This window comes from Breznakia pachnodae (assembly GCF_030814225.1).
Classification (GTDB): domain Bacteria; phylum Bacillota_I; class Bacilli_A; order Erysipelotrichales; family Erysipelotrichaceae; genus Breznakia; species Breznakia pachnodae.
The window spans coordinates 1-57,671 of the sequence record NZ_JAUSUR010000008.1 but is presented as its reverse complement, the minus strand read 5'-3'; the positions used below and the strand labels follow the sequence as shown (position 1 = coordinate 57,671).

General features: G+C 33.1%; 51 protein-coding genes, 2 pseudogenes and 1 other annotated feature (1 of these 54 running past the window's edge). Of the genes and pseudogenes, 9 read left to right on the top strand and 44 right to left on the bottom strand.

Features of this window, described 5'->3' with window-relative positions; genetic code table 11:
* The 12 genes from J2S15_RS17640 to J2S15_RS17585 form a co-directional block, all read right to left on the bottom strand.
* Nucleotides 1-219, bottom strand: the 5' portion of a protein-coding gene (locus J2S15_RS17640) for an N-acetylmuramoyl-L-alanine amidase (RefSeq protein ID WP_307410850.1). Its footprint begins 1,560 nt before the window's first position; the window shows 219 of its 1,779 coding nt (coding positions 1-219); it begins with the start codon at nt 217-219; its stop codon lies beyond the left edge, outside the window.
* Between the two features lie 184 nt (nt 220-403).
* The gene (locus tag J2S15_RS17635; protein ID WP_307410847.1) at nt 404-598 is read right to left on the bottom strand and encodes a YwbE family protein; all 195 of its coding nucleotides are present in this window, start codon (nt 596-598) and stop codon (nt 404-406) included.
* Complete coding sequence (locus tag J2S15_RS17630; RefSeq protein WP_307410844.1) at nt 598-1,971, bottom strand: DEAD/DEAH box helicase; 1,374 nt, start codon at nt 1,969-1,971, stop codon at nt 598-600. The genes J2S15_RS17635 and J2S15_RS17630 overlap by 1 nt, the downstream gene beginning before the upstream one ends.
* A 143-nt stretch (nt 1,972-2,114) precedes the next feature.
* Nucleotides 2,115-2,534, bottom strand: coding sequence for a VOC family protein (locus tag J2S15_RS17625; RefSeq protein WP_307410841.1), 420 nt, complete (start codon nt 2,532-2,534; stop codon nt 2,115-2,117).
* 35 nt (nt 2,535-2,569) lie between these two features.
* Nucleotides 2,570-3,889, bottom strand: a complete 1,320-nt coding sequence (rlmD, locus tag J2S15_RS17620; protein WP_307410838.1) for a 23S rRNA (uracil(1939)-C(5))-methyltransferase RlmD — start codon at nt 3,887-3,889, stop codon at nt 2,570-2,572.
* A gap of 20 nt (nt 3,890-3,909) precedes the next feature.
* Entirely contained in the window at nt 3,910-4,542 is a 633-nt protein-coding gene (locus J2S15_RS17615) for a hypothetical protein (RefSeq protein WP_307410836.1), read from the bottom strand.
* Nucleotides 4,543-4,584: 42 nt separating this feature from the next.
* Entirely contained in the window at nt 4,585-6,009 is a 1,425-nt protein-coding gene (gatB, locus tag J2S15_RS17610; protein ID WP_307410833.1) for an Asp-tRNA(Asn)/Glu-tRNA(Gln) amidotransferase subunit GatB, read from the bottom strand.
* The gene (locus J2S15_RS17605; protein ID WP_307410831.1) at nt 6,009-7,424 is read right to left on the bottom strand and encodes an amidase family protein; all 1,416 of its coding nucleotides are present in this window, start codon (nt 7,422-7,424) and stop codon (nt 6,009-6,011) included. The genes gatB and J2S15_RS17605 overlap by 1 nt, the downstream gene beginning before the upstream one ends.
* Nucleotides 7,424-7,717: an Asp-tRNA(Asn)/Glu-tRNA(Gln) amidotransferase subunit GatC gene (gene gatC, locus J2S15_RS17600; protein WP_307410828.1), complete on the bottom strand. Its 294-nt coding sequence runs from the start codon at nt 7,715-7,717 to the stop codon at nt 7,424-7,426. Before gatC ends, J2S15_RS17605 begins: the two co-directional genes overlap by 1 nt.
* Nucleotides 7,718-7,728: 11 nt before the next feature.
* Nucleotides 7,729-8,835, bottom strand: a complete 1,107-nt coding sequence (locus J2S15_RS17595) for a CamS family sex pheromone protein (RefSeq protein ID WP_307410826.1) — start codon at nt 8,833-8,835, stop codon at nt 7,729-7,731.
* Nucleotides 8,825-10,810 (bottom strand): NAD-dependent DNA ligase LigA, encoded by a 1,986-nt coding sequence (ligA, locus tag J2S15_RS17590; RefSeq protein WP_307410823.1) that lies wholly within the window; start codon nt 10,808-10,810, stop codon nt 8,825-8,827. Before ligA ends, J2S15_RS17595 begins: the two co-directional genes overlap by 11 nt.
* Before the next feature lie 12 nt (nt 10,811-10,822).
* Nucleotides 10,823-13,003: an ATP-dependent helicase gene (locus J2S15_RS17585; protein WP_307410820.1), complete on the bottom strand. Its 2,181-nt coding sequence runs from the start codon at nt 13,001-13,003 to the stop codon at nt 10,823-10,825.
* A 99-nt stretch (nt 13,004-13,102) separates the two neighbouring features.
* On the opposite strand from J2S15_RS17585, the gene J2S15_RS17580 reads away from it, so the two are divergent.
* Both J2S15_RS17580 and J2S15_RS17575 read left to right on the top strand, forming a co-directional pair.
* Nucleotides 13,103-14,680, top strand: a complete 1,578-nt coding sequence (locus tag J2S15_RS17580; protein WP_307410818.1) for an LCP family protein — start codon at nt 13,103-13,105, stop codon at nt 14,678-14,680.
* A gap of 148 nt (nt 14,681-14,828) precedes the next feature.
* Nucleotides 14,829-16,673, top strand: a complete 1,845-nt coding sequence (locus J2S15_RS17575) for an LCP family protein (protein ID WP_307410816.1) — start codon at nt 14,829-14,831, stop codon at nt 16,671-16,673.
* A 64-nt stretch (nt 16,674-16,737) separates the two neighbouring features.
* Here J2S15_RS17575 and J2S15_RS17570 read toward each other — a convergent pair.
* Nucleotides 16,738-17,006, bottom strand: a pseudogene (locus J2S15_RS17570) (transposase); the annotation flags it as partial.
* 182 nt (nt 17,007-17,188) lie between these two features.
* Between J2S15_RS17570 and J2S15_RS20360 the strand changes: the two are divergent.
* From J2S15_RS20360 to J2S15_RS20355, 4 genes and pseudogenes are all read left to right on the top strand, one after another.
* Nucleotides 17,189-17,290, top strand: a pseudogene (locus J2S15_RS20360) (ATP-binding protein); the annotation flags it as partial.
* Nucleotides 17,291-18,471: 1,181 nt separating this feature from the next.
* Complete coding sequence (locus J2S15_RS17565) at nt 18,472-19,062, top strand: lytic exoenzyme target recognition domain-containing protein (protein ID WP_307410813.1); 591 nt, start codon at nt 18,472-18,474, stop codon at nt 19,060-19,062.
* Nucleotides 19,063-19,077: 15 nt separating this feature from the next.
* Entirely contained in the window at nt 19,078-19,569 is a 492-nt protein-coding gene (locus tag J2S15_RS17560) for a lytic exoenzyme target recognition domain-containing protein (RefSeq protein ID WP_307410811.1), read from the top strand.
* A gap of 522 nt (nt 19,570-20,091) precedes the next feature.
* The gene (locus J2S15_RS20355; protein WP_370872593.1) at nt 20,092-20,373 is read left to right on the top strand and encodes a transposase; all 282 of its coding nucleotides are present in this window, start codon (nt 20,092-20,094) and stop codon (nt 20,371-20,373) included.
* Between the two features lie 475 nt (nt 20,374-20,848).
* On the opposite strand, the gene J2S15_RS17555 is transcribed toward J2S15_RS20355, so the two are convergent.
* The 5 genes from J2S15_RS17555 to J2S15_RS17535 all read right to left on the bottom strand — a co-directional run bounded on the left by J2S15_RS17555 (nt 20,849) and on the right by J2S15_RS17535 (nt 25,719).
* On the bottom strand, nt 20,849-23,212 hold the full coding sequence (locus J2S15_RS17555) for a heavy metal translocating P-type ATPase (RefSeq protein ID WP_307410808.1): 2,364 nt from the start codon (nt 23,210-23,212) through the stop codon (nt 20,849-20,851).
* A 4-nt stretch (nt 23,213-23,216) separates the two neighbouring features.
* The gene (locus J2S15_RS17550) at nt 23,217-23,555 is read right to left on the bottom strand and encodes an ArsR/SmtB family transcription factor (RefSeq protein WP_307410805.1); all 339 of its coding nucleotides are present in this window, start codon (nt 23,553-23,555) and stop codon (nt 23,217-23,219) included.
* A gap of 81 nt (nt 23,556-23,636) precedes the next feature.
* Nucleotides 23,637-24,086, bottom strand: a complete 450-nt coding sequence (locus J2S15_RS17545; RefSeq protein ID WP_307410803.1) for a CpXC domain-containing protein — start codon at nt 24,084-24,086, stop codon at nt 23,637-23,639.
* A gap of 3 nt (nt 24,087-24,089) precedes the next feature.
* Nucleotides 24,090-25,364 (bottom strand): glucose-6-phosphate isomerase, encoded by a 1,275-nt coding sequence (locus tag J2S15_RS17540; RefSeq protein WP_307410800.1) that lies wholly within the window; start codon nt 25,362-25,364, stop codon nt 24,090-24,092.
* On the bottom strand, nt 25,357-25,719 hold the full coding sequence (locus J2S15_RS17535) for a CvfD/Ygs/GSP13 family RNA-binding post-transcriptional regulator (protein WP_307410798.1): 363 nt from the start codon (nt 25,717-25,719) through the stop codon (nt 25,357-25,359). The genes J2S15_RS17540 and J2S15_RS17535 overlap by 8 nt, the downstream gene beginning before the upstream one ends.
* 128 nt (nt 25,720-25,847) lie before the next feature.
* Here J2S15_RS17535 and J2S15_RS17530 point away from each other — a divergent pair, with 128 nt between their 5' ends.
* Nucleotides 25,848-26,081, top strand: a complete 234-nt coding sequence (locus tag J2S15_RS17530; protein WP_307410796.1) for a NifU family protein — start codon at nt 25,848-25,850, stop codon at nt 26,079-26,081.
* A 114-nt stretch (nt 26,082-26,195) separates the two neighbouring features.
* Nucleotides 26,196-26,960, top strand: a complete 765-nt coding sequence (ygiD, locus tag J2S15_RS17525; protein WP_307410794.1) for a 4,5-DOPA-extradiol-dioxygenase — start codon at nt 26,196-26,198, stop codon at nt 26,958-26,960.
* 24 nt (nt 26,961-26,984) lie between these two features.
* Here ygiD and J2S15_RS17520 read toward each other — a convergent pair whose 3' ends face one another.
* The 12 genes from J2S15_RS17520 to J2S15_RS17465 all read right to left on the bottom strand — a co-directional run bounded on the left by J2S15_RS17520 (nt 26,985) and on the right by J2S15_RS17465 (nt 40,816).
* Nucleotides 26,985-27,653, bottom strand: coding sequence for a potassium channel family protein (locus tag J2S15_RS17520; protein WP_307410792.1), 669 nt, complete (start codon nt 27,651-27,653; stop codon nt 26,985-26,987).
* Between the two features lie 9 nt (nt 27,654-27,662).
* Nucleotides 27,663-29,045, bottom strand: coding sequence for a TrkH family potassium uptake protein (locus J2S15_RS17515; RefSeq protein WP_307410789.1), 1,383 nt, complete (start codon nt 29,043-29,045; stop codon nt 27,663-27,665).
* Nucleotides 29,046-29,105: 60 nt separating this feature from the next.
* On the bottom strand, nt 29,106-29,645 hold the full coding sequence (gene rbr / locus J2S15_RS17510; RefSeq protein ID WP_307410786.1) for a rubrerythrin: 540 nt from the start codon (nt 29,643-29,645) through the stop codon (nt 29,106-29,108).
* A 70-nt stretch (nt 29,646-29,715) separates the two neighbouring features.
* A complete protein-coding gene (locus J2S15_RS17505; protein WP_307410784.1) occupies nt 29,716-30,873 on the bottom strand; it encodes an AI-2E family transporter in 1,158 nt (385 codons plus the stop codon).
* A 105-nt stretch (nt 30,874-30,978) separates the two neighbouring features.
* Complete coding sequence (gene pyk, locus J2S15_RS17500; protein ID WP_307410781.1) at nt 30,979-32,391, bottom strand: pyruvate kinase; 1,413 nt, start codon at nt 32,389-32,391, stop codon at nt 30,979-30,981.
* Between the two features lie 11 nt (nt 32,392-32,402).
* Nucleotides 32,403-33,365, bottom strand: coding sequence for a 6-phosphofructokinase (gene pfkA, locus J2S15_RS17495; RefSeq protein ID WP_307410779.1), 963 nt, complete (start codon nt 33,363-33,365; stop codon nt 32,403-32,405).
* 77 nt (nt 33,366-33,442) lie between these two features.
* Nucleotides 33,443-34,390, bottom strand: a complete 948-nt coding sequence (locus J2S15_RS17490) for an ATP-binding protein (RefSeq protein WP_307410777.1) — start codon at nt 34,388-34,390, stop codon at nt 33,443-33,445.
* Nucleotides 34,377-35,549: a DnaD domain protein gene (locus tag J2S15_RS17485; protein WP_307410774.1), complete on the bottom strand. Its 1,173-nt coding sequence runs from the start codon at nt 35,547-35,549 to the stop codon at nt 34,377-34,379. The genes J2S15_RS17490 and J2S15_RS17485 overlap by 14 nt, the downstream gene beginning before the upstream one ends.
* Nucleotides 35,543-36,124 (bottom strand): dephospho-CoA kinase, encoded by a 582-nt coding sequence (gene coaE / locus J2S15_RS17480; RefSeq protein ID WP_307410771.1) that lies wholly within the window; start codon nt 36,122-36,124, stop codon nt 35,543-35,545. Before coaE ends, J2S15_RS17485 begins: the two co-directional genes overlap by 7 nt.
* Nucleotides 36,121-36,954, bottom strand: a complete 834-nt coding sequence (mutM, locus tag J2S15_RS17475; protein WP_307410769.1) for a DNA-formamidopyrimidine glycosylase — start codon at nt 36,952-36,954, stop codon at nt 36,121-36,123. The genes coaE and mutM overlap by 4 nt, the downstream gene beginning before the upstream one ends.
* 8 nt (nt 36,955-36,962) lie before the next feature.
* Nucleotides 36,963-39,563 carry a DNA polymerase I gene (gene polA, locus J2S15_RS17470; RefSeq protein ID WP_307410767.1) on the bottom strand — a complete coding sequence of 867 codons (2,601 nt, stop codon included), beginning with the start codon at nt 39,561-39,563 and terminating at the stop codon, nt 36,963-36,965.
* 68 nt (nt 39,564-39,631) lie between these two features.
* On the bottom strand, nt 39,632-40,816 hold the full coding sequence (locus tag J2S15_RS17465) for a M15 family metallopeptidase (RefSeq protein ID WP_307410765.1): 1,185 nt from the start codon (nt 40,814-40,816) through the stop codon (nt 39,632-39,634).
* A 102-nt stretch (nt 40,817-40,918) separates the two neighbouring features.
* Between J2S15_RS17465 and J2S15_RS17460 the strand changes: the two genes are divergently transcribed.
* Nucleotides 40,919-41,785: a metallophosphoesterase gene (locus J2S15_RS17460; protein ID WP_307410763.1), complete on the top strand. Its 867-nt coding sequence runs from the start codon at nt 40,919-40,921 to the stop codon at nt 41,783-41,785.
* 44 nt (nt 41,786-41,829) lie between these two features.
* Here J2S15_RS17460 and leuB read toward each other — a convergent pair whose 3' ends face one another.
* The 14 genes from leuB to J2S15_RS17390 form a co-directional block, all read right to left on the bottom strand.
* Nucleotides 41,830-42,903 (bottom strand): 3-isopropylmalate dehydrogenase, encoded by a 1,074-nt coding sequence (gene leuB, locus J2S15_RS17455; RefSeq protein ID WP_307410760.1) that lies wholly within the window; start codon nt 42,901-42,903, stop codon nt 41,830-41,832.
* On the bottom strand, nt 42,896-43,393 hold the full coding sequence (gene leuD / locus J2S15_RS17450; RefSeq protein WP_307410757.1) for a 3-isopropylmalate dehydratase small subunit: 498 nt from the start codon (nt 43,391-43,393) through the stop codon (nt 42,896-42,898). Before leuD ends, leuB begins: the two co-directional genes overlap by 8 nt.
* A complete protein-coding gene (gene leuC, locus J2S15_RS17445) occupies nt 43,393-44,664 on the bottom strand; it encodes a 3-isopropylmalate dehydratase large subunit (protein ID WP_307410753.1) in 1,272 nt (423 codons plus the stop codon). Before leuC ends, leuD begins: the two co-directional genes overlap by 1 nt.
* Nucleotides 44,664-46,346, bottom strand: coding sequence for a 2-isopropylmalate synthase (locus tag J2S15_RS17440; RefSeq protein ID WP_307410750.1), 1,683 nt, complete (start codon nt 46,344-46,346; stop codon nt 44,664-44,666). The genes leuC and J2S15_RS17440 overlap by 1 nt, the downstream gene beginning before the upstream one ends.
* Before the next feature lie 23 nt (nt 46,347-46,369).
* Nucleotides 46,370-48,772 carry a leucine--tRNA ligase gene (gene leuS, locus J2S15_RS17435; protein ID WP_307410748.1) on the bottom strand — a complete coding sequence of 801 codons (2,403 nt, stop codon included), beginning with the start codon at nt 48,770-48,772 and terminating at the stop codon, nt 46,370-46,372.
* A 337-nt stretch (nt 48,773-49,109) separates the two neighbouring features.
* Nucleotides 49,110-49,307 (bottom strand) — a binding site (T-box leader).
* A gap of 71 nt (nt 49,308-49,378) precedes the next feature.
* A complete protein-coding gene (gene map / locus J2S15_RS17430) occupies nt 49,379-50,200 on the bottom strand; it encodes a type I methionyl aminopeptidase (protein WP_307410746.1) in 822 nt (273 codons plus the stop codon).
* A gap of 18 nt (nt 50,201-50,218) precedes the next feature.
* Nucleotides 50,219-50,554, bottom strand: coding sequence for a helix-turn-helix transcriptional regulator (locus J2S15_RS17425; RefSeq protein ID WP_307410743.1), 336 nt, complete (start codon nt 50,552-50,554; stop codon nt 50,219-50,221).
* 62 nt (nt 50,555-50,616) lie between these two features.
* Entirely contained in the window at nt 50,617-51,378 is a 762-nt protein-coding gene (locus tag J2S15_RS17420; protein ID WP_307410740.1) for an SDR family NAD(P)-dependent oxidoreductase, read from the bottom strand.
* A gap of 125 nt (nt 51,379-51,503) precedes the next feature.
* The gene (locus J2S15_RS17415) at nt 51,504-52,952 is read right to left on the bottom strand and encodes a 6-phospho-beta-glucosidase (RefSeq protein ID WP_307410738.1); all 1,449 of its coding nucleotides are present in this window, start codon (nt 52,950-52,952) and stop codon (nt 51,504-51,506) included.
* Nucleotides 52,945-54,249 (bottom strand): PTS sugar transporter subunit IIC, encoded by a 1,305-nt coding sequence (locus J2S15_RS17410; RefSeq protein ID WP_307410737.1) that lies wholly within the window; start codon nt 54,247-54,249, stop codon nt 52,945-52,947. Before J2S15_RS17410 ends, J2S15_RS17415 begins: the two co-directional genes overlap by 8 nt.
* A 21-nt stretch (nt 54,250-54,270) precedes the next feature.
* Nucleotides 54,271-54,567: a PTS sugar transporter subunit IIB gene (locus J2S15_RS17405; RefSeq protein ID WP_307410736.1), complete on the bottom strand. Its 297-nt coding sequence runs from the start codon at nt 54,565-54,567 to the stop codon at nt 54,271-54,273.
* Between the two features lie 2 nt (nt 54,568-54,569).
* Nucleotides 54,570-54,896, bottom strand: coding sequence for a PTS lactose/cellobiose transporter subunit IIA (locus J2S15_RS17400; RefSeq protein ID WP_307410734.1), 327 nt, complete (start codon nt 54,894-54,896; stop codon nt 54,570-54,572).
* 4 nt (nt 54,897-54,900) lie between these two features.
* Nucleotides 54,901-56,793 carry a BglG family transcription antiterminator gene (locus J2S15_RS17395; protein WP_307410732.1) on the bottom strand — a complete coding sequence of 631 codons (1,893 nt, stop codon included), beginning with the start codon at nt 56,791-56,793 and terminating at the stop codon, nt 54,901-54,903.
* Nucleotides 56,794-56,978: 185 nt separating this feature from the next.
* Nucleotides 56,979-57,671 (bottom strand): FAD-dependent oxidoreductase (locus tag J2S15_RS17390; RefSeq protein ID WP_307410730.1); only part of this gene is annotated, 693 nt, incomplete at its 5' end.

The window sequence follows — 57,671 nt, the reverse complement described above, 5'->3', positions numbered from 1 at the left end:
TTCGTCTTGTGATGGTTCATCAACTACTGGAACTTCTTCAGTGTTTATTTCCCCTGTATCTTCTCCACCGTCTTGTTGAACATTATTTAGGTTCTCAGCGTCGTCCCCAAGTTCACCATTTTCCAGTGGATCATCTTCTGTTGCATAAGCATTGAAATTACCAATTGATGATAAAGTAAACATCATTGCTAAAGCAATCAAAAAAAATCTTTTCTTCATACTTATTCCCCTCTCTATGAATCAATACATTATAACCTTACCATATTAAAATTGAATTATAAAGATTTTTATTAATTCAATTACTATATATTAGTGACATATAATAATTATTTACAATAAGAAAAAACAGCTAATTTTAATATTGTAAAACTAACTGTTTCTACGTCTTTATTTGAATTATTTATTATTCAATAATTTGGATTACTCTTCCAACAATTCCACTTTCAAGTCGAACTTTAATACCATGAGGGTGACTTGATGAATTTGTAAGTATTTGAGACACAATACCTCTAGTTCTTTTCTTACTTCTTTGATCCTGTTTTTGAATAACTTCAACCTCTAAGCCAACATAAATACTATTTCTTGCTCTATGTCCCATCAGTTTCCTTTCTTAATACTTGAATATCTTGCCTGTTTCTTTTTATAAGACTTTTTCTTATTTGGCTTTGATTGTGAACTGCTTTGGTCAAACTTATCTTTTTTATATGTTTTTTTACGTTTGAAATTCTTTTTATCAAAACTCTTCTTTCTTTTTCCTTTATGTTTTTTTACAGGTTGCTTATCTTCATCTGCTTTAATTACTTTTTTTACTCTCTTTTCTTTCTTTACTTTTTCACTCTTATCAATTAAAGGATATTTATCGTTATCTAAGACTTCAATTTTCATTTTAATTAGCTTCTCAATATCTTTTAATAAAGGAATTTCCTGATAACTACAGTATGAAATAGCCATTCCCGAATTCCCTGCTCGCCCTGTTCTACCAATACGATGAACATAACTTTCCGCTTGTTCAGGTAAATCATAATTAATAACATACTTCAGATCATTAATATCAATTCCTCGTGATGCTATATCAGTTGCAATAAGGGCATCTATTTCCCCCATTTTAAATAACTTTAATGCAATTTGTCGTGCATTTTGCGATTTGTCTCCATGAATTGCTTTGGCTTTTATATTACGTTTTGCCAAATCACGCATCAGTTTATCTGAGCCTCTTTTAGTGCGTGTAAATATCAGAACTTGTTCATGTTTGTGTTCACGAATAAAATCTTTTAATAAATCAACTTTATGATTTCTATCTACATAACATACTTTTTGATCAATTGTATCAACAGTAGAAGAAACAGGAGTAATCGAAACTTTAACTGGATCATGTAGTAATTTATTAACAATTGTATTAATTTCCTTTGGCATCGTTGCTGAAAATAATAGTGTTTGCTTTTCCTTTGGAACTAACTTTATTATTTTATTTATATCATGAATAAATCCCATATCTAGCATACGATCTGCTTCATCTAGGATAAATATCTCAATCATTGAAATATCAATATACCCCTGATTAATTAAATCTATTAATCTTCCAGGTGTGGCTACAAGAATATCAACTCCTGCAGTAATTTGCTTTACTTGTTTTGACTGATTTACACCGCCAAAAATCACAGCTGATTTTAATGATAAATATTTCCCATAAATTGCAAAACTTTCTTGCACCTGAATTGCTAACTCTCTTGTGGGTGTTAATACTAAAGAACGAATGACACCAGTTTTTATTAACTGATTATTAAGTTGTTGTAGTGTTGGAATAGCAAATGCAGCGGTTTTACCACTTCCTGTTTGAGCTAACCCTAATATATCCTTATTCGCTAACGCACTTGGTATTGTCATTTCTTGTATTTGAGTAGCTTCTTGATATCCCTGCTCCTCTAGTACTTTTTGTATTTTTTCATCTATTCCTAATTTATTAAACTTCATTTTTTACCTATATCTTTCAATCTGATTTTCATTATTCATAAAAAAAGAGCGTTCATACCACTCTTTCAATTTATCTTTGTTTGAATGTCATAACTTACATATATTAATATGAATGTAAGAAAAAGTAAACATATTTCGTTAAATTAAGCAATTTGTGCTGAAAGTACCCATGTAAATCCATACTTATCTTTCACCATACCACTAACACTGCTATCATGAGGTGCAGGATTTCTTTCTAATCTACTGATTGACTCACCTTCTTCAGCAAGGATATCAAATGCATATTGTGCAGTATCTACTGAATCACAATAAACATGAATATTAATTGCTGAACCTTTATCTACTGGCCAAATCGCATCTGCACCGCTAACGCCACCACTCTCAGTAAGCATTACAAAACCATGCATAATTTTATTTAATTGTTCTTTATCCATGTCAGGATAACTGCTTGAAGGTGCATCGCTGTAACGAGCAAGATTAGGTTGTTGTCCATTAAACGCTTTTTGATATAACTTAAATGCTTCTTCACAATCTCCATAAAAACTTAAATATGGCATTATCATAATAGTATCTCCTTTGTTTTCTAATATTACTTTGACTAAAATGCTTTTTTAAGCAACGCAACTGTTTCAACATGATAAGTATTTGGAAACATATCAACAGGTTGAACAATTGAACACTTGTAATTATTTTGCTCAAATTTCTTAATATCTCTTGCAAGTGTTGCAGGATTGCATGAAACATAAACAACTCGATCGGGTTCCATTCTTACAATACTCATAATCGTTACATCATCACATCCTTTGCGAGGTGGGTCCACTACTACAACTTCAGGATGTTTTCCTTCTTTTTGAAGTGTATTCGCATAAGTTCCTGCATCGCTACATACAAATTCAACATTCTCAATATTATTAAGCTTTGCACTTTCTTTTGCATTCTTTATCGCATCTTCTATTATTTCAATTCCAATTACTTGTTTTGCATGTTTCGCTAAAAATAATGTAATCGTACCTACTCCACAATACAAGTCAATTACAGTATCATTCTTACTTATCTTTGCATACTCTAATGCTTTTCCATAAAGAACTTCTGTCTGTTTTGGATTCACTTGATAAAATGATTTTGCTGCAATGTTAAACTTCATATCATCTAGTCGATCTTGAATTACTGAATGACCATGTAACAGATATTCTTCACTTCCTAAGATAACATTATCATTTCGTCTATTAATATTTAATATAATACTCTCAATATCCATATCTTTCGTCAATTGTGTAATGTAATTCTTTAACTCACTTCTATTATCCTTATTTGCTATAAAAACAAGCATTAACTGATTTGTTGCGAACGCATGCTTAATTAAAATATGACGAAGTGATTTTGAAAAAGATTGTGAAGATAATCCAGACTTTAAATACTGATATAATTGATTGATTTTATCACTTTGGATTGGACATCTATTAATACTGATAATATCATTCGAATGTAAACGATAGAATCCCATAGCAAATGCTGGTTCATCAGTAAGTGGAAATTGCGCCTTATTACGATATGCCAATTGATCACCGTTCAAAACATGATTTACTTCAATATTCAATTTTCCTATGTGACTCATATTATTTGCAACTATTTGTTGTTTGAATCTTGATTGTTCATCCATATCCATATGTTGCAGTTGACATCCACCACATTTACCATAATACTCACAGAATGGTGTAGTTCGATTTTTTGACACCTCGATAACTTCTATTAACTTTCCATATCCATAGTTTTTCTTTAATTTTAAAACTTTAAGTTTTATAGTCTCACCAACAATTACTTCACGAATAAAGAATGCAAAACCATCAATCTTTACAATCCCCAATCCGTCATGTGTATAGTCAACACATGTTCCAGTCAATATATCATTCTTTTTCATACACAATAACAAAAGCCGGACTATTGTCCAGCTTTCTCTCCTTCTGAAGGATTATTAGTTACATCATTAACCACTTCTTGGTCAATTGGCTGTGAAGGTTTATTCTTTACAGGATCTTCAGCAGATGCATTCTTCGTTAAAATCATGTAGTTATATCCTTCACGATTTTCATCAGTTGGAATGTAATTATATACATGAATTTCTAAATCATACATCTTTATTGTTTTATCGCCATCTTTTTTATTAGTGAAATAAGTTGCAACTGGCAACACGGCTTCTACTTTTGCATATGCATCATTAACATAAGCTTCAACCTGTTCCATATTCATACTATCTAACACATTAATATTCACTCGCAAAGTGGCACTTTTCAAATTCACTTCTACTGATTCAATATCTGCGGAAACAAAGGAGTTCTCTAAACTAGTTAGTTGCTCTTCTGAGATGGCTGGATCAAGTTGATCTTTGAATCTATCTCCAACAACTGGTTCACCTTTTGTTTCAAGTGATGTCAATAATATCCAAGCTAAGATAGCAAGAGGAACAATAATTACTAAAAGCGTAAAACGTAGTAACCAATTTGGTCGACGTTTATTATCATTCGATTTCTTACCTTTACTATTTGGTTTAAGTTTTTTCATATTTATGGCCATTACACTACTCCTTATAAGGTCAAATAACTCTAGTCTATTGTACTACCTTTTTTTTAATTCCTCAACTATTAACTTATTTGTCATTGCTGGATTTGCTTGGCCTTTCGATAATTTCATTACCTGACCAACTAAAAAACCAACTGCTCTATCTTTTCCATTTTTATAATCTTCAATTGATTGTGGATTCGCAGATAGAACATCATTGATTAATGTGATGATTGCACCTTCATCACTCAGTTGTTCCATTCCTTTTTCCTTAACCACTGTTTTTGTCTGTTTTCCAAGAACAATTTCTTCAAACACTTCTTTTGCTTGCTTTCCTGAAATTTCTTTTTGAGTTACCATATTAATCATAATCGCTAACTCTTCAGGAAGTAACTGTAATTTTGTTACATTTAATGAATTTTTGTTCAAATATCCATTTAATTCAACCAAAACCCAGTTAGCAGCTAATTTGTACTCACTTGTATGTTCAACTACTTCATTATAGAAATCAGATAACTCTTTATTACTGATTAACTGTTGGGCATCATAATCATTAAGACCATATTTATTCATATAAAGTTCTTTACGCTGTTGTGGTAATTGCGCAAGATTACTTGTGATATTATCAATAAATGCTTGTTCTAATTGAATTGGGAAAATATTAGGCTCTGGAAAATATTTATAATCAACATTCCCTTCCTTCTTCCTCATCATAATTGTCTGTCTTGCACTTTCATCATAGCGAAGCGTTGCCTGTGCAACAACACCTCCAGATAATAGAATTTTATTTTGACGCTCAATTTCATACTCAATTGCTTTTTGAACATTATTAATTGAGTTTAAGTTTTTAATTTCACTCTTTGCACCTAGTATATCGCTGCCATATGGACGTAATGAAATATTCACATCACATCGTAAAGAACCTTCTTCCATCTTTACATCACTTACTCCTAAGTAATATAAAATATTTCTGACTTCCTCTACATATGCAGCTGCTTCTTTTCCAGTTCGCATATCTGGTTCAGTTACAATTTCAATCAGAGGCGTTCCTGCACGATTAAAATCTAAATAAGAACCATCCACATGGTGAAATTGTTTCGCAGTATCTTCTTCCATATGAATACGGTTAATTCGAATATCTTTTTCTACACCATCCACATTAATTTTAATCGTTCCGTTTTTTCCAATTGGGTAAAACTGTTGAGTAATTTGATAACCTTTTGGTAAATCTGAATAGTAATAGTTCTTACGGTCAAACTTAACAAGTGGATCTATTTCACAATTTAAAGCACTACAAGCCTTGATTGCGCTTGCGACTGCTTCTTTATTAACACAAGGTAAAACTCCTGGCATACCCAAGTCTATTTCATTTGTACAGGTATTTGGCTTTTGAGCAAAACCCACTGGTGCACCTGAAAACATTTTTGTGTTTGTTTTTAGTTCACAGTGAATTTCGATTCCGATAATTACTTCAAAATTCATTACTCACAAACCTCCTTACATACATCATCCTGAGCACAGATTTCTTCAATTGCTTTTGCGACTGATAAAACCGTAACTTCATCAAATGCCTTTCCTAACAGATTAACTGCTATTGGCATATTTTCCACCATATCGCTAGGAACTGTAATTGAAGGATATCCACTAAAATTACCTAATAACATATGATTTTCAGCAACCAAATGAGTTGCACTTAATTTATCACCAAATGAATCTTCTGGATATGGCGCAATACTACCTGCTGCACTAGCAAGTAAAATATCACATTGTTCCAGTTTTTCATCAAGATGTTCTACAATTTTACGACGTACACGTTGTGCTTTTCTAAAAATCTTTTCTTGATTCTCAACAAACAAAGAATAAGAACCAATAACAAAACGTTTACGTACTTCACTACTGAATCCTTTGGTACGTGAATTAATCATAATTGATGTTAGATCATCACCTTCTTCTCTCATGCCAAAACGAATTCCATCTAAATTAGAGTGATTTGCAGTAGCTTCGGCATTAGAAATTACATAATATGTTGGTAATAATGTATTCATAAGGTCTTGATCAAATTCAACTGACACAACCTTTGCACCTTTTTCCTCCAGTTTTTTAACTAAAGCGTCAAATGAAGAAGTAATTGCTTCATTTTGAATTGCACTTTGTACATTTTGAATGATCCCAATCGTTTTTCCATTCAAATCACTATTTAATAATTCTTTGTAGTTCTCTACTGGGCGATTTGATGATGTCATATCATGATCATCTCTTCCTGAAAGAACTTCCAAAGCAATTGCAGCGTCCTCTACATTCGTTGTAAATAATCCAACATGGTCAAGGCTTGATGCATATGGAATAATTCCATAACGTGAAATACGCCCATAAGTTGGTTTTAACCCAATCACACCACAATAAGCTGCAGGTTTACGTACACTATCTCCTGTATCTGTACCAATCGCTAATGGAGCCAATCCAGCAGCTACAAGAGCAGCACTTCCTCCACTACTTCCACCAGTAATTCGTTTCAAATCCCATGGGTTGTTAACTTTTCCTGTATAGGCATTTAAATTTGTTCCACCCATACCCAGTTCATCCATACTTGCCTTCGCCATAAAAACTGCTCCAGCATCTCTTAGTTTCTTTACTATTGTTGCATCATAAACTGGCACATAGTTATCCAAGATTCGACTTGATGCAGTTGTACGTGTCCCTTTTGTATTTATGTTATCTTTCAAAATAACAGGAACATTTTTTAATAATGCTGTATCTTCAACATGATAATCTTTCAGTTGCTCATCAACATTACAAAATGTTACAACCGCATTTAATTTATCTTGTGATTTATGAATTTTTTCATCTACTTCTTTGATAAAAGATATATCACGATTATTACAATCTTTAATTCTCATTACCCTACCACCTTAGGAACAATGATTTGTCCTTCTTTTACTTCTGGTGCATTTTTAAGTGCATCCTCCTGACTTAATACATTACTTACCTCATCTTCACGCAAATATGCTGTTGGCGTTTCAAATGGATAAATCATTTCTTCAACATCCGTTGTATCAATTTTGTTTAAAAGATCCATCTGTTGAAGCAAAACCTCAAAGTCATTTTGCAAACTAGCTGCTTCTTCATCGTTTAAGTCCAGCATAATTTGGTTTGCCAGTTTCTTAAAATATTCTTTTGTATATAGTTCCATTATCTTCTCCCTTAATAAGTAATTACAGTAACATCTTTTGAGTTCTTTTCACGCTTCAACATTGCAATCGGTTCGTCATTATTAAGAATTGTTACTTTTATTTCATAGTCATCACTATCAAATGTACCCATCAGATCATTCATCCGCTGTACGATTGCAGATATTTCAGTATACGTTACTGCCTGTGCAGTTATTGTGATTTCCAAACTATCCAATCGATCATCTACAAATTTACCTTTTCCAACAATTCCAGTGTCATTTGGAATAATCATTTGTAATTCTTTCTTTACCGCATTAAATTGTTGTGCAGTTACAGAGTCAAGTTCTGTAGTACGATCACTTGGAAAAATTGTCCATTCTTCTTTAATCTTAGAAATTGATATATTATCTTTTCCATATCCTTCCCCAATAAATCTACCAGGAAGTGTTAAATCACTTGAATCATTGTCATATAACATAATATAAATAGGAGTTGAATTTCCTACTTCTGGTTTCTTTCTTAAGAAACTGATTAACTTCATTGCCTGTTCTGAACCATATTGAAATAAGGTATCATCACTGATTGTATGAGTAGTTCCACCATTATCAGTAATTGTTGACTGCATTACAATACATACAGAAATTCCATCAACTTCATCACTATCTGCTGATTTCTTAAAATTAAGTTCATAAATGTCAACAATTGGAACCGTATTATCACCAACGGTAATTTCCGAAGAACCAGAAATTTTAAACTGACTATCCTTTTTAGGGTTTAGACCATAACTGTTTTCTTCACTTTCTCTACCTAATAGTACTTCTTTATCATTTATATCAACACTCTGTAACTCTCTTCTTGAAATCAATTGACCTTCTGTCAAATAATATGAGTCTACGGAATAATGTTGTTTGGAATATTCCATTAATCCCTTGCCAACTTCCAAACTGCTGGCACCAAGATTAAAATTAGCATGTGTTAATCGTGTATTACTGCTTGACTGTGAAGTTATAATTCGATAATCGCCTTCTGATACTGCATCAGAAACAATCGCTTTATCTTCATCGCTGGTATCACTGCCACTTCCACAAGCACTCACTAATAATACAAGGCAAAAAAACCATATCAGTTTATTCTTCATATTTAGAAACCTCCTCTAAAAATTCTTCCTCATTCATTAAAGCAACACCTAAATTCTGAGCTTTCTCTAACTTAGAACCAGCAGCTTCTCCATGAATTAATATATCCGTCTTTTTGGAAACACTGCCACTGACATTTGCTCCAAATCTCTCCAAGATTTCTTTTGCTTCATTTCTTCCCATCTGTGATAACGTACCAGTAATCACTACTGTCTTTCCACTAAAGAATGTTTCAATAGATTCTATCGTATCACTATTCATTCGCAGTCCAAATGAACGAAGTTGTTCAATCAGATGAATGTTCTTTTCTTCCTGAAAGAAATCAACAACTGATATTGCACTGATTTCACCAATATCTTTGATTTGTGTTAATTCTTCAACATCTGCCTGCATTAATTTATCCATAGTTGAAAAGTGTTTAGCCAATACTTTTGCAGCTTTCTTTCCAATATGTTTAATTCCCATTCCATAAACTAAATCCTCCAGTGGATTTTGCTTACTTATTTCTATCGCTGATAATAATTTATCAACGGATACTTCTTTAAAACCTTCCAGTTCAATCAAATCATCTCTTCGCTTCTCCAGTAAATAAATATCTTCAATTGTATTTAAGAATCCATTTTCATGAAGAAATTCTACTCTTTTATCACCCAAGGTATCAATATTCATTGCATCTCTTGATGCAAAATGAATCATACTTTCAATTACTCTTGCTGGACAATCAATATTGATGCAGTAGTGAGCAGATTCATCTGGGAATCTTACAAGTTCACTATGACATACTGGACAGATTGTAGGAAATACATAAGGTTTCGATCCTTCTTCTCTTCTTTCAGGAATTGAGCGAACAACCTCAGGAATAATATCTCCTGCTTTTCTAACAACAACCATATCATTGATACGAATATCTTTGCTCACAATAAAATCTTCATTGTGTAATTGTGCTGCCTGAACTTTTGTACCTGCAACTCGAACCTGTTCCAACACTGCATTCGGCGTAATTTTCCCTGTTCTACCAACCGTTAAAACGATATCTGTTAATTTGGTAATTACTTCCTCTGCTGGAAACTTATAAGCAATCGCCCATTTAGGGGTTTTTACAGTAGTTCCTAATTCCTGTTGTTGCGCTAAATTGTTTACTTTAATTACAATTCCATCTATTTCATAAGGAAGTTCATGACGTTCTTCACTCATCTTTTGAATGTAATCCCATATCTCTTCAGCTGTTGAACATTTTTTATACAAAGGATTTACTTTAAATCCATTTTCCTTGAAAAAGATAAGTGCTTCTTCATGTGATTTAATAAAATCTAAATCCACTGCCAACTGATACCAGAAACCATCAAGGTTACGGCTGGCAACAATCGCTGTATTCAACTGACGAATTGTTCCTGCAGCAGCATTTCTTGGATTCGCAAACAGTTCTTCTCCATCTTTTACTCGCTGTTCATTTAATGCATTGAATGATTTCTTCGGCATAAACACTTCACCACGAAGTTCCAGTTCACCTTTGTAATCAATTTGCATCGGAATTGAGCGAATCATCCGGATATTGTCACTGACATCCTCACCAGTAACACCATCTCCTCTGGTAACCGCCTGTATAAACTCACCATTGTTATAGGTAAGAGACATTGCTAAACCATCAATCTTAAGTTCTACAATATATTGCGCATCCTTGAATTCTGTTTTTACTTTTCGATCAAACTCTTTTAAATCATCAAGGTTGTAAGCATTCCCCAGTGAAAACATCTGACGCTTATGAACCACTTTATTAAATCCTTCCAACACTCTTCCACCAACTCTTTGAGTTGGTGAATTCTTGTCAAAAAATTCAGGATGTTCATTTTCCAGTTCCTGTAATTCCTGCATATAACGATCATATTCCTGATCACTTAATGATGGATTATCTAATACATAATATTCATAACCAAGCTGATGTAATAATTTCCTTAACTCTTCAATTCTTTCTTTCATAAATACTGACTCCTATTTCTTTGAAATCATACGGTGAGTTGCTGATAATTTCTTAATTCCAAAACGTTTGTCAAACGCAATTGTTGCAACTCCATCCTTTAATGATATAACCACTCCATCACCAAATGCCTCATGGGTAACCAAATCACCTTTGCGAATCGATCCCTTTTTCTTAGATGTAGGCATCTGCATTTTTGTACTACCATCACCACCAACGTTTCTACTTTGTGTAGATTGTGACTTTGGTTTTTCTGAATAGGAAGTAAACACTTCCCCTTCCTTATTAAGAACATCATCGCCTAATTCCTTAATAAATCGTGATGCACTCTTCATACGCTGTGTTACATAAGAATAACCAGCCGAACTCGTTAAGAACAAACGCTTCTTCGCTCTTGTGAACGCTACATAAGCAAGTCTGCGCTCTTCCTCAAGTGCATGACGTCCGCCTTCATTAACACTACGTTCATTTGGGAATATGCCTTCACAAACGCTGTAAACAAAGACACAGTCAAACTCTAATCCTTTTGCAGCATGAACACTCATTAACTGCAGACTGTCATTAAACTCTTCATCTTGCGTATCTGTATAAAGAGCAATCATCTGTAAGTAATCATCTAAAGATCCTTCTGGATTGTTTTCTTCGTAAGATTCAATATCATGAATCAACTCATTAATATTCTCCATACGTTCGGTTTCATTAGCAACTTCCAACATTTTAAAATAGCCACTATCTTCCAGTAGTTTTCTCAATACAATTGAAATTGCATATTCTTTTTGCTCAATACGATACTTTTGAATTAATGTAACAAACTCATCAATACTCTTCTGCGTTTTTCCCTTTGCAACTGCATGGTTGCAAAGTACATCAAAATAATCTTCCTGATTTGCCTGTGCCAACAAATCCAATGTTTCCATTGTCTTTGGTCCTGCACCACGTTTAGGAACATTTAAAATTCTTTTTACTGCCAGTTCACTCATACTTCGTGAATCTGTAATCATTAATCTTAAGTAAGATAATGCATCTTTAATTTCTGCACGTTCAAAGAACTTAATCCCACCATAAATACGATATGGAATATGTGCATCTAATAATACCTTCTCCAGGTTTCTTGATAAATAGTTAGAACGATACAAAATAGCAATTTCATGCAGAGGAACTCCTTCTGCTTTTAAATCTACTATTTTTCTGGCAATCCAAAGGGCCTCATAGCGCTCATCCTGACTTTCATAGAAGCAAATTTTACTGTCTTCTTCATTATTTGTAAATAAATCTTTATCAACACGATTCTGATTATGCTTAATTAGTGTATTAGTACCCTGTAGAATACTCTTTGTGGAACGATAGTTTTCATTAAGTATAATACTTTCACACCCTTTGAAATCTTTTTCAAAGTTCATGATAATATCAACCTTTGCTCCACGCCATGTATAAATCGTTTGGTCTGGATCACCAACTACACATAAAAATGCAGTTGGACTAGTAATATTTTTGATAATTCCATACTGAATTTCATCTACATCCTGAAACTCATCTACATGAATATAATCATAGCGGTCCTGCCACTTTTCTCTTACTTCAGCATTCTCTTTAAATAAACGATATACAAAAATTAACAGATCATCAAAATCAAGAGCCTGCATATCATTTAACTTCTTTTCATATTCCAGATACACATTCGCCATTAATTTCTCAAATTCATAAGAAACCATATCCAAAGCTTTTTGTGCTGGAATAAATGCACATTTATTATTGGAAATATATCCTAATGCCTGTGCATAAGATAATGTCTTGATTTCTACGTTCAATTTCTTGTATATTTCTCTTAAAATTGACTTCTGATCATCGCTATCTAAAATCACAAAATTCTGAGGATAATTAAAATGACGAATTTCTTCGCGTAAAATCCTAACACAAAGAGAGTGAATTGTAGATATCATAACTCCACTTCTGTTTACCTGAAGTATGTTCTCTACCCTTACCTTCATCTCATTGGCTGCTTTATTTGTGAAAGTGATTGCCAGTATCCGATATGGAGCAATACCTAACTCCTCAATCAGATATGCAATCCTTGTTGTTATTACTCTGGTTTTACCACTACCAGCACCTGCAACTACACGCAAGTGACGGTCTGTAGTGATTACCGCTTCTTTTTGTTTTTCATTTAGTCCATCTAGTAAATTCAATGTTTTCACCTCAATGTTCTTATTATACTATAATTTCAATTATAATATTCGTAAAATATAGAGATTTTTTCTAAAAAATGATATATAATCTTTTTCGAGGTGGTTGTGATGATACAAAACAAACAAAAAAAACAAAAGATACTATGGGGACGTGTGATTGATTGCTTATTATTGGTTGTTTATCCTGCTATATCTATATATTTATTATTGATGATTAATAAATTCACAGATAAATATACAATGATAGCTGGAGTTGTATTATTCATTATTTATGCAGGTTATCTTTTAACCTTTTTTATAAAGAATAATATTAAGATTGAAGTTATACGAAAAGTTATTATGATTATTCTTTGTGGTTGCTTGCTATTTGCATCATCACTAGTTAAGGGCATTAGCGATGGTATTGGCAATTTATCAAGTACAGACACACAAGAAAAAACAGTTGTAAATATTGATGTATTAGTTTTGAAAGATCGTGATACTCCAATCGAAAGTATAGATGAACTTAAAGATTATACACTTGGATTTCAAAGCGGAGATCAAAGCAAAAGTATTACTCAGGCAGAAGAGGAAGTACAAAAAATAATTGGAAATGATTATGCAAGATATGAATATAATGATTATTCAACAATCTTCCATGATTACTATAATGGTTATGTTGATGCGATTTTCATTAATCAAAATCAAAAGAATTACTTAACCGAAGAGTATGCATCCTTATATGAAGATAGTATTGTTTTAAAGACATATACCTATACTTATACAACAAACATTGAAGGAAATAACATCGATGTTACAAAAGAAAAGTTTACTGTATATATAAGTGCAAGTGATGAGCCTGATGCTCCTGCATCTAATTCACTTAGTGATATGAATATGTTAATGATCATTGATCCAACAACAAATCATATTACTACAATATCAATTCCTAGGGATTCTTATATACCAAACCCTGCACTTGATAATTACAGCGACAAACTGACGCACACTGGAAATGATGGAGTTACGAATACTGTCGCAGCAGTGGAACAGGCACTACAAATAGAAATTGATTTCTATGTGAAGATATCATTCTCTTCCTTAATTGAAATTGTTGATACTCTTGGTGGAATTGATGTAAATGTTCTTATATCATTCACGGAACAAGATGAATATCGAAGTTTTGAGCCAGAAGATTTGATTACTTTGCAAGCTGGAGAACAACATTTAGATGGTCGTCAAGCACTAGCTTATGCAAGGCATAGAGATTCTTATGTAGATCAGGATTTAGGAAGAAACCAAGCTCAAGTAGAGGTTATGAAAGGAATTATCAAACGTCTTATGACGGTAGATGGAATCAATAAAATTGATAACGTTCTTGACTTATTACCTAGTTATACAATTATGAATTTCTCAAATTCTCAGATTTCTTCATTTGTAAAAAAGCAAGTTGATGAAATGGAAGGGTGGACAATTAATTCAATTCAATTAAGTAATGGAAGGTCTGACTTAGCTACAACGGCTTCCACAGGAAGTCTGGAGTTAAGTATCTATTATCTGTCAAAAAATGATTTAGTAAAATTAAGTGGTGTTTACAATATTATTGAAAATGATCAAACATTATCTGAGATGACATTTGATCTTAACCATCTGTTTGAAGATTATAGTACTTATGAAGATAATGGACTGGTGGAATTAGTTCATTAATTTTAATTAATATAGATTAATTTAGAGAGAGGAAAATCCTTTCTCTTTTCATTTGTAAGTATTAAGAGATATTAATAAATTATGGAAAATTATGTGTTTTTTGCATCACTTCTTAATTTATTATATAATAATGCAATGAGGTGTTTTTATGAAAAATATGAATAAATCAAAGATGCTAGATTTATCTTTGATAATTATTTTAACTTTACTATATGTTGCTAGTCTTATATTTCTATTAAAACTAGACAGTATCCCATTTAAATGGAGAGTTGCAGTTATTGCAATATTCACATTAATCTATCTTATTTTTCTTGCTTTTAGCTTTAAAAAGATTAAAGGTAAAAAGATTTGGATACGCCGTGTAGCAATGGTAATATTCTGTATTATCTATGGTTATACAGCTTTGTATTCGTATAAGGGATCAAATATGGTTGTACGAATTACAGAAACAAATAAAGAAAAATTTTACAGTATTCTTTTAGTAACAAAAACTGATAACAATAAAATTGAAACAGTTAGTGACCTTAAAGGAAAAAAAGTTGGTATTCAGTCTGGTTTAGATACAGAAAATGCTGAATACGCACAAGATGAACTAGATAAAGAAGTTAGTAATATTGAATATGTGGAAAGCGAAAGTTATGTTGATTTAAAGGAAAAACTTGATAGTGGTGATATAGACGCATACCTTATCTCAACATCTTACTTAAATGCAATTGAAGATGAGCATAATGGTTATAAGGATACAATTAAAACAATTGAAACTTATAAACGTACAATTACTACAAATACTGAAAAAGGTAGTGAAAAAGATTTAACAAAAGAACCATTTACTGTATTTGTAAGTGGTGTAGATACAAGTGATAGTGGTGAAGCCAGTACTCGAAGTGATGTAAATATGATTCTAATTGTGAATCCACTTACGAATCACGTAGAAATGGTATCCTTCCCTCGTGATAGTTATGTTCCAAACTTAGCTCTCGGTGGAGGTTCTGACAAGTTAACTCACTTAAGTAATAATGGTGTTGAAAATTCTTTAAATTCTTTAGAAGCAATTGTAGGATTTGAACTTGATTTTTATGTTCAAGTAAACTTCACTTCGGTTGTTGAAATTGTTGATGCAATCGGTGGAGTTGAAGTAGATGTTGATGTTGAATTTACTGAACAGAATTCGGAACGAAGTTTCGCTGAAGAAGATTTAATTCATTTGGAACCAGGTGTACAAACATTAAATGGTGAAGAGGCACTTGCCTTCTCTAGAAACCGTCATGACCGTCTAGATGGTGATGTTGGACGTACAAAGGCTCAGCAAGATGTTATTATCGCAATGGTAAATCGTATGTTAACAGCGGAAGGTGCTGTACGTGCTCCTGCCCTATTAGATATTATTCCAAAATATGTTGAAACAAATGCATCGTATGATCAAATATCTGAATTGATTAATTACGAATTAGACAATATGGCTCCATGGACATTTGGAACCACTACTTTGGATAATGGTGATTTCTATGATTTAGTGAATGCTAGTATGGGTAATATGATAGCTTCTACTTATGTAATGGATAGAAGTGATTTAGAACTATTATATTACAAATATCAAACAGTAATGAATCCGACTACATTTAGTGACTTCTCATTTGATTTAGACAATCTATATGCTGATTTAGATGATTATGAAGACCCTACAGATGTAACAATGGTATTCAATGGTGATGACTTATCCCCATATGGAGGATACTCGTCAGGTGACGATTATGATTATGATGATAATTATACGGATGATACAACACCTGTTCAGGATGAGCAAACAATCCCTGATAATGACGAAGTCACTGTACCAGATGTTAACAACAACTCAACGCCAAACGGAACTGATGGAACTGATGGAAACAGTGAGAATAGTGATGGTGGTAGTGGCACTGATGATAACAGTGGTGCAACAGATGATGGAATTCAACAACCTGAAGGGACATCAGGAGATGTTACAACTCCATAACATATAATCGAGTAGGAGGTAATTGATTAGTTCGGGTTTGTCAAGAAAAGTGTGTAAGTAGTTTTTAGAAGGCAGAGTATTTGCGGATACGTTCAGCGATTTTATCGTTGATCAGTAACTGATTCATTACCATTGACTAGTTATGAATCATACCACCTTGCCACTTATCTTGGAGCTCACAAACTCGTAAATAGAGTACTTTGAAGAGAGCGTTCTCATTTGGGAATGCTCCTTTTTTGTGACTTTGCGAAAACTAGAATGAATCGCTTCAATTGCATTTGTCGTATACATTACTTTTCGTATATCACTTCCATAATCGAATAACTGTTCTACTTGCTCCAAGAGATAAAGAAAACTCTATCCCAATTTATAATCTTAACGAATTGTTGCTAATTATTGATGAACTTGAATAATTAAATATGGATGAAGAAGAAGCTAATCTCTTCTTCTAACTAGTTGTATTACGATATGAGAAACACTGTACTATTATCACTTAGCATTCACCATTTACCAAGTGGAGTGAAATCTTTAAATGTTCTATACTCACAAAAACATTATTGGATCGTTTGTTACATCATTCACATGCGATATCAATCAAAGGGCATCTTATCATATGAAGCAAAAAAAGGAACAAGAAAAAAGAGAAAATAAAATGCATGTAATCATACACAATTCTATTTTCAAAAACCTAAATTTTTATACTACCTTTTACATTCCTTAATGCACATAAAAGTAAATCAATATTAAGATGCCATGTAGACTTCTTAGGATATCACATTTTGGACTCTTTACTTATCTAGAACGTAAATCACCAAAAAGACAATTTGAGAACAATATCTTATTACATAAGAAAATCTCTATTTTAAAGAACATTATAGTTATTACGAATGGATAAGAATAACAAATGTTTTACAATTACAAGATATTAAAATATATTGAAAGTAAGTATTGTAGCTATACTCGTGTACAAAGAGGACTGATTGTCAAAACTTCTAGAAAGAGTTATATCAATTGTTCCAAAAAGAATAATAATATAGTAAAAGCTAGTCATTTTAACAAAACTTTCAATATAACTCTCCTAAATATGGTATGTTTGAAGATATAAAATATATTAACAATGGAAAAATTATTATATTTAGTAGTATTCATTAATCTTTATTCTAGATAAATTGTCGAATAATCTATGGTTAAATGAGTAAAGGATTAGTTATTGATGCGTTCCTACAGGGATCCGGTAATAAGAAACTAGATGAAGTACTTATTGCGCACACCAATCAATATTCACAATATACAAGTAAATCATTTATAGCTCTCATAAAGAATTATGGTTGAGTCTTTTCATATAATAGAAAAGTTAATCACTATGATAATACATTTATGAAATCATTTTATCTACGAATAATTGGCTTAAAAATACATTAAAATATATTCTAATTCTCAACACATGTATTTAACTATAGATTTTATGACACAATTCAATTTGAAGTTAATATAATTTCATCAAACTAATTTGGCTTCATGTTTACTTTTAACAAACAACTCATCTTTAAGAGGAATATAATTTACATTTACTTTATAAGAGTAAGGTTTTATTAGCATTAGAGACATAAGTAGTACTTAGAATTATCTATAATATTTACTGAAAATCATTTTTTTTGGTAGTTTAAATTTAAAAATATACCAATTATCCTTTTTAAGCTACCGATTATCACAAAAATAATAAAAATCCCTTTTTTTGTTATATCATATCTTTAAAGGAGGAGTTTGATATAAATTTATCAAACAACATAGAAGGAAAATGAAAAAAAAGATTAAAATTATTATTGCTCTTTCTTTTGCGTTAATTTTTGCTAACTTGTTGATTTTAAATGGTAATAAAATAAACGCAGAAGAAGTGGTATTTGATGAAGGAAAGGAACCGGAAAGTCAAGATGAAAATATTCATTCTAATAAATCTGAAGCTATTGATAATGAGGATACAGAAAATACAGATTCTCCTATTCAGGTGTACGATTCGATTCCAATTGATGAGGAAAGTACAGAAAATTCAAATATGGTTATACAACCATATGCTGCACAAGGAGTATATTTTATTAATGGTGTAGAGTTTCATAATGGCATTTGGCAACTTTGCTGTTCGAGTTTATGTCAAGATGGTTTCAATTGGACTGATAATGGTATTCCATTAGCTGCAGTAGATTTTACAGATGTAAACGGAAATGTATTAGGTAACCAAACTTGGAATGGCACACAAAAATATTTTAAGTTTCGTAAAGGTGTAAAGTATACAGGGAAAAGTGGACTTGGAACAGCTGCGCGTATATGGTATGAACATACCTATCCTGGTTATGGAACTTGGTGGATGACTTCAAAAAAGACAATAAATTAAAGGAGAAAAATAAATATGAAAAAAATCACAAAAGTATTATTAGTACTATCGTTCTTAACTGCTAGTTTTATTTTTTATAAAAATGAAACGAAAATTTTTGCAAATGATGATATTGTAATTTCTTTAAAAAATCAGTTACAAACTATAAAAACAGAAGAATTTGATCAAAGGCCAATAACTGAAATCACAACGATTTCTTCTGTTGTGTATGCCCCCACTGCTGTTGCCTTTGAAATAAACGAAATTAAAAACATTAACGGAATTTGGCAACTAAGATGCAAAGTACTCGCTCCTGTTGGTTTCAATTGGACTGATAATGGTATTCCATTAGGAGTAATTTATTTCACTAACGGAAGTGGTCAAACGTGGAATGGCACTCAATCAAGTTTTAAATTCACTAAAAACATGGCATATCGAACAGGAAATAATGGATGGAATTATGGACATAGGTGGTATGAATACACTTATCCTGGTTATGGAACTTGGTGGATGGCAGCAAATTATTAATGCCATATTAATTTTCCAGATAAAGTGGTATGTAAAACATATCACAAACAATTTAAAGATTCAGTTATGGATAAGAGAGTAAAAAGGTAATTGGTTAGTTCAGTTATCACCCTCACACATAACCATCGTATATGGTTATGTGTGTATTTTATATAGAATCTAACTTAAGAGTGATTTCTATCAATGAAATCACTCTTTTTTTGATTTATCAAGAAAAACATATAAATAGGAACTATTTTGTTGGTGTTCCGATACACTTAATTCTTGCGAAACATCTTATGTTGTTAAAGTTGTTATCATTGATAACGTTAATAAAGTCCTTAGTTTGAAATGCTCTCTACATTCTTTAGAAAAAGAACTAAGATCATTTGCTCCGTACTTGATTTAAAAAAAATAAAATTATGGACAATACTTACCAGTCGAAAGAAATATCAAATGGTAAACTTTTTTGCAACAATTCCTAAAACTGAAAGAAATAATGTAAGCCTTGTTTCTTTAAGCATGTATAATACTTAACGTTCAATTGTTCGTTTACATCTAAAGAACGCTAAAGTATGCATTGACTCGTTTCACGTTATCGTTCAAGTTAATAAAATGTTGAAAAACGCTCGTATTAGAATTATGAAATCTTATCATAAGAATAGTAAACAGCATTATTTATTGAAGAACCTTAGTTGGTTACTAATGATGCGCAACAACGTAATTGAAAATAACTATCCTAACAAATACAATCATAAATTACGAAGATGTATTTCTTGTCTTCAGCTCCTTAATAAGTTAAAGCTATGCGTTAAACTAACTTAAACATATCAGTTAAAGAGTCCAAAAGTAGCAATAGTTAGTATTGAAATATTTGTTATTTCATTAAAATAGTATGGAACTAAGGAAGTGAAACGCAAATGAATATAAAACTTTGAATGATTTCGAAATAGATGTATATATACAATTAATAAAAATTGTATATATGATATTTCTAAAAAATATGAAACAAAAAAAATTCAATAGTATAATCGTATTTAAAAACCTAAATTTTACAAGAAACTTAGGTTTTTTTACTAAACCCTGCATTAATTTATAGGTTCTTTTTATATAGAACTTACACTAATCTAATACCTTTATTTGATATATCATTTTTCAACACAGATAATTAAGTAATTGAGATTTTGATACTTCACTGCATTTGCGGATTGTATATTTAACCTTACATACTAACTTAAGTGATTATAAAAAATCTTATTCATTTTTTTATAATCGATTTTCATTTATTTTACATCATGCTCTATATTTTTTTATAGAAGTTTAATACTCTCATTGAATTCAATATAGCAATCAATGTAACTCCAACATCAGCAAACACTCCCATTTTCATATCGGTAAGTCCGACAGCTGTTAATATTAATACAATCAACTTAACACCTAATGAGAATACTATATTCTGCATTAATATACCTTTGGTTTTCTTACTAATCTTAATAGTTTTAGGGATAAGTGTTAAATCATCATTCATTAACACAATATCACTTGCTTCAATTGCAACATCACTTCCTATACCACCCATTGAAATACCAATATCTGAACGCATTAGTGCAGGAGCATCATTAATTCCATCTCCAACGAATGCTACTGTATTTCCACTTTGTCCAAGATATTGTTCTAATATAGAAACCTTATCTTGTGGTAATAGTTGTGCATGCACATTCTTAATATGTACATCATTTGCAATTTGCGTTGCTACTTCATTTCTATCTCCAGTAAGCATAACTGTATTTGTAATACCTAAATTAGATAATTCATCCATCGCCTGTTTACTAGTTTCTTTTAATTCATCACTGATTACAATATATCCAATATAATTGTGATCATAAGCTACATAAATAATTGTTCCAATTTCATAAACTTCTGGATGTTCAATATTCTCATTTGCTAATAGTTTTTGATTTCCAGCAAGTAATTGCTTTCCATCTAAATCCACCTGTATACCAAATCCAGCAAGTTCTTTATAATTCTCTACACGTTTAAAATCAATTTTCTTATCATACTTCTTTAGAATACTTTGAGCAATTGGGTGATTTGAATAACTTTCTGCATATGCTGCAAATTCTAATGTATTGCTATTACCTTCTACTTTAGAAACACTAAAGTTCCCTTTTGTGATTGTTCCTGTTTTATCAAAGATAATGCAGTTTACATCACTTAATAATTCTAAGTAGTTTCCACCTTTAACAAGAGCTCCAACTCTACTTGCACTACCGATTCCAGCAAATACACCTAATGGTACTGATACAACAAGTGCACATGGACAAGAGATAACTAAGAATGTACATCCTCGATATAACCATGTATAAAATTCATCCGTTCCATAGATTGCAGTTGGTATAGCAACTAATAGTACTGCCATAAACACAACAATTGGTGTATATATTTTCGCGAACTTTGTAATAAAGTTTTCAATTGGTGATTTTTTATTTGATGCTTTTTCAACAAGATCTAAAATCTTCGCAACTGTAGAATCTTCATAGCGTTTCTCTACCGTCATTTTAAATACACCATTGGTATTTAAAGAACCTGCAAGTACTTCATCTTGAGGGTGAACATCTTTTAATGCTGCTTCTCCACTTAATGCAGATACATCAAGTGATGAACTACCATCAAGTATTACGCCATCTACAGGAACTTTTTCACCAACACGAATAACAATTGTATCGTTAATCACCAACTCTTTAGGATCTACTTTTTGCTCGTTTCCATTTTCATCAATTCGATTTGCATATTCACTGTTTATATCCATCAGTTCAGAAATTGACTGACGTGATTTCTGAACAGCTAATGACTGGAAGAATTCACCTACAGCATAGAACAGCATTACTTCCACTGCCTCCTCATAAGAACTAACGACAAACGCTCCAATAGTCGCAATTGACATTAAGAAGTTCTCATCAAATATTTCCCCTTTTAATATATTACGTATTGATTTCCATAATACTTTATATCCAGCAAAGATATATGGTACTACAAACAAGAAAAATGGATGGATGTCAGTTTTACTTTCTAAGAATAATGCACCAATAAATAATGCAATACTTAATAGTAAATGAATTAACTCACCTTTGTTATTTTCCTCTGCTTTTTCATCAGGATCACTTAAGGTAACTCCTGGTTCAACTTGATCAATAACATTACTGATGTGATCAACAAATGTTTCTTTTGCAATTGAACCTTCTGGTGTTGCATATAACAATCCATTTGAGAAATTGATTCTAGCTAATTTGACTGTATCATCCTGTTGTAATTTCTGTTCTACCTTCATTGCACAGTTTGCACAATCCAAACCATTGATTCTAAACTTATACTTTGCATTAATATCGTCTGACACTTCTGGTTGCTCACTGCTTTCACAGTTACATGATTCATGATCATGTTCATCACTATCATCATGATTGCTACTGCAGCAACTGTCAGACTGACTGGCGTCTCCTACGTCTTCTTCATCACCATGCGATATTTCATCGCTGTGTGCGTGTGTATGATCTTCTCCATGGCATCCGCATCCACTATCATGGCTTTCTTTGTCTAGATGGCTTGTGTGGTTGCAGCAAGATCCATCATGGCTATGTTCATGCCCTAATTCATGCTTATGATTCATAATTTCACTCCTTTATATGTTCTAGTGCAGAGTTAAATATCATTTCAATGTGCGAATCGTCTAAAGAATAAAAAACATTTTTCTTCACTCGCTTTGACTTGATAATACGATTACGTTTCAGTACAGCAAGTTGATGTGATGTAGCAGAATGACTCATATCTAATAAATATGCAATATCCTGAACACATAACTCTTTTTGAAACAATAGATGTAATATCTTTAATCTGGTTGGATCTCCATACATCTTAAAGAACACTGCTAATTCTTCAGCATCAACCATATCAAGTTTATTCTCTTCTAATGCTTTTAATTCTTTTTCATCGATTTCATTTAAATGATCCATAACTCACCTCATATGAACACTTGTTCATATGTTCATTATACTACCTTTTTTCTGTATTGCAACAAAAAAGACGCATAATTACTATACGTCCTTGTTTATTGATACTGCAATTGGTATTCCATCAGCCATAAAGAATATGGTATCATAATCACTTCCATCATATTCAACATACTGATACTGCGATAAACGCTTTTTAAGCGCCATTATCGAATCAATATCTTTTCCATCATCTGCAATCTTAATATACTCGCAAAACGTCTCTATTGTTTCCACACGATAATTCTTTGCCTGCTGGAAGTTATTTGCTTCACAACCCAGACTAATAATAATCGCTCGTTTAGGAAAATAGTATACAAGTGGATACACAAACTTTACGATTGTACCACAAGATGAACATTTATGATGAAACAATGAATAATCATAAATATAATCAATATTCTTTTGAAATTCATGATGAAATACGGTATCCATCTTTACAAACCACTGATGATTACACTGATGACAGGTAATTTCAAAAAGTTTTGGATTCAATAATTAGTTCTTCCCTAATAATTTGAACATATTTTTCTTATAAACTTCCACTCCTGGTTGGTCAAATGGATTTTGATCAATCAAGTATACTGTCATTGCACATGCTCTAAAGAAGAAATATACTAAATATCCAAATGAATGAGCACTCATATCTTTTACTGTAATTTCCAGGTTTGGTACTCCACCCTCTTCAACGTGAGCTTCCAGTGTACCTTGCATTGCCATCTTGTTTACCCAGTCTAAGTTTTTGCCAGCAAGATAGTTCATGTTATCTAAGTTTTCAGCATCTTCTGGGAACACAACATCTTCTGTTGGATTTTCAAATAATACTAATGTTTCAAACAACACCTTCTTACCATCTTGAACAAATTGTCCAAGTGAGTGTAAATCAGTTGAGAATGTAGCACTTGTAGGTAATAAACCACAACCATTCTTCCCTTCTGATTCACCAAATAATTGTTTCCACCATTCTGCCAACATTGTTGTTTGTAAGTCATAAGTAACAAACATTTCAGCTGACTTTCCTTGGTTTTCTAAAATTCTTCTTGTTACTGCATAAGCATATGCAGGATTCTTATCTAAATCAGGAGTAGCAAAGTCATTATATGCTGCACTTACACCATTCATTAATTCATCAATATCAATTCCAGCAACTGCAATTGGAAGTAATCCAACTGGAGTAATAACACTGAATCTTCCACCAATATCATCAGGAATCACATACATGTCATATCCTTCTTTTTTTGCTAGTTCATAAAGTGTACCTTTATTACCATCAGTTGTTGCTGTAATACGTTTTTTCGCTTCATCTTTCCCATATTTTTCTTCTAATGCCTGTTTAAACAAACGGAATGCCAAAGCTGTTTCTGTTGTTGTCCCTGACTTAGAAATAACATTCAAACAAACATCTTTATCTTTTATATAATCCAATACTTGTTTTGTATAAGTTGAAGAAAATGTATTTCCACAGAAAATAATTTCCGGTTTCTTATCAGCATATAATCCATTGATCATTTCAATCGCAGCTCTTGCACCTAAGTAAGAACCACCGATTCCACACACTAAGAATACATCAGCATTTTCACGAATATAAGATGCTGCTTCTTTCATTCTGGCAAATTCTTCTTTATCGTAGTTGTTACACCAGTCTACCCATCCAAGGAAATCATTTCCTTTTCCAGTTTTATTCATAAGTGCATCATGCATTGTATTCACTTGTTCTTGATAGTCTTTAACATCTTCTTTCAAAAAAGCATTTTTTGTTTCAAATTTAATCATCATAACCTCCGATTTTTCCTTCCTCTATCCACTGATCTAGATGGTCTTCAAGTGTCTGAAAACCGATAATCGATTTAGGGAGCAACTTCTGTATTCCAGAGCGTCTCTTTCTGCCACTATCTTTCTGTAGTGCTTTCAAAGACAATTTGAAATGATGATCATCTTCACCTAAATCCAATATTTTTATTCTGATTTTCTCTTTCATTGACAGATATTCATGAATATCATAAATATAATCATCAGAAATCTCAGAAATATGTAATAACCCATTGTGTGTATCGTCAATCTTCACAAATGCACCATATGGTTGGATACCTGTGATTACACCTTCTACTATATCACCATTTTTATACAAAAGAATTCCTCCTTCATGAGTATTATTATAGCATAATTCAAAGTGAAAAAATGAACAAATAGATGCATTTCTCTATTTTTTTTAAATAATGGTGTTATAATAGTCTAGTAGTAATTAAGAGGTGTATCATGGATAAGAAAATTGAAGAGATTATAAATGTCATCAGCAAGATTCGCCCTTACATCCAAAGAGATGGTGGAGATGTTGAATTCAGCAGATTTGAAGATGGCATTGTGTATGTTAAAATGTTAGGTGCCTGTGTAGGTTGTCTGGCAATTGATGATACAATTAAATTTGGTTTGGAAGCAATGCTTCAAGATGAAATTGATGGTATCAAAGAAGTTGTAGTAGTAGAAGAATAAGTATATAGAGAGGATTGAGTGAAATAAACTTAATCCTCTTTTTTTTCACAGTCCTTTTAATTGATTCACTCTTTACTACCATCTATAATGAATATAATTAATGGAGGGTTAGTTATGAAAAAGATGCCAGTTATATTTGTTGGCCATGGTTCACCAATGAATATTATAGAAAATAATACATTTCGAGAAGGATGGAGAGAAATGGCAAGCAGATTACCTAGGCCAAAAGCAATCCTATGTATATCTGCACATTGGTTCACTCATGGTGAAGCCGTAGCAATGAATGACAAACCAGAAACAATCTATGATTTTTATGGTTTTCCAGAAGAGTTATATGAAATAAAATATCCTGCACCTGGTGCTCCAGCACTAGCAAAAGAAATAGCAGCATTATCTGATGATATTCAAATTGATTCAAACTATGGACTAGATCATGGGACATGGAGTGTACTTCATACAATGTATCCACATGCTGATATCCCTACACTTCAAGTAAGCGTAAATGCTGATAATTCCCCGATTGAAAATTACAAAATTGGACAGCTATTATCTAAATTCAGAGACGAGGAAGTTTTAATTATTGGTAGTGGAAACATTGTGCATAATCTGCAATTAGTAGATTGGAATGTAACAAATGGATTCACTTGGGCTGACGAGTTTGATAATTATATTAAACAGGCAATCCTTAATGGACGTCATGAAGATGTTATTATCTATTCAAACGCTGGTGAATCAAGTAAGAAAGCCTTTCAGTGGCGTGATCATTTTGATCCATTACTTTATGTACTGGGAGCAAGTGAAAAAGATGAACCAGTACAAGTATTCAATGATGAAAGAACATTAGGTTCTATCTCAATGACATCCTATATAATTGGATAAGAAAAGTTGGCAACTGCCAACTTTTTATTTGAATAAAACATTTAATTTTTCTAAATTTTCTGACTCTGCAATTAATACGATATGATCATCTTTTGTAAGTATATAATCTGGCGAGGGTGTTACATTCATTTTTTCATTTGGTCGGCGAATCCCTAAGATGTTAATTCCATATTGATCACGAAGATTTAAATCAATCAACGTCTTATTGATCCAGATATCAGGTGTATTGATTTCAACAACCGAATAATCATTATCAAACGCAATGCGTTCAATAATATTATCATTTAACAATGACTTAGCAGTAACAACTCCCATTTCTTTTTCAGGACGGACTACTTTATGAGCTCCAACCTTTTTTAGAATTTCCATATACCTTTTATTTTTTGCTTTCGCTACAACAAATGGAACACCTAATTCACGTACATTGAAGACAGCCATAATACTCTCTTCTAGATGCGAACCAACCGCAACAACAGCGATGTCACACTCTCCAACACCTGCATTACGTAAAACATCAATATCCGTTATATCACCTTTTACTGCGCTGGTAACCGTATCTGCTAAACGCTGTACGCTTTCAATATCTTTGTCAATTGCTATAACTTCACAGTTTGCATCACTTAATGTTTTTGCAATCGTAGAACCAAAGATTCCTAATCCTAATACTGCATATTGCTTATGTTCTTTTATCATATCATCCACCTACCCTATCATTATATTGCCTTCTGCATAATCAACTGATTTCTTAGTTTCTTGTCTTATAACGGAAACCAAGAAAGTAAAAATACCTATTCTACCCACATACATTAATATTATAATTATTATCTTCGCAACTGTTGGCAATAGCGTTGTAATACCTAACGTTAATCCTACCGTTGCTAAGGCTGACACTGCCTCAAATACGATTGACATAAAGTCAAAGTCACAAATCACCAGTAAACCAAAGATTCCTAAGAATAAGATTCCTAAATTAATCACAAGAATCGTAGTTGAACGAACAATAAGATCTCGTGATATATGACGATGGAATAGTGATGTTTTCTCTTGTCCTCGAATATTACAAATAACATTCATTAATATAATTGCCAGAGTTGTTGTTTTAATACCACCTGCAGTCCCTCCTGGTGAGCCACCAATAAACATACAAATAATCATAATGAATTGAGATGCTGGATAAAACCCTGCAAAATCAATCGTAGCAAATCCTGCTGTTCTTAAAGTGACTGAACTGAATAAGGCTCCATAGATTTTTCCATCTAATCCTAAATTACCCAAAGTTTCAGGATTGCTGTATTCAAGAATAAAAATTATTAATGCAGGAACAAAAATCAAAATAGATGTAACTACAATTACAATTTTTGTCTGTAACATTAAACGTTGCTTCAACATTTTAAAACTTATCTTCTTTTTAAAGAACGCTTTAAACTTGTCTCTTAAATCAAAATATACAATAAATCCTAAGCCACCAGCAATAATTAATGCCATGACTGTAAAATTTACGATTGGATTATTTACATATTCAACTAAACTGCTACTACCTATAATATCAAATCCAGCATTACAGAAAGCAGATACTGAAGTAAATATCGATATATAGATACCTCTCAATCCATACTCTGGGACAAATGCAAATGACAATATAATTGCACCGATGATTTCAAATATAAACGTAAAACGAATAATTCCAAATAGAAACTTTCTGAAATCCAACATATTTGTCTGATTCAACATTTCTCTCATCGCGAGTTTATTTTGAACCGATAGTTTCTTACGAATACTTAAAGCAATACTTGCAACCATACTCATTAAACCTAGTCCACCAATCTGAATCAATAACAGTAAGACAATTTGTCCAAACACTGTAAACTGCAGTGCAGGAGCCGCTACAGCAAGCCCTGTGACACATGTAGCGCTTGTCGCCATAAACAATGCATCAATAAAAGAAAACACTTCTCCATCAACATTTGAGATTGGTAACGTCAATAAACATGCACCAAGTAATATTACAACAAAAAAACTAATTGCTATTTTTTGTGATGGTGAAAATCCATCTAATTTTAATATCCTTTTCACTGTAGTAATCATAATTAATATTCTACATCTTTTATCGTAATTTACAAGAAAAAAAAGAGCGTTTATTACGCTCTAGAAGTTTTCATTAAAGATTTCGAAGTGTGCTCTTGGGTGGTCACATACTGGACACATTTCAGGAGCCTCATTTCCTACATAGACATGCCCACAGTTTGAGCAGATCCATACTTGTTCTTCAATTTTATTAAACACTGTATTTTCTTCAACATTTTTAAGAAGTGTTAAATATCTTTCTTCGTGTCTTTTTTCAATTTTACCAACTTGTTTGAATTTTTCAGCAATTTCACTGAATCCTTCTTCTTCTGCATCTTTCGCGAATGTTGCATACATATCTGTCCATTCGTAGTTCTCCCCAGCAGCTGCATCTTTTAAATTCCATGCAGTATCTTTTACTGAACCTCCATGTAATAATTTAAACCAAATTTTAGCATGTTCATGTTCATTGTGAGCAGTCTCATTAAATACGTTTTGAATTTGAACGTATCCATCCTTTTTAGCTCTAGAAGCATAGAATGTATACTTAATAGATGCTTGTGACTCCCCCGCATATGCTGTCTGTAAATTTTTTTCTGTTTTTGATCCTTTTAATTCCATTATATTTTCTCCTTTCAATCTAATTATATTTAATCATAGAACCGTAGGTTCTACAAGTTCCATGCTTGATTTATTCGGATGTCTCTTCGACTTTTTTCAGCGCTTCCTTCTCTTCTAATCTGAAATTGACCAGTTCTTTTAATAAGAAGTAAATGGCTGCAAATGCAGGAACTCCAATAAACATTCCCACAATACCAAATAACGCACCACCAACCGTAACTGAGAATAAAATCCAGAAGGTTGGAATTCCTAATTTATCTCCCAAAATTAATGGTCCTAAGAAGTTTCCATCGAATTGTTGTAATACAAACACAAAAATCATGAAATAAAGTGATTGCATTGGATCAACTAGCAATAATATAAACACTCCTGGTACTGCTCCAATAAATGGACCAAATACTGGAATCATATTGGTAATACCTACAATTACACTAATCAAAGCTGCATATTCAAACCCTAATAAGCTCATACCAATATAACAGATGATCCCAATAATTAGTGAATCAATCGCTTTACCAACAATGAAATCATAGAAAATATTACGTAATATTGTCATAAATCTTGCAATATAATTTGCCACTCTCTCTGGAAAAATAGCACGATTTAATTTACCACACTGATATAAGAATTTTTCTTTATCCATCAGTAAGTAAAGCCCTGCTATAATACCAATTAAGATATTTAGCAGTGTCATGACAATTCCATATCCTGCATCCAATATTTTTGGTGCAAACTGAGATGCTGTTTCAGTTACAAACTGAACCACATCTTCACTTGATTGCGTTAAATCAGTAATTACATTCATATCTAAATCAAAGCGTAATAAGACATCTTCTAAGAACTGTTCAAATGTTTTAACATATGTATCATAATTCGCAACAAGACTCTCAATACTTGGTCTTACCTGCGATACAATTAGAAATAGTAATGCACCAACACTTACAATCCCAATGATGACAGCAATAGATGCCGCAATGTTTCGCTTTGTCTGTTGTTTAAATCTTAATTTAGCGAATGCTTTGTTTTCAAGAAACATCATAATTGGATTTAATAGAAATGCAATTACAAATCCAACAATAAATGGAAATAAAATACTAAACATATTACTAAAAAATGATTGAATTTGCGAAAAATTCAATATTAAAAAATAAAAAACAATCGCTGAAATTGCGATTAGTACACCAATTAAAACTTTGTTTTTACCCTGTTCATCTAACTTAAAGCGCATAATTTATCACATCCTTGTTCTATTCTAACATTTTCTAATAGATAGCGCTATACAATAATGTCGGATAAACGCAAAAAAAGTGCATAAATTGCACTTTTCGCTTGATTATTCAACTTCGATAATACGCATTGAGTTAGTTGCACCAGTTCCATGTGGATATCCAGCAACAACGATAATTGTGTCACCTTTCTTACATCCGAAACTCTTAGCAACATTTCTAGCTAATTCAGATTCAGTTTCTCTTTCATTAATACTCTTGATTGTTACTGCATCTACACCCCAGTTGATTGCTAAACCATGTCTAGTTCTTTCATCAAATGTTGCTGCATATACAGGACATACTGGTCTGAATTTTGCAATTCTTCTTGCACTAGTTCCACTAGTCGTAAATACTACGATAGCAGCTACGTCCATCGCTAATGCTGTATCAGCAACCGCAATACCGATTGCATCTTCTTTTGTTCTCTTACTTGTGTCAATTGATTGTTGTAATCTTTCACGGTAAGGAAGAATATCTTCCATTCCTTGAGCAATTGTGTTCATTGTTTGAACAGCTTCAATTGGATACATACCAACAGCACTTTCACCAGATAACATAATTGCATCTGTACCATCCAATACCGCATTGGCAACATCACTTGCTTCTGCTCTAGTTGGTCTTGGGTTTTGTTGCATACTTTCTAACATATGAGTTGCAGTTACAACTGGTTTACCAAATGCATTCGCTCTTGCGATCATTTGTTTTTGGTAAATAGGTACTTTTTCAAATGAAACGTCAACTCCTAAATCACCACGAGCAACCATAATTCCATCTGCAGCTTCTAAGATTTCATCCAAGTTGTCATATCCTTCTTGGTTTTCAATCTTTGCAATAATTTGAATATCTTCACAGTTTTCTTCTTTTAATATTTTACGAATAGCCAAGACATCTTCTTTTCTTCTTGTAAATGAAGCAGCAATATAATCTACTTTCATTTGACATCCAAAACGTAAATCGCTGTCATCTTTTGGTGAAATGAATGGCATACTTAATTTAACATTAGGTACGTTACATCCTTTTCTACTTTTAAGAACTCCTGGATTTTCGATTCTACATCTTAATTCTCCATCTTTTTTATCGATAACAGTAAGTCTTACTTTTCCATCATCAATTAAAATTGTTCCACCAACTTCAACATCATCAAATACTTCAGGACATTGAATATAGAATTTTTCATGTGTTCCAAGCATTTCATCTCTGACGATTGTAACTTCATCACCTTTTTCATAAGTTTCAGAACCGTTCGCAAAGTCACCTAAACGAATTTCTGGTCCTTTCGTATCTAATAGAATAGCAATGTTAGCATCAGTTTCTTCGTTTAAACGGTGAATTGACGCAATTCTATTTCCATGTTCCTCATAGTCACCATGTGAGAAGTTCAATCTTGTGATATTCATCCCCGTGTCTACAAGTTTTTTAAGCATTTCTGGACTTTCAGTTGCTGGTCCAATAGTACAAATAATTTTAGTTTTTTTCATTGTTTTCCTCTCTAAACTAATCGATCAAATAAATTCTGTAAATCTTTTCTTGATTTAGAAGGCATATTCAATGCTTCTTCGATTGGAACACCAACGATTTCTCCACGTTGTATCCCCACACATTGTCCACCTACACCTTGCATCAATAAATCAACTGCTTTTTCTCCCATACGAGAAGCCAAAACACGATCGCCAGGTGTTGGAGAACCTCCACGTTGAACATGTCCAAGAATCGTTGCTCTACCAGAAAATCCAGTAAACTGTGATACTTTACGTGCAAATATTTCAACATCTGTGATCTTTTCTGAAATGATTACAAGCGCATGATTTTTCTTTTTAACTACATCAAATTCACGCAACCTGTCTAGTACTTCACTTTCGTCAAATCCAGTCTCTGAGGTAATAACGATTTCTGCTCCGGAAGATAGCCCTGAAAATAAAGCTAAATCCCCACAACGGTTTCCCATTACTTCAACTACAGAACAACGATGATGGGAACTAGAAGTATCTCTTAGTTTATCCATTGCATCAACAACAGTATTTAGTGCTGTACTAAATCCAATTGTTTCGTCTGTACTTGCGATATCGTTGTCAATCGTTCCTGGTAACCCAATACAATTTACTCCCATATCCGTAAGTGCTAAAGCACCTCGGTAACTTCCGTCACCTCCAATTACAACAACTGCTTCAATTCCAAATTTATCCAGTTGTTCAATTGCTTTCTTACGAACTTCGATATCTTTAAATTCCGGTAAACGTGCAGAACCTAAAATAGTCCCACCACGATCCAAAATATCCGATACGCTTTCGCGAGTCAACTGCTTGATTTTACCATCAACCATTCCACGATATCCATCATAAATCCCATACACTTCAAGACCGATATTTGTCGCTACTCTGGTAACAGCACGAATCGCAGCATTCATCCCAGGAGCATCTCCTCCTGAAGTTAATACACCAATTCTCTTTACCATATCAATGAAGCACCTCCTCATTTCAAAATTCAGTATACATCATAACATCTTTCTACCTTAAATGCTAGTGTTTTTCACTAGTAATTAGGGTTGTTTTTTGTTCTTCTGTTTATCCCTTTTAAAACCTTCTCGTCCGCAAGGGCTTTCATTCTCTCGACAAGTCTTTTTGCACCAACTGCATCGTTGATGGCTCTACTTTTTAAACGATAGAATTCTTCAATTTCTTCAAAATTACAATTGCTTGTAAAAAGAGTTTTTTTATTTTTTTCCATTCGATCATTTAGTAGTGGTAACAAGATATCATCTCTTGTCCAAGTAGAAGCACTTTCACCACCTATATCATCTAACACAAGTACATTTGCATTCTTTAATGAATGAATCGTTTTGCGAAATGCAACATTGTCATACATAATCGATTTTAAGTTAGCAATCAGTGTAGGTACATGTACAAATGCACAGTACTTTCCTGTTCTTGCAACTTCGTTAATATAACAACACGCCAAATATGTTTTACCAACTCCAGGTTCACCACAAAGAAAAAATCCTTTGGCATCTTTTGGATCTTGTGATTTAGAAAAGATATCTTTAAACAATGCCTGATAAATCAATACATAGTTATCATTCTCAATATCCAAATCAATATCTTCCAAACGATATTGCATCTGTTGTTCACTCATATCATTTAATGTAAAGTAAGTTTTATGAGCAATTGCATTTTCAAAGCTAGTTTTATAACGACAAGGTACAAGCACTTTTTCTACATCGATTCCTGCTGGTTTCAATGACAGCAAGTGACCTTTTACTTCTTGTTGACAGTACTCAAGTCCTACACATACATCACATTTCTTTTTGCGTTTAACATAATCTTTTAATAAATATGTATTTTCATAGACGAACATTTCAGGAAGTTCAAATATCTGAAGAAATTCTTGTACTGATGGTTCATTCAGCAAATAACGACACAGGTTTTCTTTTTCTTTTTTAAGTTCATCACTCATATCCACTTTGTAATTAAACTTTTCCATTGCCCATTTGTCCTTTCATCGCATTAATCTCATCTAGTATTTTTTGTCTTTCTTCTTCACTCATACCTTCTTCCTTGACTTCTACTTTCTTTATTTTACTACCAGTCTTTGAAGTTGGTCTATGAATACGCTCGACGGCTTTTTCATAAGTATCTACTTTCGCACGTACCCAGCTTCCAGCAATGCTTTCAACATAGTTACGTACAAACTTTTGTTCACTCGTATTTAGTACATATTCAATCAGTACATTACATACTTCAGGGTTTAGTTTATAGTCTTCTAGCAACACTCGAATCGTTTCAGCATCTGCTTTTGATACTGGTGCACCATTCTGTTTGTTCTGCATAAATCGCACTGGAGGCCATTTATAAATGTTCACTTCATCGGTTTCGAATTTTGCTCTGGATGCTGCAGCTTTTTCTCTTAATAGTGCAAGATCCAGCATTTTATCCTTTGGACTACAAGATTTCGCAACTAACACCTTCATCTGTTTCGGACTAATTCCATATACAGTTGCAATCTTACCAATTTCTTCCATTGCTTTCTTTGAACGACTTTTCTTTGGCCAAACAATATCACTTAATCCATTTAAAAATTCATCATAATTAAATACAGAAGCAAATTCCTGCTTGCTGTTTTTAATGTCTTTCTTTACTTGCTGATAAGTTTCTTCAAATGATTCATTCCAATCATCACGTAACACATCACTGATACATTCAGAGATATCCTTGTATTGATCTTTATCCACTATCTGTGGTAAGAAATTTAACTTTTGGAACTTTACTACCTGCTCACCCATATTATTTAAATACAAACGTCCAAATACTTCATGTTCCAAAAAATCAGTTCCACTTTTTGGTGGAATGATTGCATATAGATATTGATTCTTTTTTGAATCATAATATGTCTTTAATAACTGATACTTTTCTAAGCGTTTTCTTTCTTCTTCAATTACTTCCATTGAAAAACCACTGATTGCATGAATAATGCGATGATTTTCAAATGTCATTTTGTTTTCACAAAGAGATACCAACAAATGATAAAGCAAAAATGCCTTCTCCTTAATCAAAGGATAATAAAGCATAGATAACACAGCATGTGATTCCTCATTGATCACACCATGAATTTCAATTGTTAGTTTATCCTCTTGTTTCAACATATATTCTCCTCTTTCATAATATTTTTTAATTGATCAACCAAATGCGCATGATGATTATTATATATGATTCGATCAACTTTTGTCTCTTTTATTTTGTTATCTTCTTGTTTGCTCAAAATCCGAGTTGCCTCTTCTCTGTTATATCCTCGATTATTAGTCAATCGCTCAATCGCAATCTCCGGATCACAGGTAACCAGCCAGACTTCATCAAATTCTTTTTCCCATCCTAATTCAAAGACCAAAGGATGTTCGACAATTACTAATGGATAATATTCATGGATGTGAAAGAACTCCAGCATTTCTTCATACACAAGTGGATGAATCATACTTTCCAGCTCTTTTAGTTTCTGGTCGTTTTGAAAAACAATAGCACCCAGTTTCTTTGGGTCTATTTCACCATTTGTAACGATTTCATCACCAAAATGTTGAATAATAGTATCCTTTGCCTGATGATTACGTACTTCTTTGGCAACCATATCAACATCTAACACAGGTAAATTATAACTCGTTTTTAGAATATTACTTACATAACTTTTTCCAGAACCAATAGTCCCAGTAATTACAATCTTTTTCATTTCCTTCGCTGGCACTTCTTACAATAATAAGTACCGCGTCCACCTACCTTTGTTTTTTCAATAACAGTTCCACACACCTGACACTTTTCCCTGCTTTTACCATGAACTTTCAACTGCAGTTGAAAGCGTCCATCTACACCTAAAGATGATGTATAAGAGCGAATTGTTGTTCCTCCGGCTTTGATGGCACCACGCAAGATGATACGAGTTGCATCTACAATGTTTGCAAAATCTTTCTTTGTCAGTCGATATACCTTTGTCTCAGGACGAAAACCACAACGAAAGCAAATCTCATCTGCATAGATGTTCCCTACTCCAGCCATTACACTTTGATCCAATAAGAACTGTTTCAATGTTGTTTTACGACTTCTGCTCATCTCATAGAGATACTCTGCATCAACACGTTCATCAAAGGCATCATATCCAACATTTTTAAATGCGGAAACAGTAGTAATCTCCTCACTTTTAGGATAGATATACATTCTACCAAACTTACGTGTATCATGATACTCCAGTTGTTTACCATTACTCAAGTAAAAAATTGAATGGGTATGCTTTTGATCATAGTCACTTCCTATATCATTTACATAGAACTTTCCTTCCATTCGTAAATGAACGACTAAATTATAATCGTCCATTTCAAATATCAGGTATTTTCCTATACGCTTAAAATGATGAAATGTCTGTGATTTCATCATTTTAATAAAACTTTCTACTGATACATTATCAATTAGTTTGTCATAGAAAATATCAATTTTTTCGATTGTTGAATCTTTTATCAGATGTTCAAGGGTTCTGACTACGGTTTCAACTTCTGGTAATTCTGGCATAACTTCTCCTATTTACTGTCGTAATAATTATCAGCAAACTTCCCATCAATTGCTAATGGTACTGCTAATTTATATACATGTTCCATAGCTTCTTTCACTATGTTTTCCATTTTATCTTTTTCTTCTAATACTACATCAAACACAAGTTCATCATGAATTTGTAAGATTAACTTACTTTTCAACTTATGTTCCTTCATCATATCAACTACTTTAATCATAGCCATCTTAATTAGATCTGCTGCAGTCCCCTGGATTGGTGCATTCATCGCTGCACGTTTACCAAACTCACGAATCATATAGTTCTTATCATGAATCTCATTGATTACTCTACGACGGTTAAACAGCGTCGTAACATAACCATGTTCCTTACAGAAACTAATCGTTTCATCCATGAATTTCTTAATCATTGGATAAGATTCAAAGTAATTATCCATAAAGTCTTTTGCGGAGTTCATATCAATATTTAACTCACTGGCAAGACCAAACTGCGTTTGACCATAAACCATACCAAAGTTAACAGTTTTTGCTTCTCTACGCATTGTCGATGTAACATCTTCTTTATCCACATCAAATATCAACATTGCCGTTTTGGTATGAATATCAATTCCACTGTTAAATGCTTCAATCATTTGTTTCTCATTGGCCATATGCGCTAATACACGTAACTCAATCTGAGAGTAGTCAGCTGCATATAAAATACATCCTTCACTGGCCACAAACGCTTTACGAACCTCCCTTGCCTCTTCATCTCTAACCGACAGGTTTTGTAGGTTAGGATCAGAAGATGAAAGTCTTCCTGTCTGTGTTAGACTCTGATGATAGATGGTATGAATCTTTCCATCTTCCTGTATATGCTTTTGCAGTCCTTCTGCATAAGTAGAATTAATCTTCTGATATTTACGATATTCAATTAGTTCAGGAATAATTGGATGCGCATGTTTTAGTTTTTCAAGTACATCAATTGCAGTACTTCTTTTCTTATTGCTCTTTAAACCAAGATCATCAAACAGAACTTCTGAAAGTTGCTTTGGTGAATTTACGTTGAATTCTTTTCTAGCAAGACCATGAATCTTTTCTTCCAGACCTTTTAGGATATCTAACGTCTTTAAACGTATTTCTTCTAGCACATCTTTTGAAGTCGTAACTCCTTCTTTTTCCATTTCATATAATATATAAGACAATGGCATTTCAATATCGTAAAATACTGAATGTAAGTCTTTTGTTTCTAATTCATCCAAGATTTTTACACTTAGATTTTCCAACATAAATAATTTATGTGCGATATATCCAATTCTAGTTTCTTCATCTGCAAACTTTGGTTTACCACTTTTACCATATATTTCATCCTTTTTCATTGAATAAGGAACTCCATATACATCTAATAAACTTTCATAACTTGAAATATTGTTATTGATTAGGAATGCAGCTATTTCCAAATCAATTTTGAATTTATCAAAAGCAAATCCATAACGATCTAATAAATGGTACATCATCTTCACATCATAACCCATGTGTTGTTTTTCATTCTTCAATAATTTATGTAATGTTTCATCAATAAACATCGCATCTTTATCTAAATAATAAGCTTTATCATTTCCTTTTACTGCAATTCCATATAATTCTGCATCAAAGAATAAACCACTGTCGTAATCTAATACGACTAATACATCATCATCTAAAATTGATTCTGGCAGTTTATCAACTTTTTCTAATTCTCCACGTTCGATTTGTTCTTCTTCATCTTCAGCGGCTTCAACACTGCGAATCATTGAGTTCATTTCGTATTTTGCAAAAAATTGATTTAATTCAGGAATGTTTTCATCAAATTCAAAATCTTCCAGTTTTACATCTAAATCACAATCTGTTTTGATGGTAGCAAGTTCCTTTGAAAGAAATGCCATTTCTTTTCCATCTTCTAACTTCTCTTTTTGCTTTCCTTTTAATTCATCAATGTGTTCATATACACCTTCTACACTTCCATATGCTTTTAATAATTTCAGTGCAGTCTTTTCACCAATTCCCTTTACTCCAGGAATGTTATCTGATGCATCTCCCATCAGACCTTTCATTTCAATAATTTGCCATGGTTCAACTTCTTTTACTTCCATTAATGTAGCAGTGTCCATCTCCTGCATATCACTGATTCCCTTTTTCATCAACAATACAGATGTTGTATCATCAATTAACTGCAACAAGTCATTATCACTAGAAAGAATATGAACTTTATGATCTTTGAACTTCTTTGATAAAGTTCCTATAATATCATCCGCCTCAATCCCATCTTCTTCATAACGATAAATGCCATAAGCATCTAAATATTCACGAACAATTGGAAACTGCACTTTTAGTTCAGGATCCAACTCTTTTCTTGTTCCTTTATAATCCTTGAATTGTTCATGACGAAAAGTAGGTTTCCCACTGTCCCATGCAACCATTACATATTCCGGATTTATTTTCTTTATTGCCTTATTAATCATATTCACAAATGCATATACTGCATTTGTTGAAATACCATTACTTGTACTCATTCGTGCACCACTGTATAATGTGGCATAATACGCACGAAACAACATTGAATTTCCATCAATTAATAAAATATCACAACTCATATTATCACGTCCTCATTAGTTAATATTTTATCATAAATCTATGACTTAAACAGTAAAAAAGCAAAAGCTTATTCATCTTTTGCTTTTATTTCATCAAATGCCTTTTTTGAATCATATACTTCGGTAGCATTATCAATGCCTACATAGCGTAATGTAAGTACCTGGTAAGTTTTACCTGTAACACTTTCCTTATCTTTAGGATAACGGAAGATATAACCATATTTATGAGCATTCTCACTTAACCATTTGTATTGTTCACTTTTTTCAATTGCAGTAACATCACTTAAATCATTGATTTTTAAAGTAATTGTAAAACCCAACTGTTGTTCACTGCGACCTGGAAGATCCACAATCTTATCTAAAGCCTCTGCTTTCACAGCCTCTTTTTCTTCTTCAGTTTGTTCTTCCTTCTCTTCTTCTTTGTTATCTTTATTTTCAGTATTCTCTGTATTTTCGCCTTCCGAATTTTCAGATTGATCTTGAATTTCACCTTCAACATTCTGAGCGTTAGCAGCATTGGCTGCAGCTAAGTCATTATCATATTTTTTTGAAGCAGCATCATACACTTTAATTTGATCTTCATAACTTACAAAACCACCTGTAAGAGATAGTGTTTTATATAAATCATAATTATCATGTGCATAAGCTTCCATCATTTCCTTTAACCCACTATATGCATCTGAACGCAATTGAATACTATCATTTCCTTCAATTGATGGCGAAACTTGAATAAGCGTTGGTTCTACTGTTACCAGATCGCTTGGCGTATAGTCCATAAGTACATCATCTTCATCTAAAATTGTAGATAATTTTGAAGGATCTTCTACTAAATCTGCATCCTCAAAATATGCGTAACCATTATCAAAGTAATTCTTAATCGTTTCATATGTATAATTTTTAATCACTAATTCAAAAGTAGCTACCGAATAACTACCTCGATATTCATTTACAAATTTAATAATTTCATTATTATCAATTGGTCGATATAATTTACATGCCTGATAGTATAAAATATTCTTTACTTTAAAATCTTGAAGTTCAATAAATTCCATAAATTTATCTGGTTGAATTTTCAAGGATATAATGTAATCAATATCATCAGGATCAGTAATATATTTACGAATGATTTCTTCGTTCTCTTCAGTTATATAGCTGTATCTAGCAAATGGATCTATCTTAGAAGCCATCTGTGTATAACAAACTAAAAAAAGAATACATAAACCAACTACAAACACTGTTCTTTTAAGCTTCATACTCCACCTCCATGTAATTATAACAAAATTCACTATGAGTATACAAGATTATTTAAATTATCAAAGTACTATGGTAAAATAGTCATATGTGTAGGTGAAAGAATGAAACATAGAATATTAAAAACATTATTGTTTTCTTTAATAATTGCACTTATTTGTGCATCAACTCTATTTTATGCGATGTATATCGCACCTGAGAATATTAAGATAACGCATAAAACAATTGAAAGTAATAAAATTAGTGAATCGATTCATGATACAAATATTGCATACATCAGTGATATCCACTATGGTGAGTTTGTAGATGAAGGCCGATTCAAAGATATGATTAAAACTATTAATAGTGCAAGTGCTGATGTTGTATTATTTGGTGGTGACTTATTTACTGATCCAGCTACATTTATTAGCAATCCTGAAGCAAAACAGATGATCATTGATGAACTAAAATCAATTGAAGCTCCACTTGGAAAGTTTTATGTACTAGGAGAATGTGACATAAAGAGTGAGGAATCCAAAGCATTTGTGAAAGATATTTTGTATCAGGCAGGATTTGAAGATTTAACAAATAAAAATATCAAGATTCATAATGGTACAAGTGAAAGTTTTGTACTTGTAGGATTAGATGTTGTTAAGTCCTTAGGTGGATCTCCTGATATTCAAAGTGCTTATACCAATATAAGTGAAAATTCATTTGTAGTTGCCTTTACTCATGCACCAGATGTATATGCAGATATACCAGACAACAGTACGGATTTAGCGTTTGCGGGTCATTCACATGGTGGACAGATATCACTGCCAATCATTGGATCTCTTGATTCCATTGTAGGAGCTACCAAGTTTGAAAAAGGAACATACGAAATTAAAAATCTTACTATTGCTATTTCTAATGGTTTAGGAACAACTGATGTAGATATGCGTTTGTTTAGTTCTCCTGAAGTGTTAATGTATCGATTATCAAAGAAAGACTGAGAAACTTAAATTTCTCAGTCTTTTCATATATTTTACACACTTTTTTAATAAATCAATTCTGCGATTCGATCTCCCATTTCTTTACATCCGATTACTGTTGTATTCGCACTTTCCATATCTTTTGTACGATATCCTTGATCAAGTACTTTACCAACAGCCTCTTCAATCACTTTTGCTTCATTTTCCATATGGAATGAATATTTCATCATCATTGCCACTGAAAGAATTGTACCAATTGGATTTGCCATATCCATTCCTGCAATATCTGGAGCACTACCATGAATTGGTTCATACATTCCACGGGTACTATCACCAAACGAAGCCGATGGAATTGTTCCAATTGTACCTGTAATCATACTTGCTTCATCACTTAAGATGTCACCGAACATGTTTTCGGTAAGGATTACATCAAACTGTGCTGGATTCTTACATAACTGCATGGCTGCATTATCAACATACATATGTGACAATTCAACATCAGGATAGTCTTTCGCAACCTCAACTACTACTTTTCTCCATAGTTTTGATGAATCAAGTACGTTTGCCTTATCAACACTACATACTTTTTTACCACGAAGTCTTGCAGTATCAAATGCAACTTTGGCAATTCTCTTCACTTCTGATTCTGAATATTTCATCACATCATAGGCAACTGCTTCACCATCTTTTTCTTCCGTCACATGATCGCCAAAATAAACTCCACCTGTTAGTTCTCTAACAACCATAAAGTCAATTCCAGCATCTACGATTTCTTCTCTTAATGGAGAAGCATCACGTAATTGGTCAAATAGTTTCGCAGGACGCAAATTTGCATATAAACCAAGCAGACTACGAATTCCAAGTAATGCTCGTTCTGGACGGTTTTCTGCAGGCTGTGAGTCATATTTTGGACCACCTACTGCACCTAATAGTACACTATCACTTGCAAGACATACATCAATTGTTTCCTGTGGTAATGCTTTACCACATTTATCGATTGCTGCACCTCCAGCATCTACATAAATTAACTCAAAACTGTGTCCAAACTTATCTTCAATTTTCTTTAGTACTTTTACTGACTCTTCAATAATTTCAGGACCAATTCCATCTCCTTTAATAACTGCTATTTTCTTATTCATTAAATTTCCCCTCTCTAATGGCATTTAAATAACCATTTGAACTGATAATCTTTTGAATAAACTCCGGAAATGGAGCAAATGTATAGGTATCTCCACTTGTTAGGTTTGTAATTACACCACCATCAAAGTCAACAGATACTTCATCGCCATTGTTAATTCCATCGACTGCCTCAGGACATTCAATGATAGCTAATCCTATATTAATTGCATTACGATAAAAGATTCTGGCAAAGCTTTTTGCGATTACACAAGAGATTCCACTTGCTTTAATTGCAATTGGTGCATGCTCTCTTGAAGAACCACAACCAAAGTTTTGCTCAGCGACCATAATGTCACCTTCTTTTACCTTTTTCACGAAATCAATATCAATATCTTCCATACAGTGAGAAGCCAATTCTTTATGATCCTGTGTATTTAAATGTCTTGCCGGTATAATAACATCAGTATCAACGTTATCACCATACTTATGTACGAAACCTTGTGCTTTCATTATTCTACCTCCGTTATATCACTTGGTGCAGCGATACGACCTACTATAGCCGATGCCGCAGCAACTTCTGGTGAAGCTAAGTATACTTCACTTCTTGGATGTCCCATACGACCAACGAAGTTTCTGTTTGTCGTTGCAACACAACGTTCATCTTCTGCTAAGATTCCCATATATCCACCTAGACATGGTCCACATGTTGGTGTTGATACTACACAACCTGCATCAATAAAGATATCTAAGAATCCTTCTTTGATACATTGTTTATAGATTTCCTGTGTAGCAGGAATTACAATACAGCGAATATTATCAGCAATTTTCTTGCCTTTCATAATTTCAGCTGCAGCTTTCATATCAGAGTAACGTCCGTTTGTACAAGAACCAATCACTACTTGATCAATGACTACATCTCCCCACTCACTTTGCGTTTTTGCGTTTTCAGGAAGATGTGGAAAGGCAACTGTATGTTCAATTGTTGATAAATCTATATCGTATACTTCATCATATACAGCATCTTCATCTGCCTTATAAATAACTGGCTTACGTGTACTGCGAGCATTTACATAGTCTAGTGTAATGTCATCCACTTCGAAGATTCCATTTTTCGCACCAGCTTCAATTGCCATATTAGCAATACATAAGCGATCATCAATTGTAAGGTTTTTAAGTCCTTCACCTGTAAATTCCATTGATTTGTAAAGTGCACCATCTACCCCGATCATACCAATGATATGTAGAATTACATCTTTACCACTAATATTTTTATTTAACTTTCCAGTTATATTAAATTTTAAAGCACTAGGAACTTTAAACCATGCTTTTCCTGTTGCCATACCTGCAGCCATATCGGTACTACCGACTCCTGTAGAGAACGCTCCCAAAGCACCATATGTACATGTATGAGAATCGGCACCGATGATCAAATCACCAGTTGTTACAATCCCCTGTTCAGGAAGTAAAGCATGCTCAACCCCCATATTACCCACATCATAATAATGCTTAATATCAAATGCTTTTGCAAAGCAGCGACATTGTTTTGTCTGAGTTGCTGCTTTAATATCTTTGTTTGGTGTAAAATGATCCATTACCAAAGATATTTTTTCTGTATCAAATACTTCTTTAAAATCTGCTTTTTCAAACTCATTAATTGCAACTGGTGTCGTAATATCATTACCTAATACCATATCCAAGTTTGCCATAATAAGTTGACCGGCTTCGACCTTATCAAGACCTGCATGTTTTGCAAGAATCTTTTGTGACATTGTCATCCCCATTAGTTTTCTCCCCCAATCTTTGCTTTTTCATTAACTGCTCGATTGATTGCACTGACCATTCCTAAAATAGAAGCAGCAATAATATCATCATTGATACCAACACCAAAACGTGTTTCTTTCATACAATCAATAATTTCTACATAGGCACACGCTTGTGAAGATGATCCTTTACTTAGCGAGTGCTCGTTGTAATCAATAATGTCAAATGATAAATCTAGATTATCACGAAGCGCATTCGCCACTGCATCCAGACGACCATTTCCTTTTGCTGATACAACTTTTTCTTCACCCTTGAATCGTATTGACAATTCAACCGATATATCACCATTACGTGTAAAGTGATAATCAATCAACTCAAGTGGAGTCTGAAGATTCACAAAATCACGATGGAAAATATCTTTAATTTCATCTGGCATCAGTTCAGAATGACGTTTGTCAGATATATCTTTGATATAGTATCCAAACCCTTCTCTAAAACGTGGTGGTAAATCAAATCCATAGTATTCTTCAAGTAAGTATCCAATTCCACCTTTACCAGATTGTGAGTTAATACGAATAACATCACTTTCATATTTTCTTCCAACATCCTCAGGATCAATAGGAAGATATGGAACTGTCCATTTCTCACTACCTTTTTCCTCACGATATTTAAGACCTTTGGCAATTGCATCCTGGTGACTACCAGAGAATGCAGCAAACACTAATTTACCAGCATATGGTGTACGATCATACACACGCATTCTAGTAACATCTTCATATACTTCCACAATATCATTCATATTAGAGAAGTTTAGTTTTGGATCTACTCCATGTGTATACATATTCATAGCCAATGTAACAATATCGACATTACCTGTACGTTCTCCATTTCCAAACAATGTACCTTCTACACGGTCCGCACCAGCCAAGATACCTAATTCTGTATCCGCAACTGCACAACCACGATCATTGTGTGGATGTAGTGAAATTACTACATTCTCACGATTGCTCATATGCTTAGACATATACTCAATCTGTGAAGCATATACATGTGACATACTCATTTCAACTGTAACTGGCAAGTTAATAATTACTTTCTTGTCAGGTGTTGGTTGCCAAACATCAATGACTGCATTACATACTTCTAATGCATACTCAACTTCCGTACCAGTAAAACTTTCTGGTGAATATTGAAAACGAATATCGCCATCTGCTTCTGCAGCCAATTCTTTTAATAGTTTCGCTCCATCTGTAGCTATCTTTAATATCTGTTCTTTGGTTTTTCTAAATACTTGTTCACGTTGTGCGAGAGAAGTTGAATTATAAACATGTACGACTGCCTTCTTACAACCTTTTAGTGATTCGAATGTCTTTTTAATAATATGTTCACGTGCTTGTGTCAGCACTTGAATCGTTACATCATCAGGAATTAAATTCTGATCAATTAACGCTCTTAAGAACTCATACTCGGTTTCACTGGCTGCCGGAAATCCAACTTCAATTTCTTTAAATCCAACATCTACTAATAATTTGAAGAAACGAATTTTTTCTTCTAAATCCATTGGAATAATTAAAGACTGGTTTCCATCACGCAAGTCAACACTACACCAGATTGGTGCTTTATCAATATATTCTTTTTTCACCCAATCGAAACAAGGTTCCGGTGGCATGAAATAACCTCTTTCATATTTTTTATGATTCATACTTCTTCCTCCCACTTATAGTTTTAAACTACAATGTTTACTAATTTATTTTTAATTACAATAACTTTACGTATTTCCTTTCCTTCCGTGTATGTTTTAACCGCATCCAAAGCTAACGCTTCTTCTTTGATTGCATCATCACTGCTTCCATTTGCCATCATAAACTTCGCGCGAAGTTTACCATTTACCTGAACAATAATTTCAACTTCATCTTGAACTAACATTTTTTCATCATAGGTAGGCCAGTCTGCATAAGTTAAGCTTTCTTGTTCATTGAAGACTGTACTCCATAATTCTTCACCTAAATGAGGTGCGAAGCATGCAAACATCTTCACAAATCCTTTTAAGTATTCAATATATAATTCATCTGCTTTATAACACTCATTAATGAAAATCATCATTTGTGATATTGCTGTATTTAAATTTAAGGTTTCAATATCACCAGATACCTTCTTAACCGTTGCATGATAAACTCTATCTAAACTATGGTTATTTGTTTCTACCATCTTATCCTGATATTCACTAAATAAACGATATACTCTGTCTAACCATTTTCTAGTACCTTCAACTCCTGCATGTGACCATGGTTTACTTGCTTCTAATGGTCCCATAAACATTTCATATACTCTTAATGTATCAGCACCAAACTGTTCAACGATATCATCAGGATCAACTACAAACTCAGGGAAGCGTTTTCCCATCTTGATTCCATTTTCCCCTAAAATCATTCCTTGGTGAATCAGTTTCTTAAATGGTTCTTTTACTGGAACTACTCCTTTATCATATAAGTAGTTGTTCCACATTCTTGCATATAATAAGTGTCCTACTGCATGTTCTGGTCCACCAATGTATAAATCTACTGGTAACCAGTGTTTTAATAATTCTTTATCTGCTAACACTTCATCATTATTAGGATCAATATATCTAAGGAAATACCAACTAGACCCTGCACTACCTGGCATTGTACTTGTTTCTCTTTTTCCTTTAATTCCATCAACTTCCACATTTACCCAATCCTGATCACGATCAAGTGGTGATGCACCACCTTTTCCAGGAGAGTAATCTTTTAATGCAGGTAAGATAAGTGGTAATTCATCATCACGTAAACTAATTTGGTTTCCGTTTTCTAATGTTACTACTGGAATTGGTTCTCCCCAATAACGTTGTCTTGCGAAAATCCATTCGCGTAAACGATAATTAATCTTTTTCGTTCCACATTTATGTTCTTCCAACCAATTGATCATCGTATCAATTGCATCCTGTTTTCCTAAACCATTTAAGAAATCAGAGTTAATATGAACACCATCACCAACAAAGGCTTCTTTACTGATATCTCCACCTTCCAATACTGGAATGATTTCAATACCAAATTTTGTTGCAAATTCATAATCTCTTTCATCATGTGCAGGAACTGCCATGATTGCTCCAGTACCATAAGTACTTAATACATAATCACTAATCCAGATTGGAACTTTCTTACCATTTACTGGATTAATTGCATAAGCTCCAGTAAAGGCACCTGTCTTTTCTTTATTTAATTCAGTTCTTTCAATTTCTGATTTACTAGCTGCTGCTAATTTGTAAGCATCTACATCCGCTTTTTTATCAGTTGTTGTAATCTTATCAACAAGTTCATGTTCTGGCGCTAATACACAATATGTAGCTCCAAATAACGTATCTGCTCTTGTAGTAAATACATCAAATGATGCATCATATCCATCTACGCTAAACGTTACACTCGCTCCAATTGATTTACCAATCCAGTTTCTTTGCATTTCTTTTGTTGATTCAGGCCAGTCAATTGTATCCAAACCATCCAATAACTTTTCTGCATAAGCTACAATATCAATTACCCATTGACGCATATTCTTACGAATAACTGGATAACCTCCACGTTCACTTTTACCATCAATTACTTCATCGTTTGCTAATACTGTACCTAATTCTTCACACCAGTTCACTGGCATATCAACACATTTTGCTAATCCATCATCAAATAATTGTTTGAAGATCCATTGTGTCCACTTATAGAATGAAGGATCACTTGTAGCAATTTCTTTACTCCAGTCATATGACATACCTAATGTTTTTAACTGTCTGGTAAATGTCTTAATGTTTTCATTTGTGAAGTCTTTTGGATTGTTACCAGTACTGATTGCATATTGTTCAGCTGGTAATCCAAAACTGTCATATCCCATTGGGTGTAAAACATTAAACCCTTCCATTCTTTTTTTACGGCAAATAATATCCGTTGCCGTATATCCTTCTGGATGTCCAACATGTAATCCTATTCCTGAAGGATAAGGAAACATATCCAAAGCATAATACTTTGGTTTACTAAAGTCTCTTATATCAGTATAGAATGTATTATGATCATCCCAATACTGTTGCCATTTCTTTTCAATTTTCTTATGATTAAACACCATACGTCTTACTCTCCTTTATTTAACAAGAAAATGATTTCTAAGAAATCATATTAAATACAAAGATTTAATACCAGGCACCTTTCTTGTGGCCCTGTAAGATTATTTTCTTCTTCATCTTTCCTTATGCAAGGTGTTACGATAAAGAATTCAAATCAATCCTGCTCCATTTACACACAATGAAATTCCATCTACAATACCGACCAGCCATCTTCCATTAGTGACTGCATTAATATTGTAGTTCCATTTTGTGCTTACTTTTTTATTAACATTTATTTCTTTTTATCCTAATATTTTTATAGAACTTTCCTAATTAATAAAAAAACGTCCTTAGATTTACTCTAAGGACGTATATTACGCGGTACCACCTTAGTTCATATACAAACGTACATGCACTTCATTTATCGTTAACGCCGACCTACGAATAGCTTATCTATTAGCTCCCTGACAAGTTCGCTTCTATTACACACAAGTTTTCACCAACCACTTGCTCTCTACTGTGTTTTTCAAAGTTACTACTTCAGTTCCTAGCTGTATTAGATGTTATTATAAATGATAAATGAAAATTTTACAATACTTTCTTGAAAGTTTCATAAATTTACATTTTCATTAGTATGCAATTACCTCATATCCATCTTCCGTTACTAAAATGGTTTTCTCCCATTGAGCTGATGGTTTTTGATCAACAGTATAAATTGTCCATCCATTCTCTTCATCTAGAAAAATTGATGGTCCTCCTGCATTAATCATCGGTTCAACGGTAAACATCATACCTGGCACCATAAGCATGCCTGTATCTTTCTTGGATACAAAACTTACCCATGGATCTTCATGAAACTCTAGCCCTACTCCATGACCACCTACTTCACGAACTACACTATAGCCATTCTTAACTGCATGAGCATTCACTGCAGCACCAACATTACCAATTGGTGTCCATGGCTTGATTTGTTCAATACCAGCTTCCATACACTCTCTGGCAATCTCTACAAGCCGCTTCTTATCTTTTGATATATTGCCTACACAGAACATTCTTGATGAATCTGAATAATAGCCATTATAAATTGTAGAAACATCAATATTAACAATATCTCCATCCATTAGTACTTGGTTATCGTTAGGAATGCCATGACATACTTCATTATCAATTGAAATACAGCAACTCTTTGGAAATCCTTCATAACCAAGTGGCGCAGGAATTGCACCATGAGCAAGTGTCTTTTCATAAATAAGATTATCTAGATATTCAGTTGTGACACCTGCTTTTACAAATTCACCAATATAATCAAGCAATGCAATATTAATTTTTGCACTATCTTTAATTCCCTGAATCTGTTCATCTGTTTTAATTAGACTCATCTTTGGAACTTCATATCCTAAATTTTCATATCTTCTTAACTTCTTTTTAATTTCTAATCGTTTATCGTTCATAATTTACCCCATCTTGTGTTAGAGCTGTCCACTACGATAGTGTTCACGATATTCTCTAGGTGATTTAAGATAAACCACTCGAAACGCTCTACTCAGCACTTCACTAGAAGAATAACCATAACGATATGCAATATCAATAATACGCTCACTAGTAGCTACTAAATCATTTGCGATTGCTTCAAGTTTACAGTTTGCAAGATACTTCTTATAAGTCATCCCTGTAAATTCTTTGAATTCCCTCGAACAGTGAAATGCAGAATATCCAACATAGTCAGCCATTTCTTCTAAACTTGGTGACTGCTCAACATTATGTTTTACCCACATTACCATTTTCTCTTTCGTCTGTATCGACATCTCTACACTCCTTCCTAACTATATCAATAATTATATTAAAATACATGATATGAATTGCTGTTTTATTTTGATGGTCCTGAATGTTTAAATTGATAATCGCATAGTGTAAACGCAAAATCTTCACGGCTCACAATTCCTAAGCAGTTATCGCTTTCGTATAAATCAATAAGAAACTGAGCGACTTCTTCACTCGTATGAAATTTTTCATACTTATCTTCATATTTAAAGTCCTGATCATTGTTTGCAACTTCAGCAAATTCCGTTTTGGTCAAGAATGGTGCCAGAACTTTTACTTTCATTTTTGCGCCTTCATTATCTAATTCCATTGCCAATCCTTCACTAAAGGAACTAACAAAGAATTTTGTAGCACAATAAGCAACCGCTCCTTGTACAATTGTATAACCACCAGCTGATGAAACATTAATTAGTTGAGTATCATCTTTATTTTTATAATCACGGATAAATAAAGTTGATAAAATACTAACTGCTTCAATATTCAGATGCAGCATATCCTGCAGTTTATCAAGTGGTAATTCATCTTGTTTTCCATATACACCAAAACCAGCATTATTAATCCAAGTCTTTATATCATAATCAGCCAATTGATTATATAGCTTATAACAGTTTTCCATTATTGATAAATCCAATGCAAAATATATACAATCTATATTTGGGTTTATTTGTAATATCTCTTCCTGTAATTCCTCTAATCTGGATTCACGACGAGCAACCAGTATAACATTATCTCCACGTTGAGCAAATTTAATTGCACTGGCATATCCAATTCCTGAACTTGCACCTGTAATTACTGTATATCTCTTCATATTCTTACCCTCCTTTTTTTGTTTATAAGTTGCTATATTAATCGACACGAACTATAAACTTCCTATTTATTAATATACCACTTTACGCAACAAAAGACATCATTGATGTCCCTTGTTTCATTATTTTAATCTAATTTTTCTCCATTGCTTGCAATTACTTTCTTATACCAGTAATAGCTCTTTTTAGGATAACGCTGTAATGTTCCATTTCCATAATTATCTTTATCTACATAGATGAAACCATAGCGTTTTTCCATTTCTGAAGTTCCAGAAGAAACCAAATCAATACATCCCCAAGGCGTATATCCCATCAGTTCAACCCCATCTTTCACTGCTTCGCCCATTTGTTTGATGTGTTCCCTAAAATATTGGATTCTTCCATCATCTTGAATATACTTGTCATCTGGTATCTCTTCCAGCATTCCAATTCCATTTTCTACAACAAACAATGGAATCTGATAACGATCATATAAATTATTAAGCGCAATTCGAAGTCCAATCGGATCGATTTGCCATCCCCATTTACTAGCTTTCAGATGTGGATTCTTTACAGTTATTACACCATTGCCATCAGTTGTTTCCATACCTTCTCTATCATAAGCCGATACGGATGTTGAATAATAACTGAATGATAAGAAGTCAACGGTGTAACTTCGAATGATTTCATCATCTCCTAATTCTTTTTTAATATGAATATTATGCTCTTCAAAATAACGTTTACTGTAACTTGGATAATATCCTCTTACTTGAACATCTGAGAAGAACAATTCAAAACGACTGTCCTGAATAGACTGCATTACATCTTCTGGCTTACATGTCAGAGGATAATATTCATCTCTTCCTAACATTGCCCCAATTAAGATGTTATCATTTGTTTCTCTTGCAATTTTAGTTGCTAAGGAACTCGCTACAAATTGATGATGTGCTGCCTGATATTGTGCTTCTATCATATTGTCTACTTTATCACTTAAGATGCCACCAAGCATATAACCACTTAATGTAATCAAGTTCAGTTCATTGAATGTAAGCCAATACTTTACTTTATGACCAAACCGTTCAAACAATACTTTGCAGTATCTTGTATAAAATGTAATTAACTTTCTATTTAGCCAGCCACCATATTCTGTAACTAGGTTTAATGGCATTTCAAAATGCGAAATAGTAATTAATGGTACAATTCCATATTTTAAGCATTCATCAATTACATCTTCATAAAACTGTAATCCTTTTTCATTTGGTTGTAGTTCATCACCATTTGGAAAAATACGAGTCCAAGCAATTGAGAAACGAAATACTTTAAACCCAAGATCTGCAAACATTGCAATATCTTCTTTGTAGTGATGGTAAAAATCAATTCCATCTCTTCTAGGAAAATATCCTTCTTTATCTTGTAGAGCATTTTCGACATCTTGTGAAGACATTGTTTTTAATTTCTTGGAGTTATCACCAAACGATAATATATCAATTACAGAATACCCTTTACCATCAACATCAAATGCTCCTTCACATTGATTTGCTGCAACAGCACCACCCCATAAAAAGTTTTCTGGGAAACGTTTCTTATAATTATTCATTCGCTAGTGTTGCAGCTGTATCTGTTTGTATTGCTGCCTGTTCTTCCTGATATTTTTCTTCATCTGCTTTTTTGAAGAATGGATAGTAAATTACAACTGACATAATAACTAGAACCAACTGTAGTGCAGCTATCTTCCAGCTACCATAGAAGAATCCCATAATAACCATTGGCACCCCTAAAGGAAGATACACTCCATTCATTGGTGGTACAATTCCAATTGCAGTCACAAAGTAGGCAAACAATCCACCTGTAAGCGGTGCAAGGATAAACGGCACCACAAACTTAACATTCAATACCATAGGTATACCAAAGATTAGTGGTTCATTAATATTAAACACTCCAGGTACTAATGATAACTTCCCTAATGTAGAAAACTGTTTACTTCTTGATCTAAACGCCATAAGAATAACTAATCCAATTGTTTGTCCAGAACCACCTAAACAGATATTCCATATAAATGCATCACCAATAATATTTGGCATAACCTCACCTGCCTGGAATGCTGCTAAGTTTTGCATATCCAATGATAATAATACTGGTAACATTACATTATAGACAACTGCCATCCCGTGGATGCCAAAGAACCAAAGAATTGAAATCATTAATGTCATAATGATAAGTGCTGGTAATGTTCCACCCAGTGATTCTAGTGGTGTCTGAACAATCCCATAAATGCATGAATGAATATTTCCAAAATCAGTAGCCATAAATAATCCGCGAATTGCAATTGCTAAGAAAGCAATAACGAATACTGGAATTAAACCACTAAAACTCTTTTCTACTGTTGGTGGCACTCCTTCAGGCATTTTAATAATCCAGTTGTGATCTAAAATATATGCATAAATACGTGAAATTATTAAACCAAAAATAATAGCTACAAATAATCCTTTTGAGCCTAACCATTCCATTGGTAATGCTTCTACCATTGATTCACCTACTTCAAATACCCCTAATGGTGTCACAATTAAGAAAGCAAATAATGAGAACAGTCCTCCTAATGGACCATCATGTCCAAATGACTCCGACATTGCATGACCAATAAAATATACAACGTAAATCGAAATGATGTTTGTTGTAAACTGTGTTGGTAATGTTAGTAGTTCCCCTAAGAATGTACTATCTAAAAACTCAATATATGGTTCCCATCCAATTGATAATGTTAATGTAAATAACGCTCCAACAATCATAAACGGCATTGTTCTAGACATCCCTACTGAAATTGCCTGAATATACTTGTTTCTTTGAATCGTCATTGCAAATTTATGTAATCCCTTTTTCATTGAATCCCAATTCATAATTTTCTCCTTTATTTTTCTCTATTTCTGTAATGCCAATGCATCCTCAAGTACTGCATCACCATTCATTGTTCCATACTTAATACTGTCAATAACCGCCATTGGCATATCTGGATATTGAGCTCTTAAATCTTCTTCCGCATAACTTAGTTGCGGTCCAATCAATAAAATATCTGTCTGTTTGATTACCTTTTCTAAGTTCGTCCAGCTATGTGCTGAAATCACAACATCAATTCCCTTTTTCTTTGCTGCTTCATCCATTCTTGCCACTAGCATACTAGTAGACATTCCAGCTGAACAAATAAGTGTAATTTGCATAATTATTTCTCCTTCTTTAATTCATATATTTCTTTATACAAATGAATCATTTCATCTGTACTATCAATAAATGATAATGTATTCATCATGTGGTCTTGTGCATGCACCATCAATAGCGAAACCGTCGTTGCATCACCATTTGCTTCCTTATGCAATAAGTCTGTTTGTGATTGATGAGCTTCTCCTATGTGTTCACGAGCTTCTTTCAAATGTTTTTCTGCTTCATCAAACTCATGTTTTCTGGCAAACCGTAATGCCTTCATTGCTGAGTTCTTTGCATCCCCACTATGTAGAATCAAACTCATTCCGCTTTCATTAAATTCTTCCATACTCTTATACCTTTCTCTTTAATAGTTTTATAAAGTTAGCATATGTTCTATCTTTGATAATTAAGTCGACACTTTCTTTGTCAATAATTAATCTACTTAGAAAATCAAATAATGCCCTTAATTCTTTTTGATCTGTTTCTTCATTACAAGTTAAGAAAATCAATTGTACTTTCTCCTGCGCCCAATCGATTGGTTCTTCTAAAATACAAACACTTACAAATGTTTCTGTAGTAATCAATCCATCCGGATGTGGCATTGCAATCAGATTTCCAAATGTTGTATATCCAAGTTTTTCTCTTCTTAATACTGCTGGATATAACTCTGATGTGAAAACATCTTTCTTTATATTGGTTACTCGTTCACAAAGTTCTTTCAGTACTTCATCATATTCTCTTGATTCAACATCATTGAAGAATAAATTTTCACTAAAGTACTTCATAATATTCTGACGTGTACTCAAACCTGTTAATACCTTTTCAATTTGATGATGATCTTGTTCACTCAAAAAGTAATTAATATATACAGCATCATCAGGAATCAATTCTGATTCATTTACTGTAGTGAAAATTACATCATATTTACTTATATCAAGTGCAGGTAGTTCATACACATTACGAATATCAATTTCTGAAATCATTTCAGGAAACCATCTGCGAAGTCGATACGTAAATAATAGTGAATCTCCTCTTCGTGAAGAACTTATTAATAAGATACTTTTCTTTTCTATATCAAAGTCTCGTTTTTCTACTGCTAAACTAAAGTGAACAGTTAAATAAGATAACTCCCCAAGTGACATACTTTTTCCTGTAATCTCTTCCATATAACTAGAAGCTACTACCGCAAACTCATATGCAAGTGAGAATGATTGTTTGATTTCTTTCTCCAATTCATTTTCTAATTGAATACTTTGCATCATTCTTAGTTTTAGCGGCATTAAATGTAGAGCCAGAGAAACTCGTAACTCAATATCATCTGCTAAATCAATATGCCATGTTGAATTGATACGTTTCAATATCTCTAACACATCATCGTTAATTTCATCCGTAATAAAATCCGGATTATAATGATTCTTCTTTGCTTGAATATTGATTGCAAGATTTACAATTTCACTTTCTTCAACCTGAAACACAAACTCATTTGCCAGTATCTCCAGAATATTTTTAGCGATATGCACTTCATTACTACTCATATCAAAATTTGAATCTTCTATGTTTATCTTTAAGTAATTACCACTGCGCATTCTTTCAACTGATATATAAATATGCATAATGATGTTCTGTAGTACAACATCTGATATCTTATATTCCTCTTTTACTAATGTATCAATTAATACTTCACTGATTTTTTCGAATAAGTCTAAATCTTTGAAGTGTACGGTATTCACGGTATCTGAGTGAAAGATCGTTGATAAATTTACCAATACTTTACGTTTCGCAAATTCACTTCCCTCAATTTTGATACCCAAGGGATGTTTTGAAGAAATGAACAATTCATATTCTTCTAATTTCAATTTAATCTCTTTAATATCATTTGATAGAGTTGATTTTGAAACCAGAAACTCATCGCAGATATCTTCATATCTTATATAGTCACTTTGATTCAACAGATAATCAGCAATACTACTTAGTCTTGCCTTTTTCTCGTTCATATCTTGAAGAGTATTCTCGTTTTTTGATATATGCATAAGAACAGAATCATCACCTTCTAAAATATATCCATGATTTCTGACGTTATTAATATGTGCTTGTTCTTTGAGCGAATCATTAATTGTCTGTACTTCTTTTTGTATTGTTCGAACGCTAACATCTAACTCTGTCGATAATTCCTTCACCGATGTATACAATGGCTTATTTTTAATTAAAATTTGAACAATTCTTCTCTGTCTATTTGATAACATAGTTCCTCCTCTCTACAATATGGATCACGAATTATCTCCTACCCTAATTATCATGATTACCATACTATCTGTCATTACATGATATTTCACTTTAAAGTGAAACCGATTAAATCATCAAAAAAGAAGCCCCGTATAGGACTTCTTCACTAAAAATCATTGTTATTACATAATAACAAATTAATTAACTATTTACTTTGAATGTACTCATCCATTGCAGCTGCAGCTTCTTTTCCTGCACCCATTGCAAGAATTACAGTAGCAGCGCCAGTAACTGCATCTCCACCAGCATAAACACCCTCACGAGTTGTTTTACCATGTTCATCAGTTACTAGACATCCCCATTTGTTTGCTTCCAATCCTTCTGTTGTGTGACGGATTAGTGGGTTTGGTGATGTTCCAATTGACATAATCATACAGTCTACGTCAAGCACAAAGTTACTTCCTTCTTTGACGATTGGTCTTCTTCTGCCACTTTCATCAGGTTCACCTAGTTCCATCTCTACACATTCCATACCACATACATAGCCATTCTCATCTCCCAATACTCTTACTGGGTTTGTTAATGTCTTGAAGATAATTCCTTCTTCCTCTGCATGTTCTACTTCTTCTGCACGTGCAGGAAGTTCATTCATACTTCTACGGTATACAATGTATACTTCTTCCATTCCAACTCTTTTTGCACATCTTGCTGCATCCATCGCAACATTACCACCACCGATAATTGCTGCTCTTTTTGCTTTGAAGATTGGTGTATCTACACCTTCTTTATATGCTTTCATTAAATTGAAACGAGTTAAAAATTCATTTGCTGAGAATACTCCATTTAAGTTTTCTCCTGGCATTCCCATAAAGTTAGGAAGTCCTGCTCCACTACCTAC

What these genes read in the sequence shown, in the direction of transcription:
- J2S15_RS17635 (WP_307410847.1), bottom strand. Translation starts at nt 598, where the DNA reads ATGGGACATAGAGCAAGAAATAGTATTTATGTTGGCTTAGAGGTTGAA.
- J2S15_RS17630 (WP_307410844.1), bottom strand. Translation starts at nt 1,971, where the DNA reads ATGAAGTTTAATAAATTAGGAATAGATGAAAAAATACAAAAAGTACTA.
- J2S15_RS17625 (WP_307410841.1), bottom strand. Translation starts at nt 2,534, where the DNA reads ATGATAATGCCATATTTAAGTTTTTATGGAGATTGTGAAGAAGCATTT.
- rlmD (WP_307410838.1), bottom strand. Translation starts at nt 3,889, where the DNA reads ATGAAAAAGAATGATATATTGACTGGAACATGTGTTGACTATACACAT.
- J2S15_RS17615 (WP_307410836.1), bottom strand. Translation starts at nt 4,542, where the DNA reads ATGGCCATAAATATGAAAAAACTTAAACCAAATAGTAAAGGTAAGAAA.
- gatB (WP_307410833.1), bottom strand. Translation starts at nt 6,009, where the DNA reads ATGAATTTTGAAGTAATTATCGGAATCGAAATTCACTGTGAACTAAAA.
- J2S15_RS17605 (WP_307410831.1), bottom strand. Translation starts at nt 7,424, where the DNA reads ATGAGAATTAAAGATTGTAATAATCGTGATATATCTTTTATCAAAGAA.
- gatC (WP_307410828.1), bottom strand. Translation starts at nt 7,717, where the DNA reads ATGGAACTATATACAAAAGAATATTTTAAGAAACTGGCAAACCAAATT.
- J2S15_RS17595 (WP_307410826.1), bottom strand. Translation starts at nt 8,835, where the DNA reads ATGAAGAATAAACTGATATGGTTTTTTTGCCTTGTATTATTAGTGAGT.
- ligA (WP_307410823.1), bottom strand. Translation starts at nt 10,810, where the DNA reads ATGAAAGAAAGAATTGAAGAGTTAAGGAAATTATTACATCAGCTTGGT.
- J2S15_RS17580 (WP_307410818.1), top strand. Translation starts at nt 13,103, where the DNA reads ATGATACAAAACAAACAAAAAAAACAAAAGATACTATGGGGACGTGTG.
- J2S15_RS17575 (WP_307410816.1), top strand. Translation starts at nt 14,829, where the DNA reads ATGAAAAATATGAATAAATCAAAGATGCTAGATTTATCTTTGATAATT.
- J2S15_RS17565 (WP_307410813.1), top strand. Translation starts at nt 18,472, where the DNA reads ATGAAAAAAAAGATTAAAATTATTATTGCTCTTTCTTTTGCGTTAATT.
- J2S15_RS17560 (WP_307410811.1), top strand. Translation starts at nt 19,078, where the DNA reads ATGAAAAAAATCACAAAAGTATTATTAGTACTATCGTTCTTAACTGCT.
- J2S15_RS17555 (WP_307410808.1), bottom strand. Translation starts at nt 23,212, where the DNA reads ATGAATCATAAGCATGAATTAGGGCATGAACATAGCCATGATGGATCT.
- J2S15_RS17550 (WP_307410805.1), bottom strand. Translation starts at nt 23,555, where the DNA reads ATGGATCATTTAAATGAAATCGATGAAAAAGAATTAAAAGCATTAGAA.
- J2S15_RS17540 (WP_307410800.1), bottom strand. Translation starts at nt 25,364, where the DNA reads ATGATTAAATTTGAAACAAAAAATGCTTTTTTGAAAGAAGATGTTAAA.
- J2S15_RS17530 (WP_307410796.1), top strand. Translation starts at nt 25,848, where the DNA reads ATGGATAAGAAAATTGAAGAGATTATAAATGTCATCAGCAAGATTCGC.
- ygiD (WP_307410794.1), top strand. Translation starts at nt 26,196, where the DNA reads ATGAAAAAGATGCCAGTTATATTTGTTGGCCATGGTTCACCAATGAAT.
- J2S15_RS17520 (WP_307410792.1), bottom strand. Translation starts at nt 27,653, where the DNA reads ATGATAAAAGAACATAAGCAATATGCAGTATTAGGATTAGGAATCTTT.
- J2S15_RS17515 (WP_307410789.1), bottom strand. Translation starts at nt 29,045, where the DNA reads ATGATTACTACAGTGAAAAGGATATTAAAATTAGATGGATTTTCACCA.
- rbr (WP_307410786.1), bottom strand. Translation starts at nt 29,645, where the DNA reads ATGGAATTAAAAGGATCAAAAACAGAAAAAAATTTACAGACAGCATAT.
- J2S15_RS17505 (WP_307410784.1), bottom strand. Translation starts at nt 30,873, where the DNA reads ATGCGCTTTAAGTTAGATGAACAGGGTAAAAACAAAGTTTTAATTGGT.
- pyk (WP_307410781.1), bottom strand. Translation starts at nt 32,391, where the DNA reads ATGAAAAAAACTAAAATTATTTGTACTATTGGACCAGCAACTGAAAGT.
- pfkA (WP_307410779.1), bottom strand. Translation starts at nt 33,365, where the DNA reads ATGGTAAAGAGAATTGGTGTATTAACTTCAGGAGGAGATGCTCCTGGG.
- J2S15_RS17490 (WP_307410777.1), bottom strand. Translation starts at nt 34,390, where the DNA reads ATGGAAAAGTTTAATTACAAAGTGGATATGAGTGATGAACTTAAAAAA.
- J2S15_RS17485 (WP_307410774.1), bottom strand. Translation starts at nt 35,549, where the DNA reads ATGTTGAAACAAGAGGATAAACTAACAATTGAAATTCATGGTGTGATC.
- coaE (WP_307410771.1), bottom strand. Translation starts at nt 36,124, where the DNA reads ATGAAAAAGATTGTAATTACTGGGACTATTGGTTCTGGAAAAAGTTAT.
- mutM (WP_307410769.1), bottom strand. Translation starts at nt 36,954, where the DNA reads ATGCCAGAATTACCAGAAGTTGAAACCGTAGTCAGAACCCTTGAACAT.
- polA (WP_307410767.1), bottom strand. Translation starts at nt 39,563, where the DNA reads ATGAGTTGTGATATTTTATTAATTGATGGAAATTCAATGTTGTTTCGT.
- J2S15_RS17465 (WP_307410765.1), bottom strand. Translation starts at nt 40,816, where the DNA reads ATGAAGCTTAAAAGAACAGTGTTTGTAGTTGGTTTATGTATTCTTTTT.
- J2S15_RS17460 (WP_307410763.1), top strand. Translation starts at nt 40,919, where the DNA reads ATGAAACATAGAATATTAAAAACATTATTGTTTTCTTTAATAATTGCA.
- leuB (WP_307410760.1), bottom strand. Translation starts at nt 42,903, where the DNA reads ATGAATAAGAAAATAGCAGTTATTAAAGGAGATGGAATTGGTCCTGAA.
- leuD (WP_307410757.1), bottom strand. Translation starts at nt 43,393, where the DNA reads ATGAAAGCACAAGGTTTCGTACATAAGTATGGTGATAACGTTGATACT.
- leuC (WP_307410753.1), bottom strand. Translation starts at nt 44,664, where the DNA reads ATGGGGATGACAATGTCACAAAAGATTCTTGCAAAACATGCAGGTCTT.
- J2S15_RS17440 (WP_307410750.1), bottom strand. Translation starts at nt 46,346, where the DNA reads ATGAATCATAAAAAATATGAAAGAGGTTATTTCATGCCACCGGAACCT.
- leuS (WP_307410748.1), bottom strand. Translation starts at nt 48,772, where the DNA reads ATGGTGTTTAATCATAAGAAAATTGAAAAGAAATGGCAACAGTATTGG.
- map (WP_307410746.1), bottom strand. Translation starts at nt 50,200, where the DNA reads ATGAACGATAAACGATTAGAAATTAAAAAGAAGTTAAGAAGATATGAA.
- J2S15_RS17425 (WP_307410743.1), bottom strand. Translation starts at nt 50,554, where the DNA reads ATGTCGATACAGACGAAAGAGAAAATGGTAATGTGGGTAAAACATAAT.
- J2S15_RS17420 (WP_307410740.1), bottom strand. Translation starts at nt 51,378, where the DNA reads ATGAAGAGATATACAGTAATTACAGGTGCAAGTTCAGGAATTGGATAT.
- J2S15_RS17415 (WP_307410738.1), bottom strand. Translation starts at nt 52,952, where the DNA reads ATGAATAATTATAAGAAACGTTTCCCAGAAAACTTTTTATGGGGTGGT.
- J2S15_RS17410 (WP_307410737.1), bottom strand. Translation starts at nt 54,249, where the DNA reads ATGAATTGGGATTCAATGAAAAAGGGATTACATAAATTTGCAATGACG.
- J2S15_RS17405 (WP_307410736.1), bottom strand. Translation starts at nt 54,567, where the DNA reads ATGCAAATTACACTTATTTGTTCAGCTGGAATGTCTACTAGTATGCTA.
- J2S15_RS17400 (WP_307410734.1), bottom strand. Translation starts at nt 54,896, where the DNA reads ATGGAAGAATTTAATGAAAGCGGAATGAGTTTGATTCTACATAGTGGG.
- J2S15_RS17395 (WP_307410732.1), bottom strand. Translation starts at nt 56,793, where the DNA reads ATGTTATCAAATAGACAGAGAAGAATTGTTCAAATTTTAATTAAAAAT.